This window comes from Streptosporangium sp. NPDC001681, from assembly GCF_040298085.1.
Classification (GTDB): Bacteria; Actinomycetota; Actinomycetes; order Streptosporangiales; family Streptosporangiaceae; genus Streptosporangium.
Genome location: NZ_JBEOZN010000015.1, coordinates 1 through 55,564, shown reverse-complemented (window position 1 = coordinate 55,564; position 55,564 = coordinate 1). Strand labels below are relative to the sequence as shown.

Genomic DNA, 55,564 nt, shown 5'->3' with positions numbered 1-55,564 from the left:
ACGCGTTGGGGACTTAATCACCACTTGGAAGACGGCCCGGCGCTCCTGGCGGTTCACCGCCCGCTCTCCCCGGCGGACACGGCTCGTACCGTGGTCGCCTCCGAGTATGTGATGCGCGGATACCTGAAATTGATCAGTGTTTGAGAGGGGCGCCGCTCGGGGGCGCGTTCCCGTCGCGGACCGGCCGCGACGGGCGGGGACCGGCACGGCTCGTCGGCCCCGTGCCGGTCCCGGCGTCGGAAGGCGGGGCAGGCGTCCCGCCCCTCCCCGCCGGTCAGCCGGCCCTGGCCGGGTCGACCTCGAAGATCTTGGCGAGGTCGTCGAGGATGGCGTGCGCGCCCTGGATGCCGACGGCGCTCATCCAGATGGTGTCGCTGACGTCGTGCTTGGCGCCCTTGAGCTTGCCCCAGAGCGGGTTGGCCTCGAACTTCTCCTTGACCGGCCCGACCGCCGGGTCCTCGTAGGCCGCGACGAAGATGTGGTCGGCGTCGAGCTGGGAGATGTTCTCCTGGCTGATCGGAACCATGATCGTGTCGGTCACGGTCGGCTGGTCCTCGGGACGCGGGAAGCCGACGTCCTTGAGCACCAGGCCCGAGTAGGAGTTCTCCACGTACAGCCGGACCGTCGGCTCACCCGCGAAGCGGGCGACGGAGACGGTGGGCAGCTTGCCCTCCTTGGCCTTGATGGACTCACCGATCCGGCCGGCGCGGTCCTGGTACTCCTTGATCTTCTGCTCGGCGAGGTCCTCCTTGCCCAGGGCCTGGCCCACGAGCCTGAGGTTCTCCTTCCAGATGGCCCCGGTGGTCTCGCTGAACACCGTCGGCGCGATCTGCGACAGCTTGTCGTACAGCGCCTCGTGGCGGACCTTGGCCGAGACGATCAGGTCGGGCTTGAGCGCGAGGATCCGCTCCAGGCTGGGCTGCTCCAGGGTCCCGACCGAGGTGGCCTCCTTGGCGTGGCCGAGGACCGGGGTCAGGTAGTCGGGGAGCTTCCCTTCGATCCCCCGGTAACTGGTGAAACCGACGACCTCGGTCTCCAGGGTCAGCACCGCGTCGACGAAGCTCTGGTCGAGGGCCACGACCCGCTTGGGCTGGGCGGGGATCGTCGCCTCTCCCATGACGTGCTTCACGGTCCTGGGGAAGGCCGCCGTGTCGCTCGCCGCGGGGGCCGCGGACGCGCCGGAGGTCTCCGCGGAGGTCTCCGGGGTGCTCGATCCGCAGGCGGCGAGACCCGCGGACAGCGCGACTCCCACCACTCCGACGGCCAGGGCGCGCAGTGCTCTCATGTTCCTGGATCTCCTCACAAAGTTTAGGCAAGCCTTATTTAGCTTAGCCATACCTAAACTGGCATACTCGGCATCGATCACGCAAAAAAGGGGAGGTCAGGTGATCAATACGACGTCCGTCCCACGGGCCGCCCCGCCCGGCACCGTCCGGAGAATCCACAACCGCCGCCTCCTCGTGCTGGGCGGACTGCTCGCGCTCCTGGCGACGACGGTCGCGCTGAGCCTCGCGTTCGGTGCCAAACCGATCCCGCCGGCCGACGTCTGGCACGCGCTCACCGGCCCCACCGGCACCGAGAACGACATCATCGTCCGGTCGCTGCGCATCCCCAGAACCGCCATCGGCGTCATGGCCGGGATCGCCCTCGGCGTCGCGGGCGCCCTCATGCAGGGCCACACCCGCAACCCGCTGGCCGACCCGGGACTGCTCGGCGTCACCCAGGGTGCGGCCTTCGCCATGGTCCTCAGCATCGTGGTCCTGGGGGTGGGCAGCCCGTACGGCTACATCTGGTTCGGCCTCGCCGGTGCCCTCATCGCCAGCGCCGGGGTGTTCGCCCTCGGCATGGCCGGCGGCCGGGGCGGCCCCACCCCGGTGACCCTGGCCCTCGCGGGCACCGCCGTCAGCGCCTTCCTCTACGGGCTCACCTCGGCGCTGGTGCTGCTGGACGAGCAGGCCATGGACACCTTCCGCTTCTGGCAACTGGGGTCGATAGCGGCCAGGGGCGCGGACGTGGCCTGGCAGGTGCTCCCCTTCATCGCCGTCGGCCTGATCGCGGCCCTGGTCAACGCGCCCGGCCTCAACGCGCTCTCCCTGGGCGAGGACGTCGCCCGCGCGCTCGGCCAGAACATCGCCCTGACCCGCGCCGTCGGCATCATCGCCATCACCCTGCTCAGCGGCGCCTCCGTGGCGGTCTGCGGCGCGCTGGCCTTCATCGGCCTGATCGTCCCGCACCTCACCCGGCCGCTCTCCGGCCCCGACCACCGCTGGCTGCTGCCGTACTCCGGCCTGGCGGGCGCCTCGGCCCTGCTCCTCGCCGACGTCATCGGCCGCGTGGTGGCCCATCCCGGTGAGCTGGAGGTGGGGGTGGTCCTCGCCCTCGCGGGCGCGCCGTTCTTCATAGCCCTGGTACGGCGCAGAAGGCCGGTGCGGCTGTGACCTCCACCGCGCCCCCGGACCTCGCGAGCAGGCGAGCGCTGCGCATCGGTCCCGCCTCCTGGCTGCTCCGGCCGCGCTCCGTCGCCGCCGCACTGGCGCTGCTGGGCACAACGGTGCTGCTCATGGCGCTCAGCATGCGCCTCGGCGACATCCCGATGAGCCTCTCCGAGGTCTTCCGCGCCATCACCGGCGACGGGCCCGACCATTTCGTCGTCATGCAACTCCGGCTTCCCCGCGCGCTGACCGGCGCCGGAGTCGGCGCGGCGCTCGCCCTGTCCGGGGCGATCGTCCAGGCCATCGCCCGCAACCCGCTGGCCAGCCCGGACATCCTGGGCGTCACCACCGGCGCCAGCGTGACCGTGGTCGCGGTCATCGTGGCGGCGGGAAACACCTGGGGCGGCGTGAGCGGCGTCCTCGCCGAGGCGGGCGTCCCCGCGGCGGCCCTGCTCGGCGGCCTGATCGGCGCGCTGACCGTCTACCTGCTGGCCTGGCGCAAAGGCATGGACGGCTACCGGCTGGTCCTGGTCGGCATCGGCGTCTCGGCGATCTGCACCAACCTCAAGTTCTGGCTGCTGACCGTCGGCGACGTCAACGACAGCAGCCGGGCCATGGTCTGGATCAGCGGCTCGCTGAACGGCCGGGGCTGGGAGCACGTGGTGCCGGTCATGATCGCGCTGGCCGTGCTCGTCCCACCGGCGTTGCTCGGCACCGCCTCACTCGGCGCGCTGCGCTTCGGCGACGACACCGTGACCGGCCTGGGGGTGCGGATGAACCTCACCAGGGGACTGATGATCCTCGCGGCCGTACTCCTCGCGGCGGCGGCGACCGCCTCCGCCGGGCCGATCGCGTTCGTCGCCCTGGCCGCACCGCAGATCGCGCTGCGCCTGGCCGGGGTGGCACAGCCCCCGCTGGTCGTCTCGGCCCTGGCCGGCGCGGTCCTCACCGTCGGCGCGGACCTGGTCGCCAGGACCGCGTTCAGCCCCGTCGAGCTGCCGGTGGGCGTGGTCACCGGAGTCATCGGCGCCCCCTACCTGATCTATCTCCTCATCCGTGTGCGCAGGAAGGCCCGTACGTGAGACTCCAGGCCGTTGACCTCAAGCTGGGGTACGGGGACCGCGTCGTCGTCGACGGCCTCGACCTCGGGATCGAGACCGGGACGGTGACCGCCGTCATCGGGCCGAACGGGTGTGGCAAGTCCACGCTGCTGCGCGCCATGGGGCGGCTGCTCAAGCCGTCCGGCGGCGAGGTACTGCTGGACGGCAAGCGCATCGACAGGATGCCCAGCAGGGAGGTCGCCAGGATCCTGGGCGTGCTGCCCCAGTCCCCCTCGGCACCCGAGGGGCTGACCGTCGCCGACCTGGTCTCCAGGGGACGGCACCCGCACCAGACCTGGTACCGGCAGTGGTCGTCCGACGACGAGTCCGCGGTCGGCGCGGCCCTGGCCATGACCGGCCTGCTCGACCTGGGCGACCGCCCGCTGGACGAGCTGTCAGGCGGGCAGCGGCAGCGGGCCTGGATCTCCATGGCCCTCGCCCAGGGCACCGACCTGCTGCTGCTCGACGAGCCGACGACCTTCCTCGACCTCGCCCACCAGATCGAGGTGCTGGAGCTGGTGCGCAGGCTCCACGGCGAGCTGGGCCGCACCGTGGTGATGGTCCTGCACGACCTGAATCTCGCCGCCCGCTACGCCGACCGCCTGGTGGCCATGCGGGACGGCGGGGTCGTCGCCGCCGGCCCCCCGTCCGAGGTGCTCACCGAGGCCCTGCTGGCGGAGGTCTTCGAGCTGGACGCCAAGGTCATCGAGGACCCGGTGGCCGGCACCCCGCTGGTCGTCCCCATCGGCACCCGGTCCCACGCCCCGCGCTGAGGACGGGCGCGGCGGGGCTCGGGCCGGCCTCACCCGCTGAGGAGCGCGTCCACGAAGACCTCGGGATCGAACCGGGCCACGCCGGCCGGCCTCCCCATGAGACCGAGCGGCCCGGCCCGGCGGGACTCACCCCCCGAGGAGCGCGTCCACGAAGACCTCGGGGTCGAACGGGGCGAGGTCGTCGGGCCCCTCGCCGAGGCCGACCAGCTTGACCGGGACACCCAGCTCGCGCTGGACGGAGATGATGATGCCGCCCTTGGCGGTGCCGTCGAGCTTGGTCAGGGCGATGCCGGTGATGTTGACCACCTCGGCGAACACCTGGGCCTGGCGCATGCCGTTCTGGCCCGTGGTGGCGTCGAGGACGAGCAGCACCTCGTCGACGGTGGCCTTCTTCTCGATGACGCGCTTGACCTTGCCGAGCTCGTCCATCAGGCCGGTCTTGGTGTGCAGCCGCCCGGCGGTGTCGACGATCACCACGTCGGCCTTCTCGCCGATGCCCTCGGCGACGGCGTCGAAGGCCACCGAGGCGGGGTCGCCGCCCTCCGGACCGCGTACCACCGAGGCTCCGACCCGGTCTCCCCAGGTCTGCAGCTGGTCGGCGGCGGCGGCACGGAAGGTGTCGGCGGCGCCCAGCACGACCTTGCCGCCGTCGCCGATGAGGACGCGCGCCAGCTTGCCGGTGGTGGTGGTCTTGCCGGTGCCGTTGACCCCGACCACGAGGACCACCGCGGGACGCTCACCGTGCGGCTTGACGTGCAGCGTACGGTCCATGTCGGTACCGATCTGGGCGAGCAGCTGCTCCCTGAGCAGGGCGCGCGCCTCCTCGGGTGTCCGGCTGCCCAGCACCTTCACCCGGGTACGCAGCTCGTCGACCATCGCCCGGGTCGGCGCCACGCCGACGTCCGCGGTGATCAGGGTCTCCTCGATCTCGTCCCAGGCGTCGTCGTCGAGACGGTCACGGGAGAGCAGTTCCAGGAGCCCCTTGCCCAGGGTGCTCTGCGACCGGGCCAGCCGGGCGCGGAGCCGCACCATCCGGCCGGCGGACGGCGGCGGGATCTCGATCTCCGGGATGACGGCGGCCTCGGGCTCGACCGGCCTGGCCGGCGGCGGCACGGTGGTCGTCGCCTCGTCGTCCATGACCGCGCCCCTGCCGGGGGCCCGCGTCTCCTCGGGGGCCGGCGGCGCCTCGGGCGCCTCGACCCGCGGCGGCGCGCTGGTGCCCCCCCTCCTGAACAGCAGGAGCATGCCACCGGCCGCCAGCAGGGCGACGACGACGATGATCGCGATTATGCCGAGATAGGCTTCCACAAGACCACAGTTTTCCAGACGCCCCGGGATGCTCCGACCTCAAGGGGTCCGGACGGGTTCGCGGTTCCTCACCGTCGGTCACCACCTCGTCGCGCGGGCCGCCCCGGACCGTCCGCGAAAACCCGGACGGACCCGCGGCCCCTGACCGCCTCCGAGCACCGGAACGGGCTCACGACCTCCCGGCCCCGCACCGCCCCGGCCCTCCGGGACCATCCCGGAACCCCGGGCAGGCTCACGACCTGCCACCGCTTCATCCCGAGGGCGGCCCCGGGCCACCGCACGGACCCTCCGGAGACCCGGAGGATTCAGGCGGACTCGTTCTCCCTCAGGCGCTGGCTGATGACCTGGGTGACGCCGTCCCCACGCATCGACACGCCGTACAGCGCGTCGGCGATCTCCATGGTGCGCTTCTGGTGGGTGATGATGATGATCTGCGAGGTCTGCCTGAGCTCCTCGAAGAGGGTGAGCAGGCGCTGGGTGTTGGTGTCGTCCAGCGCGGCCTCGACCTCGTCCATCACGTAGAACGGCGAGGGCCGCGCCTTGAAGATGGACACGAGGAACGCCACCGCGGTCAGCGACCGCTCGCCACCGGACAGCAGCGACAGCCGCTTGACCTTCTTGCCCGGCGGCCGGGCCTCGACCTCGACACCGGTGGTCAGCATGTCCTCCGGGTCGGTGAGCAGCAGCCTGCCCTCACCGCCGGGGAACACTCGCGTGAAGATCGTCTCGAACTCGCGGGCCACGTCCGCGAAGGCGGCGCCGAAGACCTGCTCGACCCGCTCGTCGACCTCCTTGACCACGAGCAGCAGGTCGCGGCGGGTCTTCTTGAGGTCTTCCAGCTGCGAGGTGAGAAACGAGTGCCGTTCCTCAAGGGCCGCGAACTCCTCGAGCGCGAGCGGGTTGACCTTGCCGAGCTGGGCCATCTGCCGGTCGGCCACCCTGGCCCGTTTGAGCTGCTCCTCACGGTCGTAGGGGACGGGCTCGCCGTCCGCCGTCGGAACCGGCTCGCCGGGGCCGTACTCGGCGATGAGGGTGTCCGCCTCGACGCCGTACTCCTCCACCGCCCGCTCCTGGAGCTGCTCCAGGCGGAGCCGCTGCTCGGTGCGGGCCACCTCGCTGCCGTGTGCCCGGTTGACCAGCTTGTCCAGCTCACCGGTGAGCTCACGGACCCGGATCCTGACCGCCTTGAGCGAGGCGTCGATCTGCCCGCGGGCCCGCTCGGCCTCGTCGCGCTCTCCCGCGGCGGCGGCCAGGGAGGTCTCCAGCGTGCGCAGCGCCAGCTCCGTGCCCCTGACGACCGCCTGGGCCGTCCGAGCCTGCTCGCGCCGCCGTTCCCTGCGCTCGGCCGCCCTGGACCTCTCCTCGCGCTCACGCTCCGCGGCGCGCGTCAGCTCCTCCGCCCTGCCGTCGATGCCCCTGACCCGCTCCTCCGCCGTCCGTACCGTGAGGCGGGCCTCCATCTCGTCCTGCCTGGCCGTCGCGCAGATCTCGGCGAGCTCGTCACGCAGGTCGGTGCTGGGCTCGCTCTGTCGCTCCTCGGCCTCCACGGCCGCGGCGAGCCGCTCCTCCAGCTCGGCGAGACCGGCCGCGTCGCGGTCCCGCGCCTCCTCGGCGGCCCGTACGCCCGCGGCCAAGCGCTCGCACTCGTCACGGGCCGCCCTGGCGGCGGCGTCCAGCTGGGCGAGCCGCCTGGCCACCGCGGCGATCTTCTGGTCCGCGTCGCGCTGCCTCGCCCTGACCCGGTCCAGGGCGGCCTGCGCCGCATTGACCCCGGCCTGCCTGTTCTGCACTCCCGTCTGTGCCTCGGCGACCCGCGCCTGGGCGGTCTCGACCGCGAGCTGTGCCTCTCCCTCGGCCTCCGCGGTCTCCTCCAGCTCCGTCGCCGCAAGCTCGGCGGCGACCCTGGCCTCGGCCAGGTCGGCGGTCGCCTCGTCGAGCGCGGCCCGCATCTGAATGGCGGAGGTGGCGCCCGCCGAACCGCCGCCGGCGGCGGCGTGGGCACCCAGGAGGTCGCCGGAGCGGGTGACGGCCCGCAGCCCGGGATACTGCTCGACCGTCTTCCTCGCGGTCGCGAGATCGTCCACGACCAGCACGCCCGCCAGCAGGTGGGTGGCGGCGGCCCGCAGCTCGGTGGAGACCGTGACCAGGTCGATCGCCCACTCCGCACCCGCCTGCGGCACCTGGCCCGGCGGGACCGCCGCTTCACCGGCGGCGATGACGAGGCCGGCCTGGCCGCCGTCGCGGCCCCGGAGGAACTCGATGGCGTCGGCCGCGCTCTGCAGCGACTCGACGGCGACGGCCTCGGCGGCGGCCCCGAGCACGGCGGCGACGGCCACCTCGGCACCGGGCCGCACCGACAGCATGGTCGCCACCGGCCCGAGCACCCCGGCCAGGTCGGCGGCGAGCAGCGCGGCGCCACCGTCGGCACCACCGGCCAGGCCCATCTCCAGCGCCTCGAACCTGGCCTCCAGCGCGGCCACCTGGCGCTGCGCCTGCTGGTCGGCCTTGCGTGCCGCGGCGAGGGCGGCCCGGGCGGCGCCGAGCGCGGCGTTCGGGCCCGCGACGGCCGCCTTGGCCTCCTCGACCCCGGCCCTGGCCGACTCGACGGACTCCCCGGCCTGCTCGACCGTCTCCAGGGCGATCTCCAGCTCCTCGGCGAGGGCCGGATCGACGGCCGGTTCGGCCAGCTCCTGGCTGTCGTGCTCGGCGCGGGCCTCCTCGGCGCGCTGTTCGGCCTCCTCCAGCGAGCGCCGCAACCGGCCGATCTCCTCCTCGGCGGCCCCCGCCCGGCTGCGCGCCGCCCCGACCTGCCCCCTGAGCCTGGCCAGGCCCTCACGCCGGTCGGCGGCGGCCCTGGCCTCCGCGGCCAGCCGCCGCTCCTCCGCGGCGAGTGCGGCCTCGGTCTCGGTGCGCCTGGCCACGGTTTCCGCGAGTGACTCCCGCTCCCCCTCGAGCAGCTCGACCAGGACCCGCTCCTGCTCGCGGACCTCTTCGGCCTCACGTTCGAAGTCCTCCGGGTCGCGCCCCCGCCGCTCCACCGCGGTGTCGGTGGCGTGCCGGTGCCGCTCGGCGGCGAGTCCCGCCAGGCCCCTGAGGCGTTCGCGGAGGGAGGAGAGCCGGAAGAACGTCTCCTGCGCGGCGGTCAGCCGCGGCTGGGCCTCGGCCTCGGCGGCCTCCAGCTCGGCCTCGGCGGCCTGGCCCTGCTCCAGCTCGGTCTCCACAGCGGTGCGGCGGGCGAGGACCGCCGCCTCGTCGGCCATCTCCCGTTCCAGGGTGGTCCGCAGGGTGAGCACGTCGTCGGCGAGCAGCCGGAGCCTGGCGTCGCGGAGGTCCGCCTGGATGACGGCGGCCTTGCGGGCGATCTCGGCCTGGCGGCCCAGCGGTTTGAGCTGGCGGCGCAACTCGGTGGTGAGATCCTGTACCCGGGTCATGTTGGCCTGCATCGCGTCGAGCTTCCGCAGCGCCTTCTCCTTGCGCTTGCGGTGCTTCAGGACGCCCGCGGCCTCCTCGATGAACGCCCGGCGCTCCTCGGGTCCCGCGTGCAGCACCTGGTCGAGCTGGCCCTGGCCGACGATGACGTGCATCTCGCGGCCGATGCCGGAGTCGGACAGCAGCTCCTGGATGTCGAGCAGGCGGCAGGTGTCGCCGTTGATGGCGTACTCGCTCTGGCCGGCCCTGAACATCAGGCGGCTGATCGTCACCTCGGTGTAGTCGATCGGGAGCATGCCGTCGGTGTTGTCGATGGTCAGCGTGACCTCGGCGCGGCCCAGCGGTGCCCGCGAGGAGGTGCCGGCGAAGATGACGTCCTCCATCTTGCCGCCGCGCAACGACTTGGCGCTGTGCTCCCCCATGACCCAGGCCAGGGCGTCGACCACGTTGGACTTGCCGGATCCGTTGGGGCCGACGACCGCGGTGATGCCCGGCTCGAAGCGGAGCGTGGTGGCCGAGGCGAAGGACTTGAAACCGCGCAGGGTAAGGGTCTTGAGATACAAAGAGAGCCCCCCATTCACGGTGTGGCCGCGCCGGCCCGCGTATCACGCGCCGTGCCCCGGGCGCCGATGAACGCGTCTTCCCTGTCACCCCACGGCTTCGCCAACGCGGGAAGACTACCGTTCTTCACCCGCACCCGCCCGCACACCGCCTATGGTGCCCTGCATGAACGCGGAACGCGGTGCTGACGGAACTCCGTCACGCCCATCGAGCGGCAGGGGTCATCTCGGGCGGCGCGCCTTCCTGGTGGGCGGCGGGCTGGCCGCGCTGGGCCTCGGCGGCGCCGCGCTGGCGGCCGGCCCGGACGGTATCAGGGGGGCGTACGCCCAGATCGTCTGCGGCGCGGTCCCCGCACCCCCGGTGACGTCTCCTGGAACGCTCCAGCGCAGCCAGGTCGACCGGCGCCGGGTCATCGTCGGGATGCCTCCGGGGGCGACGGACGGGCTGCCTGTGGTGATCATGCTTCACGGGGCCGCGGGTGACGCGCGCACGCCGTTCGACGTCTACGCGATCGACCGCTACCTGGCCGCCGGGGGCGGGCGCTTCGCGCTGGCCTCCATCGACGACTGGCCCTCCGCCGACATCCCGGGCACCCTGCTGCCCTACCTGAGCATGAACGGGATGGACACCACGAAGATCGGGCTGATGGGCTGGTCGGCGGGCGGCGCGGGGGCGCTGAGGCTGGCCGCGGAGCTGGGCCCCGCACAGGTGGGGGCGGTCGTCGCGGCGTCGCCGGCGGTGAGCGCGGCGCAGGCGCCGCTGCGCGAACTCGTGAACATCCCGGTCTGGCTGGGGTGTGGGGAGCGCGACGCGTGGGCACGGCAGACCCAGACCATGCTGAAGGCCCTGAAGGCACTGGGTGCCACCGCCGAGGGAGGGATCAGCGAAGGATGCCAGGACACGGCCTATCGCCGCAGGGTGTTACCCGAGCAGCTGGCCTTCCTCGCACGACATATATGACAAATAGGACATATATGACGTAAATAACATATATGACAAGGGACGCCCCGGTGAGGCGTCCCCGGACAGTGTGTTTCCGCCCCGACCCCGTTAGGTGAGAGCCGGCTCGCGATCCTGCAGACGGTTGAACTCCTCGTCGCGGGCACTTGCCGCGAGTTCGTCGTTCTGGGCCTGGAGCCGGGTGAGCTCTCCCTCGAGATCACGGATGCGCTGCTGGAGACGACGCATTTCCGAGACCATACGAGGGTCGGGACCGCCGACGTGGCCTAGTAGAGCCTTCGCCATAGTAAAGGGTCCTCCACGCTGAGTGACCAGACTGGTTCGCGCACTTCTTTGCCGCGGGAGGGGTGCGCGTGGTTCTTTGTCAAGAGTCGCACCGGTGAGGGAGGCGGTCAAGCTGAACGCTCCGAATGGATGCACCAGTAGGCACTCTCGACAGTCAACTATACCGTATTTTGGGCGGTTTAGGAAAGTGGTCAGCGCTCGACAAAACCCTCAAGACCGCCTTTGGCCTCGCTCCAACGTTCGACGACCCCGTCCACCCTGCCGGGCGTCTCACCGCCCCTGAGCAGCTCAAGCAGCATCGCGCACGACTTCTCGGACCCCTGCGCGACCACCTCGACCCGGCCGTCGGCCGTGTTGCGCGCCCAGCCGACCAGGCCGAGCTCCAGCGCCCTGGACCGCGTCCACCAGCGAAAACCCACCCCCTGCACATGACCTCTGACCCAGGCGGTCAGTCGCACGTCCGTCATGCCGCGGCCCTCCTCGGCCTGGGCTGGCAGCGAGGGCAGCTGTAGGAGGAACGGTTCATGAACGACTCGCGAACGATCGGGGCACCGCACCGCGGGCAGGGCTCGTCGCGCCTGCCGTAGACCGCGAGGGAACGGTCGAAGTACCCGCTCTCGCCATTGACATTCACATAAAGACTGTCGAAAGATGTGCCGCCCTCGGCCAGCGCGGCGGACATCACCTCCCTGGCGGCACCCAGCAACTCGGCGATCTTCGGCTTGGTCAGCGCTCCGGTGGGCCGGGCGCCGTGCAGCCTGGCCCGCCAGAGCGCCTCGTCGGCGTAGATGTTGCCGACACCGCTGATCAGCGACTGGTCCAGCAGCGCGCGCTTGACCTCGGTCTGCCGGGCACGCAGCCGGCGGGCGAAGGCCTCGTCGTCGAAATGCCCCTCGAACGGGTCGGCCGCGATGTGCGCGATCGGTTCGGGCACCGTCCGGCCGCCAGCCCGGATCATGGCGGTCACCAGCACATGGCCGAAGGTCCGCTGGTCGACGAAGCGCAGCTCCGGGCCACCGTCGGTGAAGCCGATCCGGACGCGCAGGTGCTTCTCCGGCGCCGTGTCCGGCTCCACGACCAGCAGCTGGCCACTCATCCCGAGGTGCGCCAGGATGGCGTCGGGGCCGTCCAGCGGCAGCCAGAGGTACTTACCCCTGCGCTCCGCCGCACCGACGGTGCGGCCCTTCAACCGGGTGGAGAACTCCTCCGCTCCGGGAAGGTGCCGTCTGATCGCCCTCGGGTGGAGCACCTCGGCGTGGGCGACGACCCTGCCGGAAACCCACCGCTCCAGGCCACGGCGTACCACCTCGACCTCGGGCAGTTCGGGCATGCACCCCTCCTTGGTCGACGGGTCAGCCGGCTTCGCGTCTGTCGCGGTCCTGGCGGATCCTGTTCCAGGCCGCCTCTGCGGCCTGCTGCTCGGCTTCCTTCTTCGAGCGGCCGGATCCCGAACCGTACCCCTCTCCGCCGACGCGAACGACCGCGGTGAAGGACTTGGCGTGGTCGGGGCCGCTCTCCTCGACATGGTATTCGGGCACGCCGAGCGACTCGGACGCGGTGAGCTCCTGCAGGGAGGTCTTCCAGTCGAGCCCGGCGCCGAGCGAGGCGGAGCGGGTGATGAGGGGGTCGAAGAGCAGGTGGACGACGCGGAACGCCTCGTCCAGACCCCTGTTCACGTAGATCGCGCCGATGAGCGCCTCAAGGGTGTCCGCGAGGATCGAGGACTTGTCGCGCCCCCCGGTGCCCTCCTCACCCCGGCCGAGCCGCAGGAAGCGGCCCAGGCCCAGCGAGCGGGCCACGTCGGCGAGGGCGCGCATGTTCACCACCGCGGCCCTGAGCTTGGCCAGCTGCCCCTCGGGCAGGTCGGGGTGGTTGCGGTAGAGGGTGTCGGTGACGACCAGGCCCAGCACCGAGTCGCCCAGGAACTCCAGGCGCTCGTTGGTCGGCAGGCCGCCGTTCTCGTACGCGTAGGAGCGGTGCGTCAGCGCACGCTCCAGGATGGCGACGTCCAGACGCACCGACAGAAGGCGCTCAAGCTCGTCCCTGACGAACTCGACGGCGACCGGTTTGACACTCGTACCCACGGCTTCTCCTCGCACGCTCTCTCATCGAATGCGCGATGGCAAAGAAACGAGAGATGCCCGAAGATGTGGTGGGCGCCGGGAGGGCACGCGTTCTACCGCGAACCCCGGCGTCCACCACAACCGCGGGCGGACCGCCATCGCAGGGTGGGCGGACGGTGACGCCGACCGGGCCGGGAGCCCGGCCGGCATCCGTCTGTCAGACTGCGATCAGGCGGAGGGCTCGATCACCTGACGGCGGTTGTAGGTGCCGCAGGTCGGGCACGCCACGTGCGGACGCTTCGGCGAGCGGCACTGGGGGCAGCTCACGAGCGAAACCGCGGCGGCCTTCCACTGCGACCTGCGGGAGCGAGTGTTGCTCCGCGACATCTTGCGCTTGGGGACAGCCACGTCAGCTCTCCTGATCGTTGTTATGTTCCGGAATCAGACCCTGCAGCTTCGCCCAGCGGGCGTCGATCACCTCGTGGCCGTGATCAGGCTCGGCGTCTGCCAGCCTGACCCCGCACTCCACGCAGAGTCCGGCGCAGTCCTCACTGCAGACCGGGCTCAACGGCAGTGTGAGCACCACCGCGTCGCGAAACGCGGGTTCGAGGTCGAGAAGTTCACCGTCGAGAAGCGAGTCACCCTCGGCAGCATCCTCTGCCGAGTAGAAGAACAGCTCCTGGAAGCCCACCTCGGCTTGCGAGATGACCGGCTCCAGGCAGCGTGCGCACTCCCCCCGCAGCGGGGCTTGCGCAGTGCCCGTGACGAGCACACCCTCCATGACCGCCTCAAGCCGGATGTCCAGCTCGACTTCGGCGTCCTTGGGAACGCCGATCATGTCGACGCCGATGTCCGCCGGTGCCGGGAGAACGAGGTCCATCCGCCGCATCGACCCTGGTCGTCGCCCCAGGTCATGGGTAGAGATCACCCATGGGGCTCGGGGGTCAAGGTTGGGATGAGTCATTTCGCTCTCGTTAGGCATGGCGCATCATCGCCATCGTGCAAGGCCGAAACAAGAGAATAGCAGGGCCTAGCCCCTGAGCCGTTCTACCAGGAGTTCCTGGACAAGATCGGGAACCAGCCCGGCCACACTCCCACCATACTTGACGATCTCCTTGATGCGGCTGGAGGACAGGAAGGACACCTCGGGCCCGGTGGCCATGAACAGGGTCTCCACCCCTGACATCCGGTAGTTGAGCTGCGCCATCTGGAGCTCGTAGTCGAAGTCGCTGATCGCGCGCAGGCCCTTCACGATGGCGGGGATCTCCTGCTGCCTGCAGTAGTCGACCAGGAGGCCGTGGAACTTGTCCACGCGGACGTTCCCGTACTCCTTGGTGACCGTCTGGAGAGTCTGGATACGCTCCTCCACCGTGAAGAGGCTCTTCTTCTCGATGTTGATCAGTACGGCTACGACGACCTCGTCGTACTGCCGGGAAGCCCGGCCGATGATGTCCAGATGACCGTTCGTGACGGGATCGAAGGATCCCGGACAGACAACGCGACGCAAGGTGGACTCCCTGCTCTTAAGGATTCCCGGCGGCGCGACCGTACCAAACGGACGCTTCGCCGTAACGACGGACCCTCTCCTCTTCGTACCCCTCAGGCCAGCGAAGGTCCCTTCCCCGGCTCTCCCGTTCCACCGCGACGAGCGCGTCCTCGGCCAGCCAGCCTCGGTCGCGCAGCAGTTCGAGCACCGTCCCCACCTCCTCGTCGCCCAGCGCGTACGGCGGGTCGGCGAGGACGAGGTCGTACGGCTCCCCGGTGTCCCCGATACCCCTGGCCAGCAGCCGCTCAACCCTGTCGGCGGCGACCTCGGCCCCGGGCAGCCCCAGCGAGGTGACGTTCTGCCTGATCGTCCGGATCGCCCTGGCGTCCGACTCCACGAGAAGCACCCGGGCGGCCCCCCGGGAGAGCGCCTCAAGCCCGAGCGCGCCCGAGCCCGCGTAGAGGTCGAGCACCCGGCACCCCTCCAGCGGGCCGATCAGCGACCCCACCGTGGAGAAGATCCCCTCCCTGGCCCTGTCGCTCGTGGGGCGGGTCCCCCGCCCCGGCGGCACTGCCAGCCGCCGTCCCCCTGCGCTTCCCGCGATGACTCGGCTCACCCGGCCATCCTCTCAGTGCCGCCGCCCGGTGCCGTCGGCCACCGCCCGCACCCGTCCCCGGCACCGGTTCCGATGCCGGTCCCCGGAGGCCCCCAGGTGCGCCGGGCGCAGCACGGCGTGTCGCGACGCATCACATAACCGCAGGTCAAAAGGGTCCTGGTAGGTGATCTAGGTCAAGAGTGGGCAAGGAGTGGCGACGAAAGCGTAAGGGTCGTTCCGTCAGGTGCCGGTCCCTTGCATGATGATTCCTGCGGCCTCCAAGTGACCCAGGGGGAGGCCGACCGGCGTGATCGTGAGCCCTTCCGCACGCCGGTGCTCTCGGCACCTGACCCGGGAGTGGGCCCAGGCGGGGACGGCATTCGGGGGGAGGCCGTCCCCGCAGTTGGGCACAGCGCGACCGCCGGCTACAGCCGCGAAACCCCGCGGCGTCCACCGCCCCGCCGGGCATCGCCTCCGCCGGTCGTCAGGTCTTCTCCAGGTACTCGGCGCGCTCGTCCGCCAGGAGCCTGTCGATCTCCGCGCGGAGCACGGGGTGCCCCGCCAACTCGGGGTCGGCCTCCAGCATCGCCTCGGCGTCCAGGCGCGCGGCGTGGATGACCTCCTCGTCGCGGAGGAGCCTGAGCATCTTCAGCGACGACCTGCGCCCCGACTGGGCCACCCCGAGCACATCACCCTCCCTGCGCTGTTCCAGGTCGACACGGGACAGCTCAAAGCCGTCCAGGGTGGCCGCCACGGCGTCGAGCCGCGCCCTGGCGGGCGTGCCACCGGGGGAGTCGGTCACCAGCAGGCAGAGACCGGGCAGCCCGCCGCGGCCGACCCTGCCGCGGAGCTGGTGGAGCTGCGAGACGCCGAACCTGTCCGCGTCCATGATGACCATGACCGAGGAGTTGGGGACGTCGACGCCGACCTCGATGACCGTGGTCGCCACCAGCACGTCGATCTCTCCCCTGGTGAACGCCTTCATCACCGCGTCCTTCTCCTCGGGAGGGAGCTTGCCGTGGAGCACCTCCGTGCGGAGCCCCAGCAGCGGCCCCCGCGAGAGCGTCTCGGCCACGTCGAGCACCGCCAGCGGCGGCCTGCGCTCGTCGTCGGCCTTCGACATGTCGCCCTCGTCGCCCTCCAGGTCGCCGATGCGCGGGCACACGATGTAGGCCTGGCGGCCCAGCCCGATCTCCTCGCGCAGCCGGGTCCAGGCGCGGTCGAGGAAGTGCGGCTTCTCCGCGGCGGGAACCACGTGCGTGGTGATCGGGGCACGCCCGGAGGGCAGCTGGGAGAGCGTGGAGACGGTGAGATCGCCGAAGACCGTCATGGCGACCGTGCGGGGGATGGGGGTGGCGGTCATGACGAGCACGTGCGGGCGGCCGCCTCCGGCCTTCTCGCGGAGCGCGTCGCGCTGCTCGACGCCGAACCTGTGCTGCTCGTCGACCACGACCAGGCCGAGATCGGCGAACTGGACCCGCTCCTGCAGGACCGCGTGGGTGCCGACGACGATGCCCGCCGCGCCCGAGGCCGCGTCGAGCATGGCCGAGCGGCGGGCCGCGGCGCCCAGCGAGCCGGTCAGCAGGGCGACCGCGGTGCCGCCGAACATGCCGCCGGTGGCCAGGTCGCCGAGCATGGCCGAGATCGACCGGTGGTGCTGCTGGGCGAGCACCTCGGTGGGCGCCAGCAGCACGGCCTGCCCCCCGGCGTCGACCACCTGGAGCATCGCCCGCAGCGCGACGACGGTCTTGCCCGCCCCGACCTCGCCCTGGAGCAGCCGGTGCATGGGGTGGGCCATGGCCAGATCGGCCGCGACCTCCTCGCCCACCTCGCGCTGCCCCTCGGTCAGTTCGAACGGCAGCCGCTTGTCGAAGTCGGCGAGCAGCCCGTCGGGGATCGCGGGCCTGGGGGTGGCCGGCCAGGAGGCCGCGGCCATCCGGCGCTGCAGCAGCACCGCCTGGAGCAGGAACGCCTCGTCGAACCTGAGCCGCTTGCGCGCCCTGGCCACGTCGGCGTGGTCGCGCGGCCGGTGAACGGTCAGCAGCGCGTCCGACAGACCGGGGAGCCGGTGCCGGGCGCGCAACTCCTCGGGAAGCGGGTCGTCGAGCTCGCCCATCGTGTCGAGGACGACGCCCAGCGCCCTGCGGATGGCCCAGGGCGTCACGTCCTTGCCCGCCGGATAGATCGGTACGAGCGCGGCGGCGAACTCCTCGGCCCCCGTCTCGTTCTCCTCGATCATCTCGAACTCGGGGTGGGAGAGCTGCCACTTGCGCTTCTCGCCCTGGCCGAAGGCGCCGACCTTTCCGGCGAACATGCCGCGCCTGCCCGGCCGCAGCCGCGTCTCCGCGATGTGGGACGTCTTCCCGAAGAACGACAGGTAGATCTTGCTGCGGCGGGCGTCGACGACCTCGACCTCCAGCCAGGTGCCGCCCTTGTTCCGCATCGGCCTGCGCATCGCCCTGGTGACCTCGCCCACCACCGTGACGTGCTCGTCGACCCGCAGATCGTCGAGGTCGGTCAGCTCACCCCGCTCGGCGTAGCGTCGCGGGTAGTGCCGCAGCAGGTCGCCGACGGTGCGCAGGTCGAGAACGCTCTCCAGCAACCTGGCGGTTTTGGGGTCCAGTGCCTTCGCCAGCGGCTCGTCGAAGCTCGTCACCCCAGCTTTCTACCGTGTGCGGGAGACAGAATTCTCCCGGCCCACGGAACGGTTCACCCGCGTCGGCCGCGAACGTCACCGGCAGGCGTGCCTGACGCCGGGCCTCGCGACGCCCTCATTCGACGCCGATGAGCAGCGGGTAGCCGCCCTGGCCGCCCTCGTACAGAACCACCTCGATGTCCGGCCTGGTCTCGGCCAGATGGTCCAGCACCGCGCGCGCGAGCCCCTCGGGGGCGTTGACGCCCTCCAGAACGGTCACCAACTCGCTGCTGGAGGACACCATGCGGCCCACGACCTCCAGGGCGGTGGCCTCGAGATCCCTGCCGATCAGCGCGGCGTCCCCGTCGACCACTCCCAGGACGTCACCGGGCCCGGCCAGGCCCGCGCTCGTCATGACCTCGCGGTCGGCCACCCAGACGTGCCCGTGGCGGGTGTGCGCGGCGGCCTCGGTCATGGCCACCACGTCGTCGTCGAAGCGGCGCAGCGGATCGTGCACGGCCAGCGCCGACAGGCCCTGCACCGAGGCCCTGGTCGGGAGTACCCCGACCACCAGGCCCTCCTCCCTGGCCATCTCCGCGGCGGCGGCGGCGACCTCACGCGTCCCGCTGTCGTTGGGCAGGACCACGACCTCCGAGCCGGCCTCGCGAATGGCGGCGAGCACCGCCGCCAGCGGCGGGCTGGAGCCCGGCTCGCGGCGGACGACCACGGCCCCCGACTCCTCGAACAGCGCGGCCAGCGCGGGTCCCGCCGCCACGGCCACCACTCCCCTGCCCCGCGCGGCCGGGTGGGTCCTGCCCGAGCCGACCAGATACGTCACCCTGATCCGGTGGGGCCGCCCCAGCCGGACCGCCGCCTCGATCGCCGCGCCCGCGTCGTCCACGTGGACGTGCACGTTCCACAGGTCGTCCCCACCCACGATCACCAGCGACTCGCCGAGCGCGTCGAGTTCCGCACGGAGCGCCGCGACCTGTGCCGCCCCGGCCTCCAGGAGATACATGACCTCGTAGCCGGGCCCGTCCGCGCTCTCCTCCGCGACCTCCGCGCCGATCCGGTGGGCCGGGGCGGGGATGTCCACCCGCTCGGTGTAGGAGTCGGTGACGATCGCGGCGAGGCTCTCCAGAATGATCGTCCACCCCGCGCCGCCCGCGTCGACCACCCCGTTGCGGGCCAGCACGCCGAGCTGCCCGGGGGTACGGCGGAGCGCGGAGCGCGCCTCCTCGGCCGCCCTTCTCGCGATCGAGACGAGATCTCCCCGGCCGTCGCGGACCGCCGCGGCCACCGCGGTCAGGACGCTCAGGATCGTGCCCTCGACCGGCCTGGCCACCGCGGCACGGGCCAGCTCGGCGGCTCTGACCAGGCCACGGCAGAGGTCCGTGCCGTGCCCCTCGGCCTCCCTGAACACCTCGGCGAGGCCGCGCAGCGCCTGGCTGACGATCACCCCGGAGTTGCCCCGCGCGCCGAGCAGCGCTCCCTGCGCGAGCGCCTGCCAGGTGGCCGCCGTCCCCGCGTCCGCGGGCAGCCCGTCGAGCGCCTCGGCCGCGGAGAGCATGGTCAGGTGCAGGTTGGTGCCGGTGTCGCCGTCGGGCACCGGGAAGACGTTGAGCGCGTCGATCTCCTCGCGCGCCTTCCCCAGCGTCTCCGCGGCCAGCCGCGACCATCTCCGCACCGAGGGCGGGTCGAGAACCTGCAGCATTCCTGCCCTCCTGCTCCTGCTCGCGCCCGCCGGGCGCCCTCATCGATCTCCCGGGCAGGTCCCGGCGCCGCGACCGGCATGCCGTCACCGGTGGCTCCCCGTCCGCACCGCCCGGCCGACCCCGATCTCACCGGCTGATCGTCGCCCGCCGGACGCGACCCGCCATGGCGCGTCCCGGGATGCGCTACGGTTGCCTCCGGAGATTATCCCCGTTCGACCGTTCACGGCGGCTCACGTTCGCCTGTAGGGCCGAACATCGGGTATCCTCGTGTGGCCAGCCGGTCGTCCCGGCATGCCCGATGACCGCCCGCCAGTGCGGCGGATCGAGCCTCTCGACTGATCTAAGGAGCGAACCGTGGCTTCCGTCTGCGACGTTTGCGCTAAGAAGCCGACCTTCGGCAACAACGTCTCCCACTCGCACCGCCGCACCCGCCGCCGCTGGAACCCGAACATCCAGCCCGTGCGCGCAGTGGTGAACGGCACGCCGAAGCGGCTGAACGTTTGCACCTCCTGCATCAAGGCCGGCAAGGTCACCCGCTAGTCGGACTTCCGCGAAGCCCGCCGTCCCCTCGACGGGGCGGCGGGCTTCGCCGTTCCCAACGGGCTCCGAGCCGTCCTTGGCGGGCTCCGCCAAGGACGGCTCGGAGCGGGTCCTCCGTGTTCAGCGGGAGCGCAGGCGCCAGGCGTGGTCCACCGGGCCGATGCCGGCCCCCAGCGGGAAGCCGTGCTCGATCGCGCCGGTGACGTACGCCTTCGCCTTCTCCACGGCGGCGGGGACGTCCTCGCCGAGGGCCAGGTGGGAGGCTATCGCGGAGGCCAGGGTGCAGCCCGTGCCGTGGGTGTGCCGGTTGTCGTGGCGCTCCGCGGTGAAGCGGAACTCCCGCGTGCCGTCGGTCAGCAGATCGACAGGAGCCCCGGGAAGGTGGCCGCCCTTGATGAGCGCCCACTCGGGCCCGAGCGCCAGGACCGCGTCGGCGGCCCGGCGCAGGTCGGCTTCGTCGGTGACCTTCACTCCGGTGAGCTGGAGAACCTCCCACAGGTTGGGGGTGACCACCGTGGCCGTGCGCAGCAGGCTCGCCTTGACCGTCTCCACCGCCTCGGGGGCGAGGAGCGTGTCACCGTGCTTGGAGACTCCCACCGGATCGACCACGACGGGCACATCCAGCCCTGCCAGCACCTCGGCTACCGTCTCCACCAGTACGGGCGAGGCGAGCATGCCGGTCTTGACCGCCTGGGCACCGATGTCACCGAGCACCGAGTCGAGCTGGGCACGGACCGCCTCCGGGGGAAGCTCCCAGTAGCCCTGCACGCCCACCGAGTTCTGGGCGGTCACCGCGGCGATCACGCTCATGCCGTGGACGCCGAGGGCCAGCATGGTCTTCAGGTCGGCCTGGATGCCCGCACCGCCTCCGGAGTCGGAGCCGGCGACGGTCAGCACGCGAGGGGGAGCCAAAACGGTCATGCCCCCATCCAACCAGCCCCGCGCCGACCGGGCTGAGCGCCCCCTGTCCACTCCCCGCCACTCCTCGGCCGCGCAGAGCCGCGACGGCACCGGCTCGGGCGCGAGGCCCGACCGGACCAGCGACCGGATCACAGGCCGGAATCACGGGTCGGAGTCACCGGCCGGATCGGGCGATCGGGGCCGGGCCGGCGGCTGGACCACAGACCGGGTCACAGACCGGAACCACTGGCCGGAACCACCGGCCGGATCGGGCGACGGCACCGGCTCGGTCCGGGACGCCGGGTCAGACGACGGCGCACTCTCCCCTGTCGCTCTGACAGGTCTCCGGAATCTCCGTGTCACCGCTCGCGGTGAAGACGACGACGAGCTCCTCGCCTGCCTGCAGGCCCTCCGGCGAGTCGATCACCAGGCTGCCGTCGAGTTGCTCCCAGTCGGCTCCGCTCACCGAGGAGACCGTCCCATTGACCGGCACGCTCACCTTCAGGTTCTCGACGCTCTCGTCCGCGGCGACCACGAGCTTGACCGTGTACGACTGTGCCCTGCTCCGCACGAGGGCGGCGCCTACCATGATCATGGCGCCCCCTGCGGCGGGCACGGGCGCCTCGAAGGTGTCGGTGGGCACCGGGACGGGCGCCGTGGTGCTCGGGGACTGCTCGGGGGCGGGTGTTCGGTGGTTACCGACGATGAGGGGCTCGGAGGTGGGCGTGGGCTCCGGCTCGTCGGTGGGCGACGGCTCGTCGGAGGCCCGGGGCGCGTGGGTGGCCTTTCTCGTCGCGGTGGGCTTGGGGGTGGAGGTGACCCCGCCTCCCGTGCGGGTGGAGGTGGGAGTCGGGGTGGGCGTGGCCTCCGCCGTCTCGTCACCCGTCTCCTCGGGCTCGTCGGCCGGTACGGGTTCCTCGGTGAGCTCGGTCCCACCGACGGGGTCGGGCCGCGGTTCCGGCTGGTTCGACGCCGCCGTGACGCAACCGGCGGGCGGGCAGTCGGCGGCGGAACCCTCGGAGCCGGTCAGCGCCCGGATCCCGAACACGGTCCCGCCGAGCACCACCGCCACCGCGGCGACGATCAGCAAGGTCGTCTTGATCCGTCCGCCGGACCTCTCCTCGTCCTCGGGCCACGTGACGGACGGCTCGGACTCCGACGTCCATCCCGAACCCAGGAAACCCGTCTGGGGCTCGGTGATCATCGACTCCTCGGGACGGAGCCGGCGCCCGATCGGCTCGTCCCCGTGACCGGGTGCCGGAGCGGGCTCCGGCCGGCGTTTCCCCCGATCTGGGGAAGCCGCTTCCCCGTTTCCACCATGGCGGCCCATATCGCCCCTTTCTCGGAGGGAATCTCGACCGCCCAACTTCATACCAGTTCAATAACCGTTTGTCGCAATTTTCGCAGATGTAACAACGAGTGGTAAAGGTCACTCCCGGAAGTGGTCCCAGCCTCCACGGTCCAGCAGCAGGCCTTTGACCTGCACTCCTTCACCCTCGATGACATGACCCACCACGTTCCAGCCCTCCGGGAGCCGTACCCGGTCCGGGAAGGTCGCGGCGAGGGCGTGGTCGTCGCCGCCGGAGAGCACCCACTCCAGCGGGTCCGTACCGAGCAGCCGGGCGGCCTCCCGCATCACCGGCGGGACGTCGAACGCCTCCGGGTCGAGCACGAGCGCGGTTCCGGCCGCGGCCGCCACGTGGCCGAGATCCTGGAGCAGGCCGTCGCTCACGTCGAGCATGGCGGTGGCACCCAGCGCGGCGGCCTCGGGGCCGCGCGGGTAGGGAGGGCACGGGCGGCGGTGGGCGTCGATCAGCTCCACCGGCCCGGCCAGACCCGCACGGAGCAGCGCGAGGCCCGCGGCGGCGTACCCGAGGCGGCCCGCGATCGCGACCACGTCACCAGGCCGGGCCCCCGATCTGGTGACCGGCGCCCGGCCGCCCAGGTCGCCGAGGGCGGTGACGGCGATCACGACGAGATCGCAGCGGGTGATGTCGCCGCCCACCACGCTGGCGCCGACGAGGTCGCACTCGTCGCGGAAGCCGTCCGTGAGGTCGTCCAGCCAGCCGGTGGTGGCGTCGGCGGGCAGCCCGAGGCCGACCACGAGGCCGGTGGGGTCGGCTCCCATCGCCACGACGTCCGAGAGATTCTGCGCCGCGGCCTTGCGCCCGATGTCGTAGCCGCTGGACCAATCACGGCGGAAGTGCCTACCCTCAAGTAACAGGTCAGTCGTCACGACGACCCGCCCATCGGGAGCGCTCACCACCGCGGCGTCGTCCCCGGGACCGAGCAATACGGTCCCTCCCTGTGGCAAGCGTCCGGCAATACGTGCAACAACCCCGAATTCGCCGAGATCTCCGACTGTGATGACACACCTCCCGTTCATCACAGGGTACGGTGGCCCTTCGGCACTGATCCAATCGCCCCGGAGGTCGTTGTGGTGCAGGCCTACATCCTTATTCAGACCGAGGTCGGCAAGGCCGCGAACGTGGCTTTGGAGATCTCCGGCATCTCTGGTGTCACCCAGGCCGAGGACGTCACCGGGCCCTACGACGTGATAGTGCGGGCGGAGGCCCGCAACGTCGATGAGCTGGGAAAGCTCGTGGTGGCGCAGATTCAGGGTGTGGAGGGGATCACGCGTACACTGACGTGTCCCATCGTCCACATCTGAGTCCGTATCTGACCGTCGGGAACGTGACATGCCACTGCGGTTCACCCGCCTGGCGGGGTGCGCCTGCGCCCTGCTGATCCTGGCGGGATGCGGCGGCGCCGTCCGGGTCGAGCCGCCCGTCCCCGAGGGGCCCGCCGCCGCCGCGTGCCAGGCGCTCGCCGAGCGGCTCCCGCGGAGGCTCGACGGCGCGGACCGGGTCGAGTCCACCCCCGCCTCCCCCTACGTCGCCGTGTGGGGGCAGGGCCGCATCGCCCTGCGCTGCGGGGTGCCGCGGCCGGTGACCATGTCGCCCACCGACCAGGTTCCCGAGATCAACGAAGTGGCGTGGTACGCCGACCCGGCCCGACCGACGCTGTTCACGTCGATCGGCAGGGCGGCCTACGTCGAGGTGACGGTCGCGCGGGAGCACACCCCGCAGAGCGTGCTGGCCGATCTCGCGGCACCGATCAAGGCAGCGCTACCGCAGACCGGGTGAGCGGTGCAGCGCGAGCTGGATCAGCCGGTCGACCAGCTCCGGGTAGGGCACCCCGGTGGCGGCCCAGAGCTGCGGCGCGACCGACATCGCGGTGAAGCCGGGCATGGTGTTGATCTCGTTGACGATCAGTCGCCCGTCGGTGGTGTAGAAGAAGTCGACCCGCGACAGGCCCTCGCAGCCCAGCGCCTCGAAGGCGCGCACGGCCATCGCCCGCAGCTGCTCGGCCGTCTCCTCGGGGATGTCCGCGGGCACCGACAGGGACATGTCGCTCCCGATGTACTTGGCCTCGAAGTCGAAGAACTCGTGGTCTCCGTGGACCAGTACCTCACCGGGCATGCTGGCGCGAGGCGCCTCGTCGCCCGGCGACTCCAGCACGGCGCACTCGATCTCGCGGCCGGTGATCGCGGCCTCGACCAGCACCTTGGGGTCGTGCTCGCGGGCGAACTCGATGGCCCGCTCAAGCTCCTCCAGGTCGGCGGCCTTGGAGATGCCCTGGCTGGACCCGGCGCGGGCGGGCTTGACGAAGACCGGCCAGCCGAGCTCCTGGACCTCCTTGAGCACCCGGCCGCGGTCGGTCCGCCAGTCGCGGTCGCGGATCGCGACATACGGCCCGACGGGCAGGCCCGAGGCGGCGAGGACCATCTTCATGTACGCCTTGTCCATGCCGACGGAGCTGGCCAGCACCCCGGAGCCGACATAGCGGACCCCGGCCATCTCCAGCAGCCCCTGGATGGTGCCGTCCTCGGCGAAGGGGCCGTGCATCACCGGGAAGACGACGTCGACGTGGCCGAGCTCGACGGGAATGCTGCCGGGGTCGTACGCCACCAGCGCGCCACTACCGGATGTCAGCGCCAGCGTCGCGCTCGCCGCGTCGACGGCGGGCAACTCGCCGCTCTCGATCCCGTACTGCTGCTCCCCGGAGGCGAGCACCCACCGGCCGTCCTGGGCGATCCCGATCGGGACCACCTCGTACTTGGACCTGTCGATGACCTCCAGCACGCTTCCCGCTCCGAGAATGGAGACGGCATGCTCGGAATTGCGACCGCCGAAGACGACGGCGACTCTCGGTAGAGGTTCGTGCTGCTCACTCATGATGCCCGAATCTACCCCCTGTTAGGGGGCAATCCGGCTGTTAGACGCGCCTATCTACTCGATGCGGGTAGTGAGTCGAGTGCCTTGGTCACATCCATGATGAGATCTTCCGCGTCCTCAAGCCCGATGGAGAACCGGACGGCCGCCTCATCGATCCCCGCCGCCCCGCCGAGCCGCCGGTGGGTGGTCGAGGCCACGTGCGCGGCCTTGGTGTGGATTCCTCCGGCGGAGGGGGCGATCGAGGCGAGCCTGAGGGCGTCGGCCAGGGCCACGCCGGCGTCGTAGCCACCGCGCGGAGTGATCGTCACACAGGCGCCGTACCTGGTGCCCTCGGGCCCCGAGTCGAACAGGTGCCTGGCGAGCTGGTGTCCGGGGTGTCCCGGCAGCCCCGGGTAGTCGACCCGGCGCACGGCGGGGTGCTTGGCCACGGCCGCGGCGAAGACCATCGCGGTGGAGCACATCCGGCGGACCCGCAGCGGCAGGGTCGCGAGCCCCCGGCGGAGCAGGAAGGCGTCATCGGGGGAGAGCGTGCCCCCGGTGTCGATCCTGACCTCGCGCAGCTGGGCGATCAGGTCGGGACGGCCCACCGCGACGCCCCCGGCGCAGTCGTCATGGCCGCCGAGATACGTGGTCGCGGAGTGGATCACCAGGTCGGCGCCGTGTTCCAGGGGACGGCACACGATCGGGGTGGCGAAGGTGGAGTCGACCACCAGCAGTGCCCCCGCGGCGCGGGCGATCCGGTAGAGGCCGCGGATGTCGGAGACCGCCATGGTCGGGTTGGAGAGCGTCTCCGCATAGATGATCTTCGTGTTGGGCCTGATCGCCGCCTGCACCCTGGTCAGGTCGTCGTAGCCGACGAAGTCCACGCTGACCCCGAACCTGGACAGCACGTTGGTGATCAGCGAGTGGGTCCCGCCGTACAGCGGGGTGGGTGCCACGAGGTGCGCGCCCGCGCGCAGGAACGTCATCAGGACGGCGTTGACGGCGGCCATCCCCGAGGCGAACGCCTGCCCGGCCACGTCCTCGGGCGCCGCGGCCCCCTCCAGAGAGGCCACCGCCGAGGCGAACGCGGCGGTGGTGGGGTTGTCGATCCGGCCGTAGGCGTGGCCGGAACCCTTCACCTCCAGCACCTCGGCGTACTCGGCGGAGTCGCCGAAACCCCAGGCGGAGCTGCGCCACACGGGAAGGCCGAGGGGTCTCTGCGAGGGCGGCTCGGGAGCCGGCAGGTGCACCGACCGGGTGTTCTCCCCCCTGCGCCTGCGCATCCGTCTGTTCATGGGCCACACCGTGTCTTCACAGGCCGTACCGTTCCGGCTTGGGAGTCCGCGACATCAGGAGCACCGCGGCCTCGCTGGGAGGCATTGCGTCATGGACGACGGCCACCACCACTTCGGTGATCGGCATCTCCACGTCGTGCTTTTTGGCCAGTTCGAGCACCGACTCGCAGGATTTGACCCCCTCGGCGGTCTGTTTCGTGGCGGCGATGACCTCGGCCAGGGTCATGCCCCGCCCTAGATTCTCCCCGAAAGTACGGTTCCGCGACAATGGGGAGGTACAGGTCGCCACCAGATCGCCCATGCCGGCCAGCCCCGCGAAGGTGTGCGGGTCCGCGCCGAGTGCCGTGCCCAGCCTGGAGATCTCGGCCAGCCCGCGCGTCATCAGCATCGCCCCGACGTTGTCGCCCAGCCCCATCCCCGCCGAGATGCCGACCGCGAGGGCGATCACGTTCTTGACGGCCCCGCCGAGTTCGACCCCCACGACGTCGGGGTTGGTGTAGGGGCGGAACCAGGGCGGCAGGTAGCAGGCCTCCTGGAGGCGTTCCATCGCCCGCTCGTCGGTGCAGGCGACCACGGTGGCGGCGGGCTGGCCCCGGACGATCTCCCCGGCCAGGTTGGGCCCCGACACCACCGCGACCCGCTCCTGAGGCACCCCGGCGACCTCGCAGATCACCTCGCTCATCCGCTTGGTGGTGCCCAGCTCGATGCCCTTCATCAGGCTGACCAGCACCGCCTCCGGCGGCAGGTCCGGCTTCCAGCGGGTCAGGTTCTCCCTCAGGGTCTGGGAGGGCACCGCGAGCACCACGAAGTCGGCGCCGTCGAGAGCCTCGGCCGGGTCGGTCGTGGCGCGCAGCGTCTCGGGCAGCACCGTGCCCGGCAGGTAGACGGGGTTCTCGTGCCGCCGGTCGATCGCCTCGACGACCTCCGCGCTGCGGCCCCACAGGATCGTCCGGGTGCCCGCCCCCGCGAGGATCATGCTGAAGGTCGTTCCCCACGAACCCGTGCCGAATACAGCCGCCTTGGTCATCGGTTCTCCTTGGGCGTGGAAACCTCCGCCTCCGGGCGGGGGAGAAAACGCGGCGCGATGCCGTACGGTTCGGTACCGTGTCCGGCGGTGGCGATAACCGGGCCACTACGGGCGTGACCGGCTAGGTCCTCACCGCCGGGCTGGCGGAGAGGTGAAACGCCTGTGGAGCTGGTGTAGGACCTCAAGGGTTTTCTCCTGGCGGGCGACCGGCGGTGAATCAGGAACTCTCACGGGCGACCGTGGGAATCCCCTCCCTTCGGGGAGGGGAGGATGTCAACACCGTACGCCGAAGTCAGTTGTCGGAAGGTCGCTTGAACGGCGCCTTGGGCGCCTTCTCCCCGCGGAGTTCGGCCAGCTGGACCGTGATCGCAGACATGATGTCGGCGGTCGCGGAGCGCAGCACGTCGGCCTGGAGCGGCTGGCCCTGGTACTTCGACAGGTCGACCGGTGGCCCGGTCAGCACGCGGAAGGTCTTGCGTGGCAGCAGGCGGGGCCTTCTGGCACCGTACGGCAGGATCTCCTGGGCCCCCCAGTGCGCGACGGGGATCACCGTCGCACCGGTCTCCAGAGCCAGCCTGGCCGCGCCGGTCTTGCCCTCCATCGGCCAGAGGTCCGGGTCGCGGGTGCAGGTGCCCTCCGGATAGAACATCACGCACGCCCCGGCGGCGAACCGGCGCCGTGACTCCTCCAGCGAGCGCCCCGCGTCAGAGCTCCCCCGATAGACGGGAATGACCTGGAGCGCCCTCAGCAGGGGACCGAGCAGCGGCACCGAGAAGAGACCCGACTTGGCCAGGATCACCGGCCAGCGGCCGTTGTTGTAGAGGAAGTGCGAGATGAGGATCGGATCCAGCCACGACAGGTGGTTGGTCGCCACGATGATCCCGCCCGTCCTGGGCAACCGGTCGCTGCGACGCCAGTCCTTCTTGACCAGGAGCCATGAGATCGGCTTGACGATCGCGACGGCGAAGGCGACCCAGAATCGCGAGGGCCAGCCGGGGCGTCTCATGGGCTCCTCCGTATGAGCGGTTTGCGCACCAAGTCTCCCGGTTGGCTCCCCGGGATGTCGAGGCGAGATGCTTAACGCTATGGCTGCTCAGGAAAGTTCCGCCTGGACCCTTGTCGTCCCGGTCAAAACGCTGGTCGCCGCCAAGACCCGCCTGTCCGCGGCGGCGGGCCCGCACCGGGCCGCGCTGGCCGTGGCGATCGCCTGTGACACCGTCGAGGCGGCGCTGAGGTGCGCGCTCGTCACGCGGGTGGTCGTGGTGACGGGTGACCCCGTGGCCGCCGAGGCGCTCGGCGGGGTCGGCGCGCACGTGGTCGGCGACCCGGAGGCGGGGCTGAACGCCGCCCTGCGACACGGCGCCCTGGAAGCGGTACGGCTGGCGCCCGGCGACGCCGTCGGCGCCCTCCAGGCCGACCTCCCCGCCCTCCGCCCCGCTGAGCTGGCCCGCGTGCTGACCGCCGCCGCGGAGTTCGACCAGATGTTCCTGCCCGACGCCTCCGAGATCGGCACGACCTTCTACGGCGTACGGCCCGGTATGCCGTTCACGCCGGGGTTCGGCGGCGAGTCGCGGGACCGGCACCTGCGGCGCGGCGCCAAGGAGCTCTGCGTGGCGGGGGTGGAGTCGGTCCGCCATGACGTGGACACCCCGGACGATCTCCGCCGGGCGCTGGTCCTGGGCGTCGGCCCCCGCACGCTGGCCATGGCGGAAAGGATCGCGCTGTCCGGCGGGTCTTCGCAGCCGGAGTAACGCGACAGGGACCGATAGCCCCGGTTCGGGCGGGATTCCCGTCCGGAGGCTACCCTGGGCGTGTGCAGGCGACGGTGCGGAGCTTCGAGGAGGCGACCCGGTCGGGGTCGGTCTTCCTGGACGACGGGACCGAGATCCCGTTCGGCGCGGCGGCGTTCGACGCGGGGCCGCTCCGGCTGCTCAGGGCGGGTCAGCGGGTCAACATCGTCATGGACGGCGACGACGTCGCCTACATCACCCTCTCGACCTTCCCCGTACCCGGCCGGTGAGGCGGCCGGGAAACCGGCTTCCCTGACGGCCCGAGCCGAAATCATCTCCGTGGCGCCCGCCGGCGAATCCGGTGAACGTGACCGAACACCGCACGGGGCACTTTCGGCGGCCCCGGCAGGGGATCGGGATCCGGCCGGCGCCGGCCGGGAAGCCGGACGCCCGGGCTCCCGCTTCGGGAGTCCGGGCGCCTAGGCCGAAGCCTATTTCTTCTTCGCTGCCTTCTTGCCGCCGTTGTTGACGAGTTCCTTGAAGTCGGAACCGGGCCGGAATTTCGGCCCCCAACTCTCGGCGACGTGGATCTCGGCACCCGTCGAGGGGTTGCGGGCGGTGCGGGCCGGCTTGTGCACCATCTCAAAGGCACCGAACCCCGTGATCGAGACCTTGTCGCCACTCGCGACGGTGGCCTGGATCGTGTCGAGCACCGCGTTCACGGCTTCGGTGGCCGTCTTCTTGTCGCCCACCCGATCCGCGATGGCGTCGACGAGTTCCTTTTTGTTCATAAGGTTGCTCCCCCTGCTTACCGATGTCCGGGAGTGGGTCACGGGGCAGAAAACCCGTCTCACCCGATTTGTCACGGCGAGGGGTCTCATCACAGATCTCATCAACGATCACGATGAGAAACCCCCTGCTCGCTTGAAATTAGGGGACGGAGCCGTATGACTCAATCACCTTCCGCAATGTTTCCAGTGCTCGGCGTATCTGAAACCAAGACATCAATACTGAGAAGGAACAAATCAAGACGCCCTGTGGCGTGATCGAGGTCGCGCTTGGCCATATCGCAGATGGCCAGCAGGCGCCTGGTGAGACGTTTTCTCTCCTCGACGGAGACATGCAGGGACCGGACGCGGCGGTGCGCCTCGCGCAGCCGCCACGCCAGCTCGTCCTCTGAACTCGTCAGACGGTCGTCGGCAGCCATGGCTGCCGACCATTCTCGTATGTCCCGATGGCATCGGCGTTGCGCAGGGTCAGCCCGATGTCGTCCAGGCCCTCCATCAGCCGCCAGCGCGTGTAGTCGTCGATCTCGAAGGCGACGGCCTCCGCGCCCCAGCGGACCTGGCGTCCCGCCAGGTCAACGGTGATCTCAAGGGTCGGGTCCGCCTCGACCGCGGCCTGCAGCGCCTCGACGATCCCGCCCGGCAGGACGACCGGGAGCAGGCCCATCTTGGTGGAATTATTACGGAAGATGTCTCCGAAACGGGCCGCGATCACGACGCGGAAGCCGTACTGCTGCAGGGCCCAGACCGCGTGCTCGCGGGAGGAGCCGGTGCCGAAGTCGGGGCCGGCCAGCAGGATCGTGGCGCCCTCGTGAACGGGGTTGTTCAGGACGAAGCCGGGGTCCTCACGCCAGGCGGAGAACAGGCCCTTCTCGAACCCGGTCCTGCTGACCTGCTTGAGCCAGACGGCGGGGATGATCTGGTCGGTGTCCACGTTGCTGCGGCGCAGCGGCACGGCCCGGCCGGTGTGGGTGGTGAACGCTTCCATCGCGAGGACTCCTTACAGGTCGGCGGGCGCGGTGAGTTTGCCGGTGACGGCGGTCGCGGCGGCGACCTGCGGGGACACGAGGTGGGTACGGCCGCCCTTGCCCTGCCGCCCCTCGAAGTTGCGGTTGGAGGTCGAGGCGCTGCGCTCGCCGGGGGCGAGGGTGTCGGGGTTCATCCCCAGGCACATGGAACAGCCGGCCTCGCGCCATTCGGCGCCCGCGGCCTTGAAGACCTCGTGCAGCCCCTCCTGCTCGGCCTGGAGCTTGACCAGCATCGAACCGGGCACGATCAGCGTGCGCGTCACGACCTGGCGCCCGCGCAGCACCTCGGCCGCGGCGCGCAGGTCCTCCAGCCTGCCGTTGGTGCAGGAGCCCACGAAGACCGTGTCGACCTTGACCTCGCGGAGCGGGGTGCCCGCGGTCAGGCCCATGTACTCCAGGGCACGCGCGGCGGCGGCCGGGTCGTCGGTGTCCTCGGGACGGGGCACGGACGTGCCCAGCGGGGCGCCCTGGCCCGGGTTGGTGCCCCAGGTGACGAACGGGGTCAGCGTCGTGGCGTCGATCTCCACGACGGCGTCGAAGACCGCGTCCTCGTCGCTGACCAGCGACTTCCAGTACTCGACCGCGGCGTCCCAGTCGGCACCGGACGGCGCGTGGGGACGGCCCTTGAGATATTCGAAGGTGGTCTCGTCCGGGGCGATCATGCCCGCGCGGGCACCCGCCTCGATGGACATGTTGCAGACCGTCATCCGGCCCTCCATGGAGAGCCTGCGGATGGCCTCGCCCCGGTACTCGACGATGTAGCCCTGGCCGCCGCCGGTGCCGATCTTGGCGATGATCGCCAGGATCAGGTCCTTGGCGGTGACGCCGGGGGGCAGCTCGCCGGAGACCTCGATGGCCATGGTCTTCGGCCGGTAGGCGGGCAGCGTCTGGGTGGCCAGCACGTGCTCCACCTCGGAGGTGCCGATGCCGAACGCGATGCCGCCGAAGGCGCCGTGGGTGGAGGTGTGAGAATCACCACACACGATCGTCATGCCGGGCTGGGTCAGGCCGAACTGCGGGCCGATGATGTGGACCACGCCCTGCCCCGCGTCACCCATCGGGTGCAGCCGGACACCGAACTCCGCACAGTTCTTACGCAGCGTCTCCACCTGCGTCCGCGACACCAGGTCGTTGATCGGACCGCGTACGGTCGGGACGTTGTGGTCCTCGGTGGCGATGGTGAGGTCGGGCCGCCTGACGGGGCGACCCGCCATGCGCAGGCCGTCGAACGCCTGCGGGCTCGTGACCTCGTGAACGAGGTGAAGGTCGATGTAGAGCAGGTCGGGTTCTCCCTCCGCACGTCGCACGACGTGCTGCTCCCAGACCTTCTCCGCGAGCGTGCGGCCCATGTCGCCTCCTTGCGATCGGCTATCCCGCACCCACTTGCTTTCTCATATGTCGAGACGGCAGTATCGGTGTATGGACAACTCTAGCGGAGTCGGCGTACTGGACAAGGCCGTCCTCGTGCTCAACGCCCTTGAAGCCGGCCCGGCGTCCCTCGCACAACTCGTCCACGCCACCGGCCTGGCCCGCCCCACCGCCCACCGGCTGGCCGTCGCTCTGGAGCACCACCGCATCGTCTCCCGCGACACCCAGGGCCGTTTCGTCCTGGGCCCCCGCCTGTCCGAGCTGTCCACCGCCGCCGGCGAGGACAGGCTGCTGGCCGTCGCCTCACCGGTTCTCACCCAGCTGAGAGACCTGACCGGGGAGAGCGCGCAACTCTACCGGCGCCAGGGTGACGAGCGGGTCTGCGTGGCCGCCGCCGAGCGTGCCAGCGGACTGCGCGACACCGTGCCGGTCGGCTCGGCCCTGCCGATGCTCGCGGGGTCCGCGGCGCAGATCCTGCTCGCCTGGGAGGAGCCCGACCGCCTGCACCGGGGCCTGCGCGGGGCCAAGTTCACCGCGGCCACGCTCGCGAGCGTGCGGCGCAGGGGCTGGGCGCACAGCGTCGGCGAGCGCGAGCAGGGCGTGGCCAGCGTCTCGGCGCCGATCAGGGGCGCGGGCGGCAAGGTGGTCGCCGCGGTGTCGGTCTCCGGCCCGATCGAGCGTCTGACCCGCACCCCCGGCAGACTGCACGCCGCCCCCGTGGTCACCGCCGCCGAGCGGATCACCGAGTCGATGCGCCGCGCCAACTGACCTCCGCGGCGGCTGACACCGATCGACCTGTGGGCGATATGAGGAGGCGAGCACCCCTGCGGCCCCCTAGGCTGGGCAGGTGACAGATCGCATCGAGGCAGCCGCGGCTGAACTGCGTCCCCTGCTCCAGAACTTCATCCTGTGGGCGCGTGAGAACGCGCCCGGCAGCGATTCCAACCTGGTCGGCTCTGTCGCGCTGTGGCACCGGCTGATCGCCTCCGACGACGTCGGCCGGTGGAGGCAGTCCGACCTGCGCACGGTTCTCCTCGACCGGATGCCCCAGGTCGTCGAGGATCCGGACGCCGCCGCCGACGGCATGGTGCCCGCGGTCCGTGCCTATCTGACCTTCCTGTCGGAGTCCGACCGCCTGGCCAAGGGCTCCGCCCCGCTGGGGGACCTGCTCGCCGAGCTCGACCGCCTTGAGGACGACTTCGTCGACGCCATGGAGGATCTCGTCGTCGAGGAGGATGAGGACGACGAGTACGACGAGGAGTCCGAGGGGCTCGGTGACTTCGAGCCGTTCGCCGACGAGCTCTCCGAGCTGCCGACGATCAGGCTCCGCCCGGACTCCGAGCTGGCCGAGGCCACCCGCAGGACACCCCTGATCTCCAAGGCCCGCGACCTCGCGATCTGGGTCGGTTCTGAGCGCCGGGTGGGCGAGACGAGCCTGCTCGACGACACCGAGATCACCGAGGCCCTGGCCGTCCTCGGCATCCCGCTTCCCGAGAAGGGCGACAAGTCGCTGGCCGACTCCGTCCCCGCGCTCTGGAACATCTGGAACCTCGCGATCGACCTCGACTTCCTCCAGCCCGAGGGGGAGGACACGGTCAGCATCGACGCCGACACCGCGGAGTGGCCCTTCGAGGAGGACGACGACGCCCTTGACGCGTGGATGGCCGGTCTGCACTCCATCGACTACGGCGACCCGGAGCTGGCGGACGAGGAGGCCACGATCGCCCTGTCCGGGCTGACCAGGGCGCTGCTGGTCCGGGTGCTGCTGGCGACCGGCTCCAAGCCGCTGGCCGAGCTCCGCACCGAGCTGGCCGAGGCCGCCGCCGAGTACGACGACCTGGGCGCGGAGGCCTGGGCCGCCGCCACCGCGCAGTACGGCGACCCGCTCAACCCGGTGCTCGACTGGCTGGCCGGGTACGGCATGGTCGAGGTCGAGCACGACCAGGTGCGGCTGACCCCGCTCGGCATGGAGGGCGTGGTCCACCTCGTGGACGAGGCCGACATCGAGCTGGACGCCCGGCCCGCCATCGACGCGATGACGGCCCTGGACCTGCTCTCCTTCGGCTCCGAGCTGCCCGAGGAGGAGGCGGACGCCGAGTTCGAGGCCTGGATGGAGCTGCGCGCCCCCGAGCAGGCCGCCAGGGACCTGCTGGAGGCCGCGGCCGAGGACGACGCGAACGCGCTGATCCGGGTTCAGGCGGCCAGCATGGTCGGCTCGCTCGGTGAGGTGGCCATACCCGCCTGGCGGGAGGCCCTCGACGAGCCGTCCCTGCGCCCGTACGCGGCCACCCACCTGGCCCAGCTGGGCGTCGAGGACGCTCCCACGCCCACCCAGGCCGACACCCACTGGCTGATCCTCGACATGCTGACCATCTCCGCCGGCCTGGGCCGTCCCGAGTTCGTCAGCAGCCTGGACGACATCGGCAACGTGCCGAACCTGGTCAGCCTGCTCGAAGTGATCTGGAAGGTGCCGCACCCGCACCTGGAGGAGCTGCTGGAGGCGATCGGCAAGGCGCATCCGGACAAGCAGGTGGGCAAGGCCGCCAAGCGTGCCCTGTTCAAGGCCCGCTCGGGGCAGAACTAGGAACGGAACCGGAAAGGGACGGGGCGCCGCCCCGTCCCTTTCCGGTTCCGCCATGGCGGGGAGCGTTCAGCCGCCACCTGGCCGTACATCGGCTGACGGCGGGGGGTTCTTCTCGATCGGGCATGCGTCCGGCGTGCCCGATCTCCCGGGTCGGGAGAGAGTATCCGGCCGCGGCTCCGAGCGGGAGGGCGATCTGAGAGATCCATGCCGGGTGCGGCCTCACCCGCCCCTGAAACGACAAAAACCCCCGGGAACCGTTGCTCCCGGGGGTTTCGCACTTGTAGCCCCGACCGGATTCGAACCGGCGCTACCGCCTTGAGAGGGCGGCGTCCTAGGCCACTAGACGACGGAGCCTTGCGAGAGACAGTGGTAGTCCCGACCGGATTCGAACCGGCGCTACCGCCTTGAGAGGGCGGCGTCCTGGGCCACTAGACGACGGGACCCTACACACTGTCATCAGATTCGGAGGGAGCCGAATCTGCGGCATCTTCCTAAGAAGATGCAGCTGGGGTACCAGGACTCGAACCTAGAACAACTGAACCAGAATCAGCCGTGTTGCCAATTACACCATACCCCACCGCACCGGACTCCCTTGCGGGACTCGCTGGCGCCTCCGAAAGAATAGCCCAGGTTGGGGGTCAAGACCAAAACGATTGCCGACGGCCGAATCGCGGTATCACCGGGCTGCCGCGACGAAGGTCCGCTGTGCGACCCTGCTGAGAGATCCGTCCACCTGAGAGGAGTTCCAGCCTTGGCCGAGAACCCGTTCTTCGAACCCAGCACGCTGCCGTACGGGCTGCCACCGTTCGCCCTGATCAGGGAGGAGCACTACCTTCCCGCCTTCGAACGTGGCATGGCCGACCAGCTGCGCGAGGTGCGGGAGATCGCCGACAACCCGGAGCCCGCGACGTTCGCCAACACGATCGAGGCCCTGGAGCGCTCGGGCCGGATTCTCAAGCGGACCGTGACCGTCTTCAGCAGCATCTCCGCCTCCGACACGACCGACGGCATCCGGGAGATCGAGACCCAGGTCTCCCCCAGGCTGACCCAGCACGCCGACTCCATCCGCCTGGACCGCGCCCTGTACGCCCGGATCGAACAGGTGGCCACAGACGACCCCGAGGAGGCGTGGCTGCTGCAGAAGTACCGCGTCGACTTCGTCAGGGCCGGCGCGGACCTGTCCGAAGGCGACCAGGACCACCTCAGGGCGCTCAACGAGGAACTGACCAGGCTCGCCACGACCTTCTCCCAGAACCTGCTCACGGCCTCCACGGCCTCCGCGCTGGTCGTCGAGGACGTCAAGCAGCTGGACGGGCTCGCCGAGAGCACGATCAAGGCGATCGAGAAGGACGGCAGGTACGTCCTGCCGCTGTTCAACTACACCAATCAGCCCGCGCTGGCCGAGCTGACCGACCGGGAGACCCGCAGGAGGCTGTACGAGCTGTCCGTCGGCCGGGCGCCGGAGAACTTCGAGCTGGCGGCCAGGATGGCGGCGCTCCGCGCCGAGCGGGCGGCCCTGCTCGGCTTTCCCAACCACGCCGCCTACTCCGTCGCCGACCAGACCGCCAAGACCACCGACGCCGTCGAGGAGATGCTCGGCAAGCTGGTGGGCCCCGCGGTGGCCAACGCCCGCCGGGAGGCCGAGGCGCTGAGCGAGCAGGCCGGCTTCCCCCTGGAGCCGTGGGACTGGTCCTTCTACGCCGAGCGGGTGCGCAAGGCCCGCTACGACTTCGACGCCGCCGACCTTCGCCCCTACTTCGAGCTGGACCGGGTGCTGCGGGACGGTGTCTTCCACGCCGCCGGCGAGCTGTACGGGATCACCTTCGCCGACCGGGACGACCTGGCCGGGTACCACCCGGACGTCCGGGTCTTCGAGGTGTCCGACGCGGACGGCTCACCGCTCGGCCTGTTCGTGTTCGACCCGTACGCCCGGCCGACCAAGCGCGGCGGCGCCTGGATGAACAACCTGGTCACCCAGTCGCACCTGTTCGGCGAGCTGCCCGTGGTGATGAACAACCTCAACATCACCAAGCCCTCCGAGGGGCCGACGCTCCTGACGTTCGAGGAGGTCAACACCGCCTTCCATGAGTTCGGCCACGCCCTGCACGGCCTCTTCTCCGACGTGCGCTTCCCCCGGGTCTCCGGCACCGACGTGCCGCGCGACTTCGTGGAGTACCCCTCGCAGGTCAACGAGATGTGGGCCACCTGGCCCTCGATCCTCGCCAACTTCGCCAGGCACCACGAGACCGGCGAGCCGGTGCCCGCGGAGCTCCTGGAGAAGATGAAGGCCGCGGAGAAGTTCAACCAGGGCTTCGCCACCGTCGAGTATCTCGCGGCGGCACTGCTGGACTGGGCCTGGCACAAGCTGGCCGGGGGCGAGACCGTCGAGGACGCCGAGGCGTTCGAGAACGCGGCGCTGGAGCGCGCCGGGATCGCCTACGACCTGGTCCGCACCCGCTATCGGACCAACTACTTCGCGCACATCTTCGTCAGCGGGGTGGGCGGCTACAGCGCCGGCTACTACTCCTACATCTGGAGCGAGGTGCTGGACGCCGAGAGCGTCGACTGGTTCGAGGAGAACGGCGGCCTGACGCGCGGCAACGGTGACCACTTCCGCTCCACCCTGCTGTCGGTCGGCGGCTCGCGGGACGTGATGGACGCCTTCCGCGACTTCCGCGGCCGCGACCCGCGCATCGAGCCCCTGCTGAAGCGCCGCGGCCTGGAGGCATAGCCCTTCGTGCACCGTCCGGGGTGCAGGAAACCACACCCCGGGCGGGAACGCGGCTCCAATGCGCTCCGCCCGGATCTCAAGCACGCTGAAGAGCATGAAACGACCATGGAACAGGACGAGCGCCGCGCTCGTCGCCGGCCTGGCCTGTGCCCTGCCGCTGCTGACGGCGGCCCCGGCGGCCGCGGGCGGTGGGGACACGGCGGCCCGTACCGGCACCGTGCCGCCGAGGGCCACGGCCCCGGCCACCGCGGGCGGCGCGGGCACCACGGTACGTACCGACTCCGGATGGGTGAGGGGCGAGGCCGGTAAGGATCACCTGTCCTTCCAGGGCATCCCGTACGCCGCGCCCCCCGTCGGTGAGCTGCGCTGGCGGTCGCCGCGAGCCGTCACCCCGTGGCAGGGGGTGCGCGACGCCACCGCGCCGGGTGAGCGGTGCGCGCAGACCGCCGACATCTGGGGCCTGCCGGGAAGCGAGGCGGAGGACTGCCTCTACCTCAACGTGACCGCGCCCGCCCCGGCAGGCGGGAAGCGGCCCCGGCCGGTCATGGTGTGGCTGCACGGCGGAAGCCTCACCAAGGGGGCCGGCAGCGACTACGACGCCCGCAGGCTGGCCGTGCGGGGCGATGTCGTGGTGGTGACGGTCAACTACCGGCTGGGCGTCTTCGGATTCTTCGGGTATCCCGGGCTGGAGAACGCGGGAGCGTTCGGGATCGAGGACCAGCAGGCGGCCCTGCGCTGGGTGCGGCGCAACGCGGCGGCGTTCGGCGGCGACCCGCGCAACGTCACCCTGTTCGGCGAGTCCGCGGGGTCGCACTCGGTGTGCGCGCAGCTCGCCTCCCCCTCCGCGGCGGGGCTGTTCCACCGGGCGATCACCCAGAGCAGCCCGTGTGAGGCCGGAAGCTTCGAGGGCACCCCGCTGAGGCCGGTGATGGACATACCGCTCTGGGTGCCCCGAGCCGCCCACGACGGCTATGGACAGGCCCTGGCAGCCGGGCTGGGGTGCGCGGACCCGGAGACCGCGCTCGCCTGCCTGCGGGACAGGCCGGTGGCCGACCTGCTCGCCCAGCAGCCGCTCCCGCTGCCCGCGTACGGTAACGCGGTGCTGCCCGAGGATCCCTCGACGGTGTTCGAGGAGGGCCGCTTCCACCGGGTGCCCATGTTGACGGGCATCACCAGGGACGAGGGCACGCTTTTCACGTCGCTGCTGTTCCCGCCGATGACGGACGGGGAGTACGAGTCCGCGGCCAACGCGAAGTTCGGCGCCGCGGGACCGGACGTGCTGGCCGAGTATCCGCCGGACGCCCACGGCTCACCCCTTCAGGCGGTGGCGGCCGTCATGAGCGACCTGGACTGGGCCTGGCCGGCGCGCGACACCGACCTGCTGTTCGCCCGGCACGTGCCGACCTTCTCCTACGAGTTCACCGACCGGACGGCGCCCCAGCTCTTCCCGCTGCCCAATGGGGTCAGGCCGCTCGCCTCGCACGGGTCCGAGCTGTCGTTCCTGTTCGACGTCGGCTGGAGGTCCGCCCCGCTCACCCCCGAGCAGCGGCGGCTCGGCGACACGATGATCGACTACTGGTCCAGGTTCGCCGCCGTCGGCGACCCGAACCGGCCTGGCCTGCCCACCTGGAGTCGCGTGCGCCCCACCGGCGGCACGCCGTACGTGCAGGGGCTGGCTCCGGGGCGAGGCGGTGTCGCCCCCTTCGACCGGGCCGCGGTTCACCGTCTCGCCTTCTGGGACAGACTCGCCGCACAGGGGACGGAGCCGGCACGCCCCTCCTAGGGGCCTGCTGACCTGATCCTTCCCGCACCACCGGTCCTGCCCCGGCCTGGTCCTCCCAGGCCGGGGCAGGACCCCCTGCTCCACGATGACCTCCGACGCGCTGACGGCTCCGCCGCGCCCCGGGCCTCGTCCGGTCCGCGTTCCTCAGGCCTGGAGCCTGGCGAGGGCGGCGCGGATGCGGTCCATCGACCGCGTCCGGCCGAGGACCTCGATCGACTCGAACAGCGGCAGGCCGACGGTGCGGCCGGTGACGGCCACCCGGACCGGCGCCTGGGCCTTGCCGAGCTTGAGGCCGTAGGAGGCGCCGACCTCCTCCAGCGCCGTCTTGAGCGACTCGGGGTCCATCTCGACCTTCTCAAGCCGGTCGAGGTAGCCGGTGAGGATCTCCACGGCGGAGCTCTTCATGGCCTTGTCCCACGACGCCTGGTCGAAGACGGGCTCGTCCAGGAAGAGGAAGTCCACGTTCGCGGTGATCTCGGACAGGACCGCGATACGGGTCTGGGCGAGCTCGGCGACCTTGGCGAAGGTCTCGCGGTCCCAGCTCGGGTCCAGCCACGGCTCGCAGCGGGTGATGAACTCCTCCAGGGGCAGTGCCCTGATGTACTCGCCGTTGAACGCGCGGAGTTTCTTCTCGTCGAAGAACGCCGGGGAGGGGTTGACGTCCTCCAGGCTGAACAGCGGCACCATCTCCGACCAGGGCATGATCTCCCGGTCGTCGCCGGGGCCCCAGCCGAGCAGCATCAGGTAGTTGACCATCGCCTCGGCCAGGTAGCCCTCCTCGCGGTAGGACTCCAGGGCGACCTTGTCCCGGCGCTTGGACAGCTTCTGGCGCTTCTCGTTGACGATGACCGGCACGTGCGCCCAGGTGGGCGGGGCGACGCCGAGCGCCTCCCAGAGCAGCTGCTGCTTGGGGGTGTTGGACAGGTGCTCCTCGGCGCGGACCACGTGGCTGATCCGCATCTCGACGTCGTCGACGACGTTGGCCAGCACGAAGAGCGGGGAGCCGTCGCCGCGCGCGATGACGAAGTCCTCCATCGCGTTGTTGGGGAACTCGACGGTGCCGCGGACCAGGTCGGAGATCACGGTGACGCCCTCGTCGGGGGTACGGAAGCGGACCGCGCCCTCGGTCAGGCCTCGGTCGCGGCAGAAGCCGTCGTAGCCCTGGTGCTCGGACCCGGTGCGGGCCTTGACCTCGTCGCGGGTGCAGGTGCAGTAGTAGGCCCGGCCCTCGGCCAGCAGCCTGGCCGCGGCCTCGCGGTGCTGCTTCTCGTACGAGGACTGGAAGTAGGGTCCCTCGAAGGCCGGGGCGCCGTCGTTGATCCCGATCCAGGCGAGCGCCGAGATGATGCCCTCGGTCCATTCCGGCCGGTTGCGCGCGGCGTCGGTGTCCTCGATGCGGAGCACGAACCTTCCGCCGGACCTCTCGGCCAGGGCCCAGTTGAACAGCGCGGAGCGGGCGCCGCCGACATGGAACATGCCGGTCGGCGAGGGGGCGAAACGAACCCTAATCACGGGAGACCACCCGGTTGCTGAGAGTGCCGATTCCTTCGATGAAGACGCTGACCTCGTCGCCGACGCTGAGCGGGCCGACCCCTTCCGGCGTCCCGGTGAGGATGACGTCGCCGGGGATCAGGGTCATGACCGCGCTCACGTGGGCGATCAGCGCGGGGATGTCGTACATGAGCTTGGAGGTGCGCGAGCTCTGCTTGACCTCGCCGTTCACGGACGTGACGATGCCGACGTCGCTCGGGTCGAGCTCGGTCTGGATCCACGGGCCGAGCGGGCAGAACGTGTCGAAGCCCTTGGCCCGGGTGAACTGGACGTCCTTCTTCTGCAGATCCCGCGCCGTGACGTCGTTGGCGCAGGTGTAGCCGAAGATGACCTCGTGGGCCCGTTCTCGGGGCACCTCCCGGCAGAGCCTGCCGATCACCACCGCCAGCTCCCCCTCGTAGTCGACCCGCTGGGACAGGGTCGTCGGGTAGGCGATGGCCTCACCCGAGCCGATCACCGAGGTCGACGGCTTGAGGAAGACCAGTGGCTCGTCGGGGACCTCGCCGCCCATCTCGTGGGCGTGGTCGGCGTAGTTCTTGCCGATCGCGACGACCTTGCTGGGCAGCATGGGCGCGACCAGCTTGACCTGGGAGAGCGAGTGACGCTCACCGGTGAACTGGATCGGCCCGAACGGATGACCGGAGATCGCGGAGATGAACTCCTCCCCTGGGCCACCCTCGACCACCCCGAACCCGACACCGTCTCCTGTGGAGAACCTCGCTATACGCACACGACAAGGCTAGTCGGGCTCCGGGTCTCGCCTGACCGCGCCCGCGCCTCCGGGAGGTTCGCGCCTCCGCCCATCCGGTCTCCTCCATCACATCGCCGAGCCATCTGGGCTATATGCAACTAAAAATACCCATAAAACCTATTTTCCCGATACGACCACGATTGAGTTAAAAATAAGTATGTCCTGATTGCTGTTCATATGGGGGGTATGACCGTTTCTGTCAGCATCGGGGAGCCAGAAGGTCTTCCCTCGGGGGAAGGAATGGACGTGACTGAAGCCAGCACGGTGAACAGGCCCAAGGGCGACGAGGTATCCGTGCCCCGGGCACGCACCGACAGTCCCGGATCCCAGGGTGGCCTGGTCACTCCCAAGGGAACCACCACCATCGAGAGCGGCGTCGTAGCGAAGATCGCGGGCCTGGCGGCCAGGGAGATTCCCGGCGTGCACAACATGGGCGCGAGCACCGCGCGAGCCCTGGGCGCGGTACGCGGCATGGTCGGTGTCGACCAGAACATCACCCAGGGGGTCTCCGTCGAGGTGGGCGAGCGTCAGGCCGCCGCCGACCTCGAAGTGGTCGTCGAGTACGGCATGGCCATTCCCGACCTGGCCGCCGCCGTACGCCGCAACGTGATCACGGCGATCGAGCGCATGTGCGGGCTCGAGGTCACCGAGGTCAACATCAAGGTCTCCGACGTCCACATGCCCGGCCAGGACAAGGACTCCGCGGAGGAGTCGTCCGAGCCGGGGCCGCGCGTCCAGTGAGGGATCCGGCGCGCGGGCCTGAGGACCCGGCCCGCGAGGAGACGACGCGTCCGGTGACGGCGGGATCCGGCCGCCGGACGGCCGCGCCCGCGAACAACCCGGGTGACCCGGTCCAGCGGCCGCCCACCCCGGCGCACGGGCCGGAGCGGCCGAAGCATCCGACCCCGGCGACCGTCATGCCCGCGCACAAGCCGGAGCACCCGGTCCACCCGCCCGCCACTCAAGCCCCGGCGGGGGCCGTACCCGCCCAGAGACCACGGGCCCCGGCCCGCACGACGGCCGCCACACCGGCCGCCACACCGGGCGAGACGGCGAGTCCGCCCCGCGAGAAACCGGCCGCGGCCGCTGATCGGGAACCGGCCGGCCGGGAGGCGGGTCTCGCGCACGGGATAGCCGACGCCGTACGGCGCTGCCCCGATGTCGTCGACCTCTCGGGCGGCCCGTTCGGGACGGTGGCGACCTACCTGCCCGGCGAGAGGGTGCCCGGCGTCGCGCTGCACGAGGACGGGATCGAGATCTCGGTGGTCGTCAGGCTGGGGCGCCCGCTGCCGGAGATCGCCGACGAGGTACGTGCGGCGGTCGCCCCGCTGGCGGATGACCTGCCGGTGAATGTCCATATCGGAGGTTTGACATGAACAAGTTCCCAGTGTGGTCCGTGCTCGGCACGATCGTCGGCGTTCTGCTGGGCTTCGCCGGAGCCTTCGGCGGCTTCTGGGCGTTCCTGCTGGTGCTCGTGCTCGGCGCCATCGGATTCCTCCTCGGCCACTTCGCGGAGGTCGGCGAGGTCAACCTGTCCCGGATCTCGGCGAGACGGCGATGAACACCCCCGTCGAGCACCACGCCACCTCCTCGGGAGCGGCCGCGGACTCAGGTGACCTCCCCGCCGGCCGGACGGGCTCCGCCCTCGCCGAGACCGGGCGGCCCGCGCCGCCCGCCGTACCCGCCCAGCCGGCCGTACCGGCCGAACTGCGTGGCAGAACCGACATATCCAACCGGGTGGTGTCGCGCATCGCGGCCGGCGCGGCCAGGGAGGTGGCACGGGTGCGGAAGGTCGGCGAGCGGGGGCCGCTGTCCCTCCGCGGAGGCACCCGCGCCGCCGTCGACGGCACGCTCGCGACGCTCCAGCTGGACGTGACCATGGAGTATCCGGCCCCGATCCGCGAGGTTGCCGACGAGGTCCGGCGCCACGTCGCCGAACGGGTCATGACACTGACCGGCATGGACGTCGGCTACATCGACATCGACGTCACCAACGTGATCCGCGCTCCGGAGAGCCCGCCCGAGACCTCGTACGAGGTCTCGCGTGAGACCTCATACGAGACCTCGCCGGCCGAGGGCGGGAACCGGCCCGACTTCCGGACACCGGGCGCGACGGCCCACGGGACCGACGTCCCGTCGCGGGAGGAAGGGCAATGACCTCCCAGACCCCCGACCCGGCTGAGCCCTTCTCCGAGCATGTCTCCGAGACGGGGCCGACCGAGGAGATTCCGGCCGCACCCGGCGCGGCGTTCGTGGAGCCGTCCGCGTCGCGGGCACCCGACGAGGTGGCGAGGAACGCCTCCGCGGACCGCGCGGCGGTCAGGGCCTTCCGCCCGCGCCGGGTGGTCCCCGCCGTCATCACCGCCGTGGTGCTGACGGCGATCGGCGTCCTGGTGGCGCTGGAGGTCATCTCCGCGCTGGTCGGCCACCCGCTGCGCCTGCTGCCCTACGACCGGATGCTCACCTGGGCGTCGTCGACGCCGTGGAGCGACCGGCAGGTGATGGCGGGCGCGGGCCTGGTCGGCCTGCTGGGCCTGCTGCTGGTGCTGTTCGCGCTCATCCCGGGACGGCCCACGCTGATCCCGGTGCGGACGGGCGACAAGGACCTGGTCATCGGCATGCAGCGCCGGGGCTTCACCCGGTCGCTGGCCCACACGGCCGAGCGGGTACAGGGGGTGGACCAGGCCAAGGTACGGCTGGTGGGAAAGACCGTGCGAGTGGACGCCCGCAGCGGCGTCCGGGACACCACCGGACTGGCCGACGCCGTACGGGAGGCGGTGACCGCGCGGATCGCCGCGCTCTCCCCCGTCTGGAAGCATCCCGTCCACGTGCACCTGCGAGGGAAGTGAGCGCCATGGACGACAAGACCGCCCGGGGCAACCGGCTGGGGCTGCTGCTCGTGGGACTGGCGCTGATGGCCCTGAGCGCCCTGGTGATGGCGCGCGGCGCGGGGGCGTTCCCTCCGGCCGTGGCGTCCGCCCGCGCACCACTCGTGGACACCCAGACGCGTGCGGCGTTCGCCCGCTACGACCCGTGGCTGTGGTGGGTGGTCGCCGCGGCGGCGATAGTGCTCGCGCTGTTCGGCCTGCGCTGGCTGCTGGTCCAGGGACGCCGCCGGAGGCTGAGCGGCATCCGCCTGGACGGCGGTCCCGCCGGGATCACCGAGGTGGACGCGCACAGCGTGACCGACGCGGCGGCCGCCGAGGCCGGCTCGCACCCCTCGATCATCGGCGCCACCGCCGCGATGATCGGCACGAGCGAGCACCCCGCCGTCCGGATGCGGGTGGCGGTCGCCGAGGACGCGCCGATGAGCGCGGTCCGCGAGCAGCTGAGCGGGGTGGTCATCCCGCACATGCGCCAGACCCTGGAGACCGAGCGCATACCCGCCGTCGCCCGGGTGAGCCTGGGGGACGCGCCGCACCCTCGCAGGACCGTCACCTGACGGAGCGCCGATCATAGGGTGATCAGGGAAACCAACGCTTCGAGGAGACGATGTGCCTTCGGTCGTGAAGATAAACGTGCTGACAGTGTCCGCGGAGATGCGCGAGGAACTGGAGCGCCGCTTCTCGGGACGGGCGGGAGTGGTCGAGTCCGCGGACGGGTTCGAGTGGTTCGAACTGCTCCGCCCGCTGGACGGCACCGATCGCTACCTGGTCTACACCCGCTGGCGTTCCGATGAGGACTTCAAGCGCTGGACCGAGAGCCAGGCCTTCCAGCGCGGCCACGCCCAGGCCGCCGCCGAGGCCGGTCAGGGCCAGGGTCACGGGCATGGGCAGGAGGCGGCCGGCCCGGCCCAGGGGCACGGCCACGGGCAGGGCCCGGCGGCCTCCGGGGCCGAGCTGTGGTCGTTTGAAGTCGTACAGAGCACCGGGCCCGCGCCCGGAGCCTGATCGCTCGCCGAGGGGCGCCCGACCGGCCCCGGCCGGGTTCCGAGACGATCGGACGATCCCGTCCGAGTCCGCGTTGAGCGGGTAGGCCCCGCTCCCCTCGTTTCCGGGAGCGGGGCCTACCCGCTCAGCGGTCCAGGGGGTTGGCGGCGATCCGCTCGGCGATCCCCGAGCGGACGCACCGCCCGGCCAGGCTGTCCGGCTTGCGCGCGGCCTGGTCCGCGAAGCACCCGGCGAACTCCGGGCCGATCCCCAGCCTGGGGTAACGCTCAAGCACCTCGGCCCGGAGCCCGGCGGGGAAGTCCTCCGACCCCCGCCCGGAAATGTCCAGCCCGGTGGACAGCTCGAGCAGGTGCCCCTCGGGATCCCACCCGGGGTCCACGCCGTCCCACATGTGGCGTACGACGATCTCCGACGCGCGCACACGGCGCTCGACGGGCCATCCGGCCCCGGCGGCGAAGACCCATGCGACATGGCCCCCCGCCTCCTCGAACGGCACGGTGTGGCTGTCGAACTCCTTGACCAGGCCGATGTCGTGCATCATCGACGCGACGTACAGCAGCTCGGCGTCGAAGGCGATGTCGTTCATCGCACCGTAGGCCGCCGCCCACAGGTAGGCGCGCACGGAGTGGTTGAGCAGGGCGGGCGAGCAGTAGGCGGTCGCCACCTCCAGCGCGCCGCGGGCGGCCGGTGTGTCGGGGATCACGATGTCGGCGAGTCTCATACGCCCAGCCTGCCGAAACGCGGTTACGCCCGCGAGTGGCCACGGGAACATCGACCGGCAGGATCAGGTCACTCGCGCCGGGAACCTGGGAAACCCGCATCTAGTTGCTAACGATGTCCTGGAAGCACCCATCCCGACTTGACCGGTTTGGTGGGATTCGGACAGCATGATCCACTCCCCTCGTTCGGCCCGGAAGGAACTGGCGTGCGCCGCCGCACACAAGCACTCGCTCTCTCCCTTGTCCTCTTGACGACCTGTGGCGCCACGGCCGGCACCGCGGAAGCACGGGAGGTAAAACGCACCGCTGAGTGCCAGGGTGACTGGCTACCGGCCACGCCGACGGCGGCGGACATCATGAACGGCGAGGTGGCCTTCCTCGACCTGGCCCCGGTGAAGATCGGCAAGAACGTCGACTGGCGCACCGACCCCTACCGGAACCGCTCCTGGAGCATGGTCTTCCACTCGCTGCGCTGGATGGGCCGCCTCGTCGCCGACTACGAGACGAACGGCAACGAGGCGTACCTGGCGCGGGCCGTCGAGATCGCCAAGGACTGGGTGGCCGACAACCCCCGCGGCGGCGCTGGGGCCAGCCCGTACGCCTGGCAGGAGCACCCGATCGCGCTGCGCGCCCCCGCGCTGGTCTGCCTCAGCAAGCACGTCAACGAGTCGTGGCTGTCCCGCAGCCTGGCCGAGCACGCCAAGATGCTGTCGGACCCGAAGCTGTACGAGAAGGGTCACAACCACGGCATCGACCAGGACATCGCGCTGCTCGGCATCGGCTGCCGCTATGGCCGGGATCAGTGGTCCAGCCTCGCGATCAGGCGGCTCACCGAGACCGTGAAGCTCGACGTCGACTCCCAGGGCGCGCTGCGCGAGCAGGCCCCCCGCTACGCGATCTACGTCTACGAGCGGCTGAAGGTCGCGATGGACAACATCAAGGCGTGCGGGCGGAAGGTGCCCACCGACATCGCACGCCGCTGGGAGTCGCTGGAGGACTTCATCTCCCACTCCACCCAGCCCGACGGATTCATGGTCCCGATCGGCGACGGCGGCGCGGACGTGCGGCCTGTCGGCTACTCCCACCCGAAGAAGACGGTGCGGGTGTTCGGCAACGGCTACGTCTACGGGCGCACCGCCTGGGACAAGCCCGAGTCGGCGTTCTACTCCATCCGCTTCGGGCCCGGGATGAAGTACCACGGCCACGAGGACCACCTGGGCGTGACCTACTACGCCCAGGGCCGCGACGTCCTGGTCGACGTCGGCTTCGACTCGTACGAGAACAGCGGCTACCGGCACTGGACGATGTCGGCCGAGGCGCACAACACCTCGATCGTGTCCGGGGCCAGGTTCCGTGGCAAGACCGCCACCACCCTGAGCAGATCCTCGATCGGGTCCGAGCGGCAGAGCTACCGGCTGACCGACAGGGCCTACGGCGTGCCCAGGACCCGCTCGGTGCTCGTCAACCACGGCAATGACCTGATGGCCGTGCTGGACACGGTCCCCAAGGGCTCCTCGGTCCGCAACATCTGGCACTTCTCCCGCGACCTGTCCACCGTCTCGAACAGCGGTGGCCAGGTCGTGGTGAAGGACAAGTCGGGCTGGAAGGCGACGCTCGTGCAGGTCTCGATGCCCTCCTGCAAGCCGGTCGGCGGGCTCAAGGTGATCCGCGGCCAGAAGAACCCCTACCAGGGCTGGGTCTCCTCCGCCTACCTGCAGAGGCACCCCGCGCCCGCGGTCGTCGCCCCCGCCGCGGGCGACTCCGTGCTGACCGTGCTGGTGCCCGGCACCGGCAAGCCGTCGCTCTCCTGCGCGGGCGGCAAGGTCAGCGTGGAGACCTCCGAGGGTCCGGTGAGCTTCCGCGTCGGCGGCGCCGACCTCTCCTGACGGCCTTCGGCCCCGAGCGCCCCCGGCCGGGGGCGCTCGTGGGCGATCCGGGACGCTCACGCCCGCCAGGTCAGGAGGGGCGCCCCCGAACCCGAGCCGCCCGGTCACGCCCTCCGGAGGGTCTCCCGTGCGCGCCCTTCGAGGGCCGCCTCAGTCGGTGTGGCCGGCGCGCAGCAGGCCGTAGGTGACGGCCTGCTCCAGCGCCTGCCAGGACGCCTCGATGATGTTCTCGTCGACACCGACGGTGGACCACTCCCCGGCCGCGTCGCTGGAGGTGATCAGCACGCGCGTGACGGCGTCGGTGCCGTGCGTGCCCTCCAGGATGCGCACCTTGAAGTCGATCAGCTCGACCCCCGCCAGCTCGGGGTAGAGCCGCTCAAGTCCCTGCCGTACGGCCCGGTCGAGGGCGTTGACCGGACCGTTGCCCTCGCCGGTGGCGACGATCCGCTCGCCCTTGGCGTGCAGCTTCACGGTGGCCTCGCTGACGACCTCGCCGCCGCGGTTCTGCTCGACGATCACTCGCCAGGACTCGACCTGGAAGTGACGCCTGCGCTCGCCCGCGACGGTGTCGCGGAGCAGCAGCTCGAAGGAGGCGTCGGCGGCCTCGAAGGTGTAGCCCTTCGACTCCATTTCCTTGACCCGCATCACCAGCTCCCGCGAGGTGTCGGGGGCCAGCTCGTAGCCCAGCTCGCGGCCCTTGAGCTCGACCGAGGCGCGTCCGGCCATGTCGGAGACGAGCATGCGCATGTCGTTGCCGACCTCGGCGGGGTCGATGTGCTGGTAGAGGTTGGGATCGACCTTGATCGCGCTGGCGTGCAGCCCGGCCTTGTGCGCGAAGGCGGAGACCCCGACGTAGGGGGCGTGGGAGTTGGGGGTGACGTTGGTGACCTCGGTGATCGCGTGGGCGATCCTGGTCATGTCGGCCAGCGCCTCCCTCGGCACCAGGTCGAATCCCCGCTTGAGCTGCAGGTTGGCCACGACCGTGAACAGGTTGGCGTTGCCCGAGCGCTCCCCGTAGCCGTTGGCGCAGCCCTGCACGTGGGTCGCGCCCGCCTTCACCGCGGCCAGGGAATTGGCGACCGCGCAGCCGGTGTCGTCGTGACAGTGGATGCCGATCCTGGCGGACGTGCCGACGGCGGCCTGCACGACCTCGGCCAGCTCGTCGGGGAGCATGCCCCCGTTGGTGTCGCAGAGCGCGATGACCGAGGCTCCCGCCTCGGCGGCGGTGCGCAGCACCTCCAGCGCGTACGCCGGGTTGGACTTGTAGCCGTCGAAGAAGTGCTCGGCGTCGAGGAAGACCCGCTGTCCCTCCGCGTGCAGGTGGGAGACCGTGTCGCGGATCATCGCGAGGTTCTCCTCCAGGGTCGTGCGGAGGGCCAGCTCCACGTGCCGGTCGTGACTCTTGGCGACAAGGGTCACGACCGGCGCGCCGGATTCGCGCAGCGCGGCCACCAACGGGTCGTCGGCTGCCTTCACACCTGCCCGGCGGGTCGCGCCGAACGCGGCGAGCTGCGCGTGCTTCAGGTCGAGCTCTGTTTGAGCTCTCCTGAAGAACTCTGTGTCCTTGGGATTGGCCCCCGGCCAGCCACCCTCGATGAAACCGACGCCCAGGCCGTCCAGGTGACGCGCGATGGCCAGCTTGTCGGCCACCGTGAGATTGAGCCCCTCCTGCTGGGCTCCGTCACGGAGGGTCGTGTCGTACACGTGGAAGCGGTCGTCGGCCATGTCGTTCTCCTTCGCGGTTCGATGATTCGCCGCGCGCTCATTCGGCTCCGAGAAACAAAAAAACCCCTCACGGACGTGAGAGGTCTGCGCGCTGGCGGTGTCCCTTTTCAGCCAGCGCGCCTGCCGATAATGAGCAGACCGTAGAACATGATGCTTTGGAGTCTGCCACACGCTGACAGCATCTGACACATCGATCTTAGGATTTGAGACCCGCGATCCGCCGACACGGCTCGGGTTCACCCCCCGCGACCACCTCGTACCGACCAGAATGAGGCCCATGAAGGCGACCTACCTCGACCCCGCCGTGGGGCAGTATCTGCTCGCGCACACCACCCTGCCCGACGACGTCCTCGACGCGCTCGCCGTCGAGACCCGCGAGCTGACCGGCGACAGCGCGGGAATGCAGATCTCCCCCGACCAGGGACGCTTCCTCACCATGATCGCCCAGATCGGCGGCGCCGGGAACGCGGTGGAGGTGGGTACCTTCACCGGCTACTCCTCCATCTGCCTCGCCCGCGGGCTCGCCCCCGGCGGCCGGCTCACCTGCTTCGACGTGAGCGAGGAGTGGACGGCGGTCGCCCGGAGATACTGGGAGAGGACGCAGGTCTCCGACCGCATCGAGCTGAGGATCGGCCCGGCGGCCGAGCGGCTGCGCGAGCTCCCCGAGCACCCCGGGGTGGATCTGGCGTTCATCGACGCCGACAAGGTCAACTATCCCGTCTACTACGAGATCCTGATGTCGCGGCTGGTCCCCGGCGGGGTGATTCTCGTCGACAACACGCTGTGGAGCGGCCACGTCGCCGATCCCGGCAGGGACGACGAGACGGTCAGGCACATCCGCGAGTTCAACGACATGGTCAGCGCCGACGGGCGGGTCACCTCGATCATGCTCCCCATCGCCGACGGCCTCACCATGATTCGAAAGCACTGACGAGAACTTTTCCGAATCCCGGGCGGGCGGGAATCTTTCCGATTACTTTAAGCGATGTGACAAACACGTTGCGCCCACCCGCATGGAGGGAAGGATGACCGCATGGCCAAGACCCTGGACCGTCGCGAGGCAAAGCCCGTATCCGCCAACCACCAGGAGCTCGAACGGCACTACCAGAAGACCTGCGATCAGTGGCCTGACCGTAAGGTCGAAATCATCAACGGCCGGATCGTGGTGAGGGAGTTGCCCACACTCAACCACGCCAAGAGCATCCTGCAGTTGCTGATTCAGCTCATCCCGTTCGCAACGGAACAGGGCTGGCATCCCGTATACGACGTTAAGATCTTCCTGGGTGTCCAGAAAGATCGTTATCGGCCCGACCTTCTCGTCCTTCCGAAATTTCCACGCCTGTGGGACGACGAGAACGTCTATGCCGACGAGGCCCTGCTCGTCGTGGAAGTCGTATCTCCCAGTAGCCGGGAGGACGACCACGTCACCAAGCCCCAGAACTGCGCGATCGCGGGTGTCCCGCTCTATCTGGTGATCGACACCACCCAGAACCTCGTCCGGCTACTCAGCCATCCCGGGGAGAGGGGCTACCAGCAGCAGCACCAGGTAATCATCGGAGAACCACTTGAACTGCCCGCGCCGTGGAATCTCACGATCGACACCGGAAAGCTGAGCGAAGGATAGAGCCGCCCGTGGAGAGGGCCCGGCCAGTTGGAGACCGGGCCTCCTCCGGCTGGGGCCCCCACGGTGACCGGCCATGAACGTGTTGGCCGGATCTCCTCGCCCCCTTACGCAGCACCTGTCACCGCATCGTTCCCACTTCACACCTGGGGATCCCGTCACAGGTCAGGTGCCACACAAGAGCAAAAACCCATCGAGGTCGCACGCGGGACTAGCCCTGTGTTCCGCACGTGCCCCCGGTTGACCCGGGGTGATTACCCGCGGCACTGAGATCAGTTATAGCTGCTGACCTGCAACGATGCAGCACATGCGGAAAACGGGACTAGCAGATCTTGTGGACCCAGTTGTGCGGGTCCGGGCGGGAACCGTACTGGATGCCCACGAGTTCCTCGCGGATCCGCTCGGTGACCGGCCCCTGGGTGCCGTCGCCGATCGTCCAGGCGCGGTCGGCGCCCTTGACCGAGCCGACCGGGGTGACCACCGCGGCGGTGCCGCAGGCGAAGACCTCGGTGAGCTCGCCCGACTCGCAGCCCCGCTGCCACTCCTCGATCGACAGCCGCCCCTCCTCCGCCCGCAGGCCGAGGTCCGAGGCCAGAGCGAGGATCGAGTCGCGGGTGATGCCCGGCAGCAGCGTGCCGGTGAGCGCCGGGGTCAGCAGGCGGTCGCCGTAGACGAAGAACAGGTTCATCCCGCCCATCTCCTCGACGTAGCGGTGCTCGCTCGCGTCCAGCCAGACCACCTGGTCACAGCCCTGCTCGACGGCCTGGCGCTGGGCCACGAAGGCCGCCGCGTAGTTGCCGCCGCACTTGGCGAAGCCGGTGCCGCCGGGGGCCGCGCGGGTGTACTCGGTGGAGAGCCAGACGCTGACCGCCCGCCCACCACCGAAGTAGGCCGCCGCCGGAGAGGCGATCACCATGTACTTGTAGGTCCTGGAGGGGTAGTTGACCCCGAGCGCAGGCTGCGTGGCGATCATGAAAGGGCGCAGGTAGAGGCTGTGTCCGGGCGTGGTCGGCACCCACTCGCGGTCGGTCTGGACGAGCAGTTCCAGCGACTCGACGAACGTCTCCTCGGGCAGCTCGGGCATGGCCATCCGCAGCGCGGAGGTGTTGAAGCGGGCGGCGTTGGCCTCGGGGCGGAACGTCACGATCGCGCCGTTCTGCTGGCGGTACGCCTTCATGCCCTCGAAGAGCTCCTGCGCGTAGTGGAAGACCGCGGTCGCGGGGTCGAGGCTGAGCGGGCCGTACGGCATGAGCCGGGCGTCGTGCCAGCCCTCGCCCTCGGTGTAGTCGATCGAGATCATGTGATCGGTGAAGACCTGGCCGAACCCCGGGGCCACCATTACCTGCTCGCGCTCGGCCGCGGTGCGAGCGTGGTCGGAGAGCTGCACGTCGAAGCTGAGCTTCTGAGCGGTGGTCATGACGCGGATCCTTATCTTGATGTCTGGCTTACCCTCGGGTCCATTCTGCGTTGGACCGGGTAACGGGAAACTACTGCATCCATGCCGAAAACCGGCAGTGCGTGGGAAACAAAAAGCGCCCGGCGGCTCGTAGGAGCCGCCAGGCGCATCGGGGTCGAGGGGGCGGCTTCCTCAGCCGGCTACTCGCGCGGTGATGTCGTCACCGATCTCCTGGGTGGTCCGGCCGGCCCAGCCGGCCAGCCGCTCGAGCAGGTCGTCGGCGACGGCCTGCTCGACCCGGGCCGCCTCGTCGGCCAGTCCCAGGTGGTCCAGGAGCATGGCGACCGACAGGATGGTGGCGGTCGGGTCGGCCTTGCCCTGGCCCGCGATGTCGGGGGCGCTGCCGTGGACCGGCTCGAACATGCTCGGCGCGGTGCGGTCGGGGTTGACGTTGCCGCTGGCCGCCAGGCCGATGCCACCGGCGATCGCCGCGCCGATGTCGGTGAGGATGTCACCGAAGAGGTTGTCGGTGACGATCACATCGAAGCGCTCCGGCTGGCTGACGAAGAACATCGAGGCCGCGTCGACGTGGCAGTAGTCGGTCTGGACCTCGGGGTACTCCACGCTGACCCGGTCGAACGTGCGGGCCCAGAGGTCACCGGCGTAGGTGAGCACGTTGGTCTTGTGGACCAGCGTCAGCTTCTTGCGGGGGCGGGCCACCGCCTTCTCGAAGGCGTAGCGCACCACGCGCTCGACACCGTAGGCGGTGTTCAGCGACTCCTGGGTGGCGATCTCGTGCGGCGTGCCGCGGCGCATGGCGCCTCCGGCACCGGCGTAGGGGCCCTCGGTGCCCTCCCGGATGACGATCATGTCGATGTCCTCGGGGCGGGCCTTGCCCAGCGGCGTCTCGACGCCGGGGAAGAGCTTGACCGGGCGGAGGTTCACATAGTGGTCGAGCTGGAAGCGGAGCTTGAGCAGCAGGTCGCGCTCCAGGATGCCCGGGGGCACGCTGGGGTCGCCGACCGCGCCGAGCAGGATCGCGTCGTATCCGCGTAGCTCGTCGAGCAGCGGGTCGGGCAGGGTCTCGCCGGTCTCGTGGTAGCGCTTGGCCCCGAGGTCGTACGTGGTGGTCTCCACCTTGGTGCCGACCGCTTCGAGGACCTTCAGGCCCTCGGTGACGACCTCGACTCCGATCCCGTCCCCGGGGATGACCGCCAGGCGAATGTTACGCGAATCCATGCAGGCACCTTACCTGTCCGTCTCGGTGATCGAACACCGGTCTCACTCTTCGGACGTGTCCGCACGTCCACCCATGTGATCGTTTTGTCCTTTTTTGCTCCCTATTGACCGTTTCGCGAGGTTTCGTTATCGTCCTCCCCATTCACATCGATGCCTAATCCGTACGGACCATCCCCTTACCGGCCCGTACGGAGCCGGGGAACCACTTTTTCCGGGATCCACCGGGCCCCCGGGAACCCGCTCCTCCCCCGGAGCGCGCTCCCGGCCGCCATCACGGGATTCCTTGGGGCGAATCGGCGCACTCTCGCGCCGTAGGGCGGCCTCCACGCCCGAGCCCGACAGCTCACCCGGCCGGCCTTATGGAAGGAATCATCCTGTCCGGCAAGATGTACTCCCGCGTCCTGTCCATTCTCGTCTCAGGTGCCGCGATGTTCGCGGCCTCGGCCATGGCGCCGACGGCGGCCCTGGCCGCCGCCCCTCTCCCCTCCCCCGAAGCTCCCGCACTCGGCACCGTCAGGCTGAAGGCGGCAGTGAAAAGCGCGACCCCCAGGCCCGCCTGGCAGAAGGCCGTGAAGTGGGCCATGTCCAAGCGCGGCACGCCCTACGTCTGGGGTGGCACCGGCAACGGCGGCTTCGACTGCTCAGGCCTGATGCTCCGCGCCTACGGCGCCGCCGGGATCAAGCTGCCCCGCGTCACCACCGACCAGTACGCCGCCTTCTCCAAGAAGATCGCCTGGAAGGACCTCAGGGCCGGTGACCTGGCCTTCTTCAGCGGCCTCGGCCATGTCGGCATGATCACCAGACCCGGTTACATGGTCCACGCCCCGCGGAGCGGCGACGTGGTCAAGGAGGAGAAGCTCAGCGCCTGGCGCCGGTCCTCCTTCGTCGGCGCGGTGCGCCCCGATCCGCAGGGGGTCAAGTCGACCGAGCAGATCGAGATCGCGACCGGCGGATGAGACACGCCGGCTGATCAGCCGCGGGAACCCCGCCGGCGCTGGGAACAGGTTCAGCGGATGGGGGAACCACCGTTGTCCCGGCGGTCCAGGGCGGTCTGGAGCGCCTCGGCGGCCTCGTCCTTGACCTCTTCGGCGTGGTTCCAGGGATACATGTCGTACATGGCGAATCTCGTCTCGGTCGCATGCGAGCAGGGGCAATGGTCGAGACTCCGATCAGGGCTCCGACCAGGCCTGATGTCACGGGTCCGGGTCACGGACCGGTGATCTGGGGCGTGGTGCCGGAGAGTTGCCAGCCCACCCCTGTCAGGCCCCGTCGCGGCAGGCTGGGACCTGGCGCATTTCATCCCAGGCTACCTGGCGGCCGGAACACCGTCTCGCCCGGCGTACACACTTCTCACATACTGAGACGAAAGGTGGCGTGGCTCTCATGCTGCGTCATCGAGGGCCTCCGGCTAACTCGTATGCCAATGTACGACTTCGAGCCGTGAGAGTAACAC

At 70.5% G+C, this 55,564-nt stretch carries 54 protein-coding genes, 3 tRNA genes and 1 riboswitch; of the genes, 24 read left to right on the top strand and 33 right to left on the bottom strand.

The window, feature by feature from the left end:
• Positions 1–274: 274 nt before the first annotated feature.
• Positions 275–1,285: an ABC transporter substrate-binding protein gene (locus ABT130_RS09945; protein WP_350954360.1), complete on the bottom strand. Its 1,011-nt coding sequence runs from the start codon at positions 1,283–1,285 to the stop codon at positions 275–277.
• A 100-nt stretch (positions 1,286–1,385) separates the two neighbouring features.
• On the opposite strand from ABT130_RS09945, the gene ABT130_RS09940 reads away from it, so the two are divergent.
• Genes ABT130_RS09940 through ABT130_RS09930 form a run of 3 tightly spaced genes read left to right on the top strand, consistent with a single transcriptional unit; the run spans position 1,386 to position 4,305 of the window.
• The gene (locus ABT130_RS09940; protein ID WP_350954358.1) at positions 1,386–2,438 is read left to right on the top strand and encodes a FecCD family ABC transporter permease; all 1,053 of its coding nucleotides are present in this window, start codon (positions 1,386–1,388) and stop codon (positions 2,436–2,438) included.
• Positions 2,435–3,514: a FecCD family ABC transporter permease gene (locus tag ABT130_RS09935; RefSeq protein WP_350954356.1), complete on the top strand. Its 1,080-nt coding sequence runs from the start codon at positions 2,435–2,437 to the stop codon at positions 3,512–3,514. The genes ABT130_RS09940 and ABT130_RS09935 overlap by 4 nt, the downstream gene beginning before the upstream one ends.
• Complete coding sequence (locus tag ABT130_RS09930; protein ID WP_350954354.1) at positions 3,511–4,305, top strand: ABC transporter ATP-binding protein; 795 nt, start codon at positions 3,511–3,513, stop codon at positions 4,303–4,305. The genes ABT130_RS09935 and ABT130_RS09930 overlap by 4 nt, the downstream gene beginning before the upstream one ends.
• Before the next feature lie 126 nt (positions 4,306–4,431).
• On the opposite strand, the gene ftsY is transcribed toward ABT130_RS09930, so the two are convergent.
• Entirely contained in the window at positions 4,432–5,613 is a 1,182-nt protein-coding gene (gene ftsY, locus ABT130_RS09925) for a signal recognition particle-docking protein FtsY (RefSeq protein WP_350914829.1), read from the bottom strand.
• A gap of 305 nt (positions 5,614–5,918) precedes the next feature.
• Positions 5,919–9,605 (bottom strand): chromosome segregation protein SMC, encoded by a 3,687-nt coding sequence (gene smc / locus ABT130_RS09920; RefSeq protein ID WP_350954352.1) that lies wholly within the window; start codon positions 9,603–9,605, stop codon positions 5,919–5,921.
• A 163-nt stretch (positions 9,606–9,768) separates the two neighbouring features.
• On the opposite strand from smc, the gene ABT130_RS09915 reads away from it, so the two are divergent.
• Entirely contained in the window at positions 9,769–10,563 is a 795-nt protein-coding gene (locus tag ABT130_RS09915; protein ID WP_350954350.1) for an alpha/beta hydrolase-fold protein, read from the top strand.
• A gap of 90 nt (positions 10,564–10,653) precedes the next feature.
• Here the strand turns inward: ABT130_RS09915 and ABT130_RS09910 are convergent, their stop codons facing one another.
• The 10 genes from ABT130_RS09910 to ABT130_RS09865 form a co-directional block, all read right to left on the bottom strand.
• Positions 10,654–10,848 carry a hypothetical protein gene (locus tag ABT130_RS09910; RefSeq protein ID WP_084195478.1) on the bottom strand — a complete coding sequence of 65 codons (195 nt, stop codon included), beginning with the start codon at positions 10,846–10,848 and terminating at the stop codon, positions 10,654–10,656.
• A 191-nt stretch (positions 10,849–11,039) separates the two neighbouring features.
• Entirely contained in the window at positions 11,040–11,315 is a 276-nt protein-coding gene (locus tag ABT130_RS09905) for an acylphosphatase (protein WP_350954349.1), read from the bottom strand.
• On the bottom strand, positions 11,312–12,178 hold the full coding sequence (gene mutM, locus ABT130_RS09900; RefSeq protein WP_350914820.1) for a bifunctional DNA-formamidopyrimidine glycosylase/DNA-(apurinic or apyrimidinic site) lyase: 867 nt from the start codon (positions 12,176–12,178) through the stop codon (positions 11,312–11,314). The genes ABT130_RS09905 and mutM overlap by 4 nt, the downstream gene beginning before the upstream one ends.
• 22 nt (positions 12,179–12,200) lie before the next feature.
• Positions 12,201–12,872 carry a ribonuclease III gene (rnc, locus tag ABT130_RS09895; protein WP_350914927.1) on the bottom strand — a complete coding sequence of 224 codons (672 nt, stop codon included), beginning with the start codon at positions 12,870–12,872 and terminating at the stop codon, positions 12,201–12,203.
• 267 nt (positions 12,873–13,139) lie between these two features.
• The gene (gene rpmF, locus ABT130_RS09890) at positions 13,140–13,319 is read right to left on the bottom strand and encodes a 50S ribosomal protein L32 (RefSeq protein ID WP_012894381.1); all 180 of its coding nucleotides are present in this window, start codon (positions 13,317–13,319) and stop codon (positions 13,140–13,142) included.
• A 1-nt stretch (position 13,320) separates the two neighbouring features.
• Positions 13,321–13,875 (bottom strand): YceD family protein, encoded by a 555-nt coding sequence (locus ABT130_RS09885; protein WP_350914817.1) that lies wholly within the window; start codon positions 13,873–13,875, stop codon positions 13,321–13,323.
• Between the two features lie 66 nt (positions 13,876–13,941).
• A complete protein-coding gene (gene coaD, locus ABT130_RS09880; RefSeq protein WP_350914815.1) occupies positions 13,942–14,418 on the bottom strand; it encodes a pantetheine-phosphate adenylyltransferase in 477 nt (158 codons plus the stop codon).
• A 16-nt stretch (positions 14,419–14,434) separates the two neighbouring features.
• A complete protein-coding gene (rsmD, locus tag ABT130_RS09875) occupies positions 14,435–15,013 on the bottom strand; it encodes a 16S rRNA (guanine(966)-N(2))-methyltransferase RsmD (protein WP_350954347.1) in 579 nt (192 codons plus the stop codon).
• A gap of 463 nt (positions 15,014–15,476) precedes the next feature.
• Positions 15,477–17,648, bottom strand: coding sequence for an ATP-dependent DNA helicase RecG (gene recG / locus ABT130_RS09870; RefSeq protein WP_350954345.1), 2,172 nt, complete (start codon positions 17,646–17,648; stop codon positions 15,477–15,479).
• Positions 17,649–17,763: 115 nt separating this feature from the next.
• A complete protein-coding gene (locus tag ABT130_RS09865; protein ID WP_350914809.1) occupies positions 17,764–19,341 on the bottom strand; it encodes a DAK2 domain-containing protein in 1,578 nt (525 codons plus the stop codon).
• A gap of 355 nt (positions 19,342–19,696) precedes the next feature.
• Between ABT130_RS09865 and rpmB the strand changes: the two genes are divergently transcribed.
• Positions 19,697–19,882: a 50S ribosomal protein L28 gene (gene rpmB, locus ABT130_RS09860; protein WP_012894387.1), complete on the top strand. Its 186-nt coding sequence runs from the start codon at positions 19,697–19,699 to the stop codon at positions 19,880–19,882.
• A 120-nt stretch (positions 19,883–20,002) separates the two neighbouring features.
• Here the strand turns inward: rpmB and thiD are convergent, their stop codons facing one another.
• The 3 genes from thiD to ABT130_RS09845 form a co-directional block, all read right to left on the bottom strand.
• A complete protein-coding gene (gene thiD / locus ABT130_RS09855; RefSeq protein ID WP_350914807.1) occupies positions 20,003–20,803 on the bottom strand; it encodes a bifunctional hydroxymethylpyrimidine kinase/phosphomethylpyrimidine kinase in 801 nt (266 codons plus the stop codon).
• A 283-nt stretch (positions 20,804–21,086) separates the two neighbouring features.
• On the bottom strand, positions 21,087–21,986 hold the full coding sequence (locus ABT130_RS09850) for a hypothetical protein (protein WP_350954344.1): 900 nt from the start codon (positions 21,984–21,986) through the stop codon (positions 21,087–21,089).
• Positions 21,987–22,211: 225 nt separating this feature from the next.
• Positions 22,212–23,168, bottom strand: coding sequence for a thiamine-phosphate kinase (locus tag ABT130_RS09845; protein ID WP_350954342.1), 957 nt, complete (start codon positions 23,166–23,168; stop codon positions 22,212–22,214).
• A 51-nt stretch (positions 23,169–23,219) separates the two neighbouring features.
• Here ABT130_RS09845 and ABT130_RS09840 point away from each other — a divergent pair, with 51 nt between their 5' ends.
• Positions 23,220–23,453 carry an Lrp/AsnC family transcriptional regulator gene (locus ABT130_RS09840; protein ID WP_350914801.1) on the top strand — a complete coding sequence of 78 codons (234 nt, stop codon included), beginning with the start codon at positions 23,220–23,222 and terminating at the stop codon, positions 23,451–23,453.
• Between the two features lie 28 nt (positions 23,454–23,481).
• Complete coding sequence (locus ABT130_RS09835; RefSeq protein WP_350914799.1) at positions 23,482–23,928, top strand: DUF3515 family protein; 447 nt, start codon at positions 23,482–23,484, stop codon at positions 23,926–23,928.
• On the opposite strand, the gene ABT130_RS09830 is transcribed toward ABT130_RS09835, so the two are convergent.
• The 4 genes from ABT130_RS09830 to ABT130_RS09815 all read right to left on the bottom strand — a co-directional run bounded on the left by ABT130_RS09830 (position 23,911) and on the right by ABT130_RS09815 (position 28,330).
• Positions 23,911–25,020 carry a D-alanine--D-alanine ligase family protein gene (locus ABT130_RS09830; RefSeq protein WP_350914797.1) on the bottom strand — a complete coding sequence of 370 codons (1,110 nt, stop codon included), beginning with the start codon at positions 25,018–25,020 and terminating at the stop codon, positions 23,911–23,913. The two genes, ABT130_RS09835 and ABT130_RS09830, sit on opposite strands and share 18 nt — an antisense overlap.
• Before the next feature lie 50 nt (positions 25,021–25,070).
• Positions 25,071–26,297: a trans-sulfuration enzyme family protein gene (locus tag ABT130_RS09825; protein ID WP_350954340.1), complete on the bottom strand. Its 1,227-nt coding sequence runs from the start codon at positions 26,295–26,297 to the stop codon at positions 25,071–25,073.
• Positions 26,298–26,313: 16 nt separating this feature from the next.
• Entirely contained in the window at positions 26,314–27,324 is a 1,011-nt protein-coding gene (locus ABT130_RS09820; RefSeq protein ID WP_350914793.1) for an NAD(P)H-dependent glycerol-3-phosphate dehydrogenase, read from the bottom strand.
• 292 nt (positions 27,325–27,616) lie between these two features.
• Positions 27,617–28,330: a lysophospholipid acyltransferase family protein gene (locus tag ABT130_RS09815; protein ID WP_350954338.1), complete on the bottom strand. Its 714-nt coding sequence runs from the start codon at positions 28,328–28,330 to the stop codon at positions 27,617–27,619.
• A gap of 67 nt (positions 28,331–28,397) precedes the next feature.
• On the opposite strand from ABT130_RS09815, the gene cofC reads away from it, so the two are divergent.
• Positions 28,398–29,075 carry a 2-phospho-L-lactate guanylyltransferase gene (cofC, locus tag ABT130_RS09810; RefSeq protein ID WP_350954336.1) on the top strand — a complete coding sequence of 226 codons (678 nt, stop codon included), beginning with the start codon at positions 28,398–28,400 and terminating at the stop codon, positions 29,073–29,075.
• A 62-nt stretch (positions 29,076–29,137) separates the two neighbouring features.
• Positions 29,138–29,344, top strand: coding sequence for a hypothetical protein (locus ABT130_RS09805; protein ID WP_350914787.1), 207 nt, complete (start codon positions 29,138–29,140; stop codon positions 29,342–29,344).
• Positions 29,345–29,545: 201 nt separating this feature from the next.
• On the opposite strand, the gene ABT130_RS09800 is transcribed toward ABT130_RS09805, so the two are convergent.
• The 4 genes from ABT130_RS09800 to leuC form a co-directional block, all read right to left on the bottom strand.
• Complete coding sequence (locus ABT130_RS09800) at positions 29,546–29,845, bottom strand: HU family DNA-binding protein (RefSeq protein ID WP_350914785.1); 300 nt, start codon at positions 29,843–29,845, stop codon at positions 29,546–29,548.
• Positions 29,846–30,006: 161 nt separating this feature from the next.
• Entirely contained in the window at positions 30,007–30,261 is a 255-nt protein-coding gene (locus tag ABT130_RS09795) for an SCO5555 family protein (protein WP_350914783.1), read from the bottom strand.
• The gene (gene leuD / locus ABT130_RS09790; RefSeq protein ID WP_350914781.1) at positions 30,240–30,827 is read right to left on the bottom strand and encodes a 3-isopropylmalate dehydratase small subunit; all 588 of its coding nucleotides are present in this window, start codon (positions 30,825–30,827) and stop codon (positions 30,240–30,242) included. Before leuD ends, ABT130_RS09795 begins: the two co-directional genes overlap by 22 nt.
• Positions 30,828–30,839: 12 nt before the next feature.
• Complete coding sequence (gene leuC / locus ABT130_RS09785; RefSeq protein ID WP_350914779.1) at positions 30,840–32,216, bottom strand: 3-isopropylmalate dehydratase large subunit; 1,377 nt, start codon at positions 32,214–32,216, stop codon at positions 30,840–30,842.
• A gap of 70 nt (positions 32,217–32,286) precedes the next feature.
• On the opposite strand from leuC, the gene ABT130_RS09780 reads away from it, so the two are divergent.
• Positions 32,287–33,003 (top strand): IclR family transcriptional regulator, encoded by a 717-nt coding sequence (locus tag ABT130_RS09780; RefSeq protein WP_030913609.1) that lies wholly within the window; start codon positions 32,287–32,289, stop codon positions 33,001–33,003.
• A 79-nt stretch (positions 33,004–33,082) separates the two neighbouring features.
• Complete coding sequence (locus ABT130_RS09775; RefSeq protein ID WP_350954334.1) at positions 33,083–34,819, top strand: hypothetical protein; 1,737 nt, start codon at positions 33,083–33,085, stop codon at positions 34,817–34,819.
• Between the two features lie 281 nt (positions 34,820–35,100).
• Here the strand turns inward: ABT130_RS09775 and ABT130_RS09770 are convergent.
• The 3 genes from ABT130_RS09770 to ABT130_RS09760 all read right to left on the bottom strand — a co-directional run bounded on the left by ABT130_RS09770 (position 35,101) and on the right by ABT130_RS09760 (position 35,396).
• A tRNA-Glu gene (locus ABT130_RS09770) sits at positions 35,101–35,173 on the bottom strand.
• 13 nt (positions 35,174–35,186) lie between these two features.
• Positions 35,187–35,262: transfer RNA gene (locus tag ABT130_RS09765), tRNA-Glu, on the bottom strand.
• Between the two features lie 62 nt (positions 35,263–35,324).
• A tRNA-Gln gene (locus tag ABT130_RS09760) sits at positions 35,325–35,396 on the bottom strand.
• A gap of 174 nt (positions 35,397–35,570) precedes the next feature.
• Here ABT130_RS09760 and ABT130_RS09755 point away from each other — a divergent pair.
• Positions 35,571–37,550, top strand: a complete 1,980-nt coding sequence (locus ABT130_RS09755; RefSeq protein WP_350954332.1) for a M3 family metallopeptidase — start codon at positions 35,571–35,573, stop codon at positions 37,548–37,550.
• Between the two features lie 94 nt (positions 37,551–37,644).
• Positions 37,645–39,333 carry a carboxylesterase/lipase family protein gene (locus tag ABT130_RS09750; RefSeq protein ID WP_350954331.1) on the top strand — a complete coding sequence of 563 codons (1,689 nt, stop codon included), beginning with the start codon at positions 37,645–37,647 and terminating at the stop codon, positions 39,331–39,333.
• A gap of 144 nt (positions 39,334–39,477) precedes the next feature.
• Here the strand turns inward: ABT130_RS09750 and gltX are convergent, their stop codons facing one another.
• Both gltX and ABT130_RS09740 read right to left on the bottom strand, forming a co-directional pair.
• Entirely contained in the window at positions 39,478–40,809 is a 1,332-nt protein-coding gene (gene gltX / locus ABT130_RS09745) for a glutamate--tRNA ligase (protein WP_350954435.1), read from the bottom strand.
• Between the two features lie 28 nt (positions 40,810–40,837).
• Positions 40,838–41,614, bottom strand: coding sequence for a fumarylacetoacetate hydrolase family protein (locus ABT130_RS09740; protein ID WP_350954330.1), 777 nt, complete (start codon positions 41,612–41,614; stop codon positions 40,838–40,840).
• A 261-nt stretch (positions 41,615–41,875) separates the two neighbouring features.
• On the opposite strand from ABT130_RS09740, the gene ABT130_RS09735 reads away from it, so the two are divergent.
• From ABT130_RS09735 to ABT130_RS09705, 7 genes are read left to right on the top strand one after another with little or no spacing between them, the layout of a single operon-like run.
• On the top strand, positions 41,876–42,376 hold the full coding sequence (locus ABT130_RS09735) for an Asp23/Gls24 family envelope stress response protein (RefSeq protein ID WP_451935028.1): 501 nt from the start codon (positions 41,876–41,878) through the stop codon (positions 42,374–42,376).
• 53 nt (positions 42,377–42,429) lie between these two features.
• Complete coding sequence (locus ABT130_RS09730) at positions 42,430–43,011, top strand: Asp23/Gls24 family envelope stress response protein (RefSeq protein WP_350954329.1); 582 nt, start codon at positions 42,430–42,432, stop codon at positions 43,009–43,011.
• Complete coding sequence (locus tag ABT130_RS09725; protein ID WP_350914766.1) at positions 43,008–43,196, top strand: hypothetical protein; 189 nt, start codon at positions 43,008–43,010, stop codon at positions 43,194–43,196. Before ABT130_RS09730 ends, ABT130_RS09725 begins: the two co-directional genes overlap by 4 nt.
• A complete protein-coding gene (locus ABT130_RS09720) occupies positions 43,193–43,792 on the top strand; it encodes an Asp23/Gls24 family envelope stress response protein (RefSeq protein ID WP_350914764.1) in 600 nt (199 codons plus the stop codon). The genes ABT130_RS09725 and ABT130_RS09720 overlap by 4 nt, the downstream gene beginning before the upstream one ends.
• A complete protein-coding gene (locus tag ABT130_RS09715; protein WP_350954328.1) occupies positions 43,789–44,484 on the top strand; it encodes a DUF6286 domain-containing protein in 696 nt (231 codons plus the stop codon). The genes ABT130_RS09720 and ABT130_RS09715 overlap by 4 nt, the downstream gene beginning before the upstream one ends.
• A 5-nt stretch (positions 44,485–44,489) precedes the next feature.
• Positions 44,490–45,077 carry an alkaline shock response membrane anchor protein AmaP gene (locus ABT130_RS09710; RefSeq protein ID WP_350914760.1) on the top strand — a complete coding sequence of 196 codons (588 nt, stop codon included), beginning with the start codon at positions 44,490–44,492 and terminating at the stop codon, positions 45,075–45,077.
• 52 nt (positions 45,078–45,129) lie between these two features.
• Positions 45,130–45,525, top strand: coding sequence for an antibiotic biosynthesis monooxygenase family protein (locus ABT130_RS09705; RefSeq protein ID WP_350954327.1), 396 nt, complete (start codon positions 45,130–45,132; stop codon positions 45,523–45,525).
• A 124-nt stretch (positions 45,526–45,649) separates the two neighbouring features.
• Here ABT130_RS09705 and ABT130_RS09700 read toward each other — a convergent pair whose 3' ends face one another.
• Entirely contained in the window at positions 45,650–46,246 is a 597-nt protein-coding gene (locus ABT130_RS09700; RefSeq protein WP_350954325.1) for an HD domain-containing protein, read from the bottom strand.
• 354 nt (positions 46,247–46,600) lie between these two features.
• Here ABT130_RS09700 and ABT130_RS09695 point away from each other — a divergent pair, with 354 nt between their 5' ends.
• Positions 46,601–48,130 carry a heparinase II/III family protein gene (locus ABT130_RS09695; RefSeq protein WP_350954323.1) on the top strand — a complete coding sequence of 510 codons (1,530 nt, stop codon included), beginning with the start codon at positions 46,601–46,603 and terminating at the stop codon, positions 48,128–48,130.
• Positions 48,131–48,280: 150 nt separating this feature from the next.
• On the opposite strand, the gene cimA is transcribed toward ABT130_RS09695, so the two are convergent.
• Entirely contained in the window at positions 48,281–49,855 is a 1,575-nt protein-coding gene (gene cimA / locus ABT130_RS09690) for a citramalate synthase (RefSeq protein WP_350914750.1), read from the bottom strand.
• A gap of 277 nt (positions 49,856–50,132) precedes the next feature.
• Here cimA and ABT130_RS09685 point away from each other — a divergent pair, with 277 nt between their 5' ends.
• Both ABT130_RS09685 and ABT130_RS09680 read left to right on the top strand, forming a co-directional pair.
• A complete protein-coding gene (locus tag ABT130_RS09685) occupies positions 50,133–50,786 on the top strand; it encodes an O-methyltransferase (protein WP_350914748.1) in 654 nt (217 codons plus the stop codon).
• Between the two features lie 102 nt (positions 50,787–50,888).
• Entirely contained in the window at positions 50,889–51,479 is a 591-nt protein-coding gene (locus ABT130_RS09680) for a Uma2 family endonuclease (protein WP_350954321.1), read from the top strand.
• Positions 51,480–51,798: 319 nt separating this feature from the next.
• On the opposite strand, the gene ABT130_RS09675 is transcribed toward ABT130_RS09680, so the two are convergent.
• Positions 51,799–52,893, bottom strand: coding sequence for a branched-chain amino acid aminotransferase (locus ABT130_RS09675; protein WP_350954319.1), 1,095 nt, complete (start codon positions 52,891–52,893; stop codon positions 51,799–51,801).
• A 171-nt stretch (positions 52,894–53,064) separates the two neighbouring features.
• Positions 53,065–54,111 (bottom strand): 3-isopropylmalate dehydrogenase, encoded by a 1,047-nt coding sequence (locus tag ABT130_RS09670; protein ID WP_350914742.1) that lies wholly within the window; start codon positions 54,109–54,111, stop codon positions 53,065–53,067.
• Between the two features lie 141 nt (positions 54,112–54,252).
• Positions 54,253–54,483: riboswitch (cyclic di-AMP (ydaO/yuaA leader) on the top strand.
• On the opposite strand from ABT130_RS09670, the gene ABT130_RS09665 reads away from it, so the two are divergent.
• The gene (locus ABT130_RS09665; protein WP_350954317.1) at positions 54,471–55,067 is read left to right on the top strand and encodes a C40 family peptidase; all 597 of its coding nucleotides are present in this window, start codon (positions 54,471–54,473) and stop codon (positions 55,065–55,067) included. Its footprint overlaps the riboswitch before it by 13 nt.
• The last annotated feature ends 497 nt before the right edge of the window (positions 55,068–55,564 follow it).

Coding starts and splice junctions, on each gene's coding strand:
- gltX (WP_350954435.1), bottom strand. CDS start 40,809: ATGTTCCATGTCGGCGGCGCCCGCTCCGCGCTGTTCAACTGGGCCCTG.
- ABT130_RS09945 (WP_350954360.1), bottom strand. CDS start 1,285: ATGAGAGCACTGCGCGCCCTGGCCGTCGGAGTGGTGGGAGTCGCGCTG.
- ABT130_RS09685 (WP_350914748.1), top strand. CDS start 50,133: ATGAAGGCGACCTACCTCGACCCCGCCGTGGGGCAGTATCTGCTCGCG.
- ABT130_RS09675 (WP_350954319.1), bottom strand. CDS start 52,893: ATGACCACCGCTCAGAAGCTCAGCTTCGACGTGCAGCTCTCCGACCAC.
- thiD (WP_350914807.1), bottom strand. CDS start 20,803: ATGACCGTTTTGGCTCCCCCTCGCGTGCTGACCGTCGCCGGCTCCGAC.
- ABT130_RS09850 (WP_350954344.1), bottom strand. CDS start 21,986: ATGATCACCGAGCCCCAGACGGGTTTCCTGGGTTCGGGATGGACGTCG.
- ABT130_RS09915 (WP_350954350.1), top strand. CDS start 9,769: ATGAACGCGGAACGCGGTGCTGACGGAACTCCGTCACGCCCATCGAGC.
- ABT130_RS09830 (WP_350914797.1), bottom strand. CDS start 25,020: ATGAGTGAGCAGCACGAACCTCTACCGAGAGTCGCCGTCGTCTTCGGC.
- ABT130_RS09680 (WP_350954321.1), top strand. CDS start 50,889: ATGGCCAAGACCCTGGACCGTCGCGAGGCAAAGCCCGTATCCGCCAAC.
- ABT130_RS09815 (WP_350954338.1), bottom strand. CDS start 28,330: ATGAGACGCCCCGGCTGGCCCTCGCGATTCTGGGTCGCCTTCGCCGTC.
- ABT130_RS09700 (WP_350954325.1), bottom strand. CDS start 46,246: ATGAGACTCGCCGACATCGTGATCCCCGACACACCGGCCGCCCGCGGC.
- ABT130_RS09845 (WP_350954342.1), bottom strand. CDS start 23,168: ATGAACGGGAGGTGTGTCATCACAGTCGGAGATCTCGGCGAATTCGGG.
- ABT130_RS09865 (WP_350914809.1), bottom strand. CDS start 19,341: ATGCTGCAGGTTCTCGACCCGCCCTCGGTGCGGAGATGGTCGCGGCTG.
- ABT130_RS09665 (WP_350954317.1), top strand. CDS start 54,471: ATGGAAGGAATCATCCTGTCCGGCAAGATGTACTCCCGCGTCCTGTCC.
- ABT130_RS09695 (WP_350954323.1), top strand. CDS start 46,601: ATGAACGGCGAGGTGGCCTTCCTCGACCTGGCCCCGGTGAAGATCGGC.
- ABT130_RS09885 (WP_350914817.1), bottom strand. CDS start 13,875: ATGACTCATCCCAACCTTGACCCCCGAGCCCCATGGGTGATCTCTACC.
- ABT130_RS09795 (WP_350914783.1), bottom strand. CDS start 30,261: ATGGCTGCCGACGACCGTCTGACGAGTTCAGAGGACGAGCTGGCGTGG.
- mutM (WP_350914820.1), bottom strand. CDS start 12,178: ATGCCCGAACTGCCCGAGGTCGAGGTGGTACGCCGTGGCCTGGAGCGG.
- ABT130_RS09905 (WP_350954349.1), bottom strand. CDS start 11,315: ATGACGGACGTGCGACTGACCGCCTGGGTCAGAGGTCATGTGCAGGGG.
- ABT130_RS09835 (WP_350914799.1), top strand. CDS start 23,482: ATGCCACTGCGGTTCACCCGCCTGGCGGGGTGCGCCTGCGCCCTGCTG.
- ABT130_RS09725 (WP_350914766.1), top strand. CDS start 43,008: ATGAACAAGTTCCCAGTGTGGTCCGTGCTCGGCACGATCGTCGGCGTT.
- ABT130_RS09910 (WP_084195478.1), bottom strand. CDS start 10,848: ATGGCGAAGGCTCTACTAGGCCACGTCGGCGGTCCCGACCCTCGTATG.
- ABT130_RS09750 (WP_350954331.1), top strand. CDS start 37,645: ATGAAACGACCATGGAACAGGACGAGCGCCGCGCTCGTCGCCGGCCTG.
- cofC (WP_350954336.1), top strand. CDS start 28,398: ATGCTTAACGCTATGGCTGCTCAGGAAAGTTCCGCCTGGACCCTTGTC.
- ABT130_RS09800 (WP_350914785.1), bottom strand. CDS start 29,845: ATGAACAAAAAGGAACTCGTCGACGCCATCGCGGATCGGGTGGGCGAC.
- leuD (WP_350914781.1), bottom strand. CDS start 30,827: ATGGAAGCGTTCACCACCCACACCGGCCGGGCCGTGCCGCTGCGCCGC.
- ABT130_RS09720 (WP_350914764.1), top strand. CDS start 43,193: ATGAACACCCCCGTCGAGCACCACGCCACCTCCTCGGGAGCGGCCGCG.
- ABT130_RS09710 (WP_350914760.1), top strand. CDS start 44,490: ATGGACGACAAGACCGCCCGGGGCAACCGGCTGGGGCTGCTGCTCGTG.
- cimA (WP_350914750.1), bottom strand. CDS start 49,855: ATGGCCGACGACCGCTTCCACGTGTACGACACGACCCTCCGTGACGGA.
- ABT130_RS09825 (WP_350954340.1), bottom strand. CDS start 26,297: ATGAACAGACGGATGCGCAGGCGCAGGGGGGAGAACACCCGGTCGGTG.
- ABT130_RS09715 (WP_350954328.1), top strand. CDS start 43,789: ATGACCTCCCAGACCCCCGACCCGGCTGAGCCCTTCTCCGAGCATGTC.
- leuC (WP_350914779.1), bottom strand. CDS start 32,216: ATGGGCCGCACGCTCGCGGAGAAGGTCTGGGAGCAGCACGTCGTGCGA.
- ABT130_RS09670 (WP_350914742.1), bottom strand. CDS start 54,111: ATGGATTCGCGTAACATTCGCCTGGCGGTCATCCCCGGGGACGGGATC.
- ABT130_RS09820 (WP_350914793.1), bottom strand. CDS start 27,324: ATGACCAAGGCGGCTGTATTCGGCACGGGTTCGTGGGGAACGACCTTC.
- ABT130_RS09780 (WP_030913609.1), top strand. CDS start 32,287: ATGGACAACTCTAGCGGAGTCGGCGTACTGGACAAGGCCGTCCTCGTG.
- ABT130_RS09735 (WP_451935028.1), top strand. CDS start 41,876: ATGGACGTGACTGAAGCCAGCACGGTGAACAGGCCCAAGGGCGACGAG.